Genomic DNA, 57,671 nt, shown 5'->3' with positions numbered 1-57,671 from the left:
TCCAGCGTTCCCTCAAACGCGCCCTTGACCCGCTCAACATCTTCAACCCTGGAAAGCTGTTGCCGGAATAGGCGGGTTCTCCGCCGAGCAGGGTGCCCTCACCCCGCCGAAGTCGGGGTCTTTCCGCTTCAACCGGAACGGTCCGGGGCGAATACTGGCTATGTTAATACAAACTCAACACCTTACATTCCCTTGACTTTGCGCCCGGATCTTTGTATCTTTTAAGCTTACGGAAACCCGCCCCCGTAGCTCAGTATGGATAGAGCGAGAGTTTCCTAAACTCTGCGTCGGAGGTTCGAGTCCTCTCGGGGGTACTACTCGCCCACGCGCCGCAACCACGTCCGACTCCGCTTCAGTTCTTAATCCAACCCCGAAACCGATGGCAACCAAGGCTGCGACCAAAGGCCGACTGACCCGCCACGAACTCAAGCAAGACAAGCTTGTTGACCTGACCTACAAGCTCGAACACTATTATACCGCCCACAAGAACCTCGTCCTTGGCGCCGCCGTGGCCATTCTCGTCGTTGTCGCTGGCGCCGTCGTCGTGTCCCGGATGATGTCCAGTGCTAAGCTTGAAGAAAGCTATGAGCTTACGATTGCGAAGACCGCCTATGGCACCGGCAACCTCGCGCAGGCCAAGGAAGAGTTTGACAAAGTTGTTGGCAAGTACACGGGTGCTGCCGCCGGAGAGGCTAAGTATTTCCTGGGCCGGATCGCCTTCGAACAAAATGACTTTTCAACTGCGGAAGCGAACTTTCAAGCGTATTTGAAGGACTATGCGGTCGATAAGTTCGTCGATGCGTCCGCCATGTCCGGGCTGGCGGCCACCAAGGAAGCCCTCGGACAATACGAGGAAGCCGCCAAGCTCTACGAACAACTCGCGAAGTCCCACGCCGATTTGCCCTATGCTCCCCAAAGTCTGCTGGATGCCGAACGCAACTATCTTAAGTTAAATCAAAAAGATAAGGCAATCGACCTCCTGCAAACCCTGCGCGAAAAGTACCCCGAAAGTTCGCTGGCGCAGCAGGCCAAGAAGGAACTGGACAACCTGCAATGAGTCCCATCGGACCGAATTTGCGATTCTTCGATATTATCCGTATATTGGTACAGCAATTGAAGTGGGCCTGAGCCCACTTTTTCTTTGAACGAAATCTGAACCCGACCGCCCACCGTCGCGATCGCCAAGGCGTGACGCTCCGCACCTCGCATGACCAGACTGGAATCAGAAATCCGCGATTTGCTGGATACGGAAGGCGTCACCACGCTCGAATTCTCCGCTCGGGTATCCGGCGGAACGACCCAGATCCGCGTGATCGCCGATCGCAAAGTCGGTGGACTCACGATTGATGATTGTGTGAATCTCGCGCGTCAAATTCAATTTCTCGTCGCGGAAAAACGAATCATCTCCGAAAATTACAAACTCGAAGTCAGCTCGCCCGGCCTGGACTTCCCGCTGCGCGAACGCTGGCAATTTGAAAAGAACCTCGGTCGGCTCCTGAAAATCCGCGTCCCCGGCGAAAAAGGCCCCCGCGAAATCAGCGGCAGACTATCCCAGATCACCGACGACGGCTTCACCTTGACCGGCGACAAACAGGAGTGGCATCCTGCCTTCGCCGAATGTCAGTCCGCCGTCGTCCTGCCCGAGTTCAAGACCCCGGCGGCCGGCAAACCTGCGAAACAGCCGAAGGCCGAAGCGAAGGAGACGCAGCGATGAATGCCCCCATCGTTGAAGCGGTTGGTCAAATCCTCCGCGACAAGAACATCGACCGCGACGTGTTTCAGGAAATCATCGAGGGCGTCTTCCTCACGATGATCAAAAAGAAATACGGCCATGCGGATAACTTCGAGGTCATCTTTAACCTCGAAAAAGGCGATATCGAAATCTTCTGCGAAAAAGTCGTGGTCGATGATGACGACGTCACCGATCCCGTCACCCAGATCCCGCTCTCCCGGGCTCTGAAAATCGACGACGACCTCGATATCGGCGAAACCTACGCCGAACTGGTCAATGTCGATGATTTCGGCCGGCGACTCGTCACGTCCGCGCGCCAGAATCTGACCCAGAAGATCAAGGAAATCGAAAAGGAGAATATCTACCAGGAATTCTCCGCCCGCATCGGTGAAGTCGTCACCGGCGAAATCCATCAGATCAACCGCCGCGAAATCCGCGTGAATCTGGATCGCCATGACGCCATCGTCCCCAAGCCCGAACAGATCTACAACGAAAAATACGTTCGCGGCAAGGCCATCCGGGCCGTAATCAAGGAAGTCAACCGCACGACCAAGGACCCCGAGATCGTGCTGTCCCGCGCCGACGCTATGTTCGTGCGCCGCCTGTTCGAGTTGGAAGTCCCGGAGATCTTCGATAATATCATCGAGATTAAGAGCATCTCCCGCGAACCCGGCGATCGCACAAAAATCGCCGTCATGAGTCACGACAAACGCATCGATCCCGTCGGCGCGTGCGTCGGCATGAAAGGCATCCGCATTCAGGCCGTCGTGCGCGAACTCAACAACGAAAAAATCGATATCGTGCATTGGAGTCAGGACGCCGAACTGTACATCAAACGCGCCATGGCCCCCGTGACGCCGCTGCTGGTCACCGTTGACGAAGAATCCCGCAGTGCCACCGCCATCGTGCCCGACGATCAGATTCAGTTCGCCATCGGCCGCCGCGGCCAGAACGTGCGACTCGCTTCGCAATTGACCGGCTACAATATCCAGCCGATCAAGGAATCCGAATACCTCGCGCCCGAAGAACTGCTCGTCGCCGACGTGGCGGAACTCGACGATCTGGTCAAGCACAAACTTATCGAAGCCGGCTTCGAATCCGCGGAGACCGTGCTCGATGCCGGCAAGGAACGACTGCTCCTGATCGACGGCCTCGATGAAGAATCCGCCGATCACGTCCTCGAAGTCCTGGCCGCCTACTTCATTGAAACCGGCGAACCCGCCGCCGAAACCGAGGCCGACGCCGAGGCCGTCCCCCAGACCGCCCCCGCCACCGACCCGTCATCGTCCGCGGCTTAATTCGTCCGTAATTCCTGCTCCACAAGGCCCGAATTCGTGTCCGCCGAAAAAGCGAAAAAAATCTACCAAATCGCCAAAGAGCTGAACGTCGCTCACCACGCGATCATCGAGTTCCTCGAGGATAAAGGCTTCGACGTGGCCAAGAAACACATGTCTCCCGTGTCCGAAGACATGTATGCCGAGGTCGTCAAGAAGTTCGATCCCGCGCGTTGGAACCGTCAGCTCGAAGAGGAAACGCGGGCCGTCGAAGGCGCGCGGCGCGCGGACGCGGAACGGGCGCGCACCGAGCAGTCGTTAAAATTGCTCGATGAACTCGCCAGCCAGGCGACGGAGGCGGCCGAAGTGCTCAGCCGGCCCGAGCCCGCCCCCACGGTCGAGCAAGCTCCACCGCCGCCACCCCCGCCACCCCCGCCCCCCGCCGAAATTGTCGAGGTGATTCACCCGGCTGAGATCGAGCGACTCGCGGAGGAAGCGGATCAGGCCGCCAAAGCGGCGGACGTCAAGGCCCGCAAGGAGCAGGAAGACCTCGAAACCGCCAAGCGCAGGGAAGCCATTCTCAAAGCGCGTGCCGCGCAACAGGCCAGAGCCGAACAGCAGAAGACGCGACGCAGCGATGACCGCGGTGATCGCAGACCGCACGCCGCTCCCGGCGCTCCGCGTCCCGATGGCCGGCCCCGCGCCGCCGACGGTGCTGCGCGCCCGCCCGCGCAGGATCAAGCGCAACGACCGCGCCCCGCGACTCCGCGACCGCCCTCCGCTGAGCGAGGCCCGCGACCACCGGGGACCGCGGCTCCCGCTACCGGCGCCGCCGCCGCCGCCAAACCGAAAGAAGTGACGCGCAAGCGGCCCACCAAGGAAGATATTGAGGCGCTCGAAAAACAGAAGCGCTTATTGGCCCAGCAAAAGGCTGACAAGTATCGCAAAGCGGCCATCGAAATGGAACGCGATGCCGCCGCGCGCCGTCGCCAGCGCCGCAAACGCGTCGATCAACACGAAGTCTCCGCGACGATTAAGCAGACGCTGGCGTCGATGGATGCCTCCAAGAAAAAACACCGCCGCCGCGAGCGCGGAGCCGAGATCGAAGTCGAGGATACCAGTGTCCTGCGCCTGACCGAGTTCGTCACCAATCAGGAACTCGCCAACCTCATGGACGTCGAAGTCAATGAAGTGATTGCCAAGTTCCTCGGTATGGGCAAGCTCGTCTCCATCAATCAGCGGCTGGACAAGGACTTGATTGAGTTGATCGCCGATGAATTCGGCTTCCGCGTCGAGTTCGTCAGCGATCACGAAACGGAGGTCGAAGTCGATGAGGAGCCCGAACTCGACGAGGAGCTCGCGCCCCGGCCGCCCGTCGTCACCGTCATGGGCCATGTCGATCACGGCAAAACCTCGCTGCTCGACTTTCTGCGCAAAACCTCGGTCGTCTCCGGCGAGCACGGTGGCATCACCCAGCACGTCGGCGCGTACAAAGTCCGCTACAAAGACCGCGCGATCACCTTCCTCGATACGCCCGGTCACGAGGCCTTCACCGCCATGCGCGCCCGCGGAGCGCAAGTCACCGACATCGTGATTCTCGTCGTCGCCGCCGACGATCAGGTCCGGCCGCAAACCATCGAAGCCATCAATCACGCGCATTCCGCCGGCGTGCCGATCGTTGTGGCCATCAACAAGATCGACAAGCCGACCGCCGACGCCGAGCGCATCCGCAAGCAACTGGCGGAACAAAACGTGCTCGTCGAACAGTGGGGCGGCAAGTATCAATCCGCCGAGATCTCCGCGAAATTCGGACAGGGGATTGACGAACTGCTCGAAAATGTGCTGCTCGCCGCCGACCTGCTCGAGCTCAAAGCCAATTACGAGCGCCGCGCGCGCGGGACCGTCGTCGAAACCCGCCTCGACAAAGGCCGCGGTATGGTCGCCACCGTCATTGTCACGGCCGGAACCCTCAGCGTCGGCGATAACTTCGTAGCCGGACAGCAATACGGCAAGGTCCGGGCGCTCCTGAACGAGTTCAATGCGCCCATCCCCCGCTGCACTCCCGGCGAACCCGTGCAGGTCGTCGGCTTCTCCGGACCGCCCCAGGCCGGCGATAATTTCGTCGTGTTCGAGTCCGAGCGCGAAGTCAAGGAAATCGCCATGCGCCGCCAGCTCTTGCAGCGCGAACAGACCTTCCGCCAAATTCGCATGCTGAGCCTCGATCAAATCTCGCAGCGCATCAAGGAAGGCGGCGTCCGTGAGTTGCAACTCATCGTCAAGGGTGACGCCGACGGCTCCGTGGAAGCCATCTGCGACACGCTCCAGCGAATTTCGACCAGCGAAGTTGCCGTCAGCATCGTGCATCGCGGAGTCGGGGCCATCTCCGAAAGCGACGTCATTCTGGCCTCCGCCACCGGAGCCGTTATTCTCGGCTTCCATGTCCATCCCAACCTCAAAGCCCGCGAACTGGCCCAACGGGAACAGGTGGATATCCGCGTTTACCGCGTCATCTACGAAATGGAAGACGATATCCGCAGCGCACTCGAGGGCATGCTCGCTCCCGATACCCGCGAAGACGTCGTCGGCCTCGTCGAAATCCGGCAAACCTTCGTCGTCCCCAAGGTCGGCACGATTGCCGGGTCCTACGTCGTCTCCGGCAAGATCGTGCGCGCCAGTCAGGTGCGCCTGATCCGCGACGGACGCGAAATCTGGCGCGGCAAGCTCGCGTCGCTGCGTCGCTTCAAAGATGACGTGAAAGAAGTTCGCGCCGGTCAGGAATGCGGAATCGGACTTGAGACGAATCTCGAAGTCAAAGTCGGCGATTCGCTCGAAGTTTTCGAGATCGTCGAAATCAAACGTAAACTCGAGCACACATCGGCCTGAAGTGCGCGCTTGCCGTCTTGACGATTGAATTGCACCTGCCGTTCAGTCAGTCGCTGAAAGATCGCCGCTCCGTGATGAACTCACTCAAAACGCGCGTGCGCCAGCGATTCAACGTCTCCGTGGCCGAAGCCGATGTCGGCGACCTGTGGCAGCGAGCCGGACTGATCATCTCCGCCGCGGGATCCGATGCCGCCCGCGTCGAGCGCGTCTTGCACGATGTCGCCGGGTTTGTCGAACAGGATGAACGGGTGCATGTGATGATGCCGCGAATGCGATTCTATGAATAAGCACACTCACGGTCCGCAAGGAACGGGGACGCGGCCGAAGCGCGTCGCCGCCGAGATCCAGCGCGATCTACCCGGTCTAATTCGCCGGCTCGTGACGATCCCGGAGGGCCTGCTCGTCAGCATCACGGACGTCCAGTTGTCGGCTGATCTTTCTCATGCCAAGGTCTTCTTCAGCGTGATCGGAGGCGCGAACGAAGAACTCACCGGCGCGCTGGTCGGACGCTTGCTGTCCGCCCGGCGCGGCGCGATGCGCAGCGAAATCGCCCGCCTGCTCGTGATGCGCCAGCATCCGGAACTGCACTTTCATTGGGATCCGGTGCCCGCGCGCGCCGCGCGTATCGAAACGCTGCTCAAACAAGTTCGCGATGAACGCGAAGAGCGCGAGGACAACCCGTGAGTATCCGCCCGCCCGACCTCGCGGCAATTCGTGCGGCCTGCGCCGACGGCGCGCCGATTCTGGTCTCCACGCACGTCCATCCCGACCCCGACGCCGTCGGATCCGTGCTGGCGGCCCGGGAAATGCTCTTGCAGCTCGGCGGCCGACCCCGGATCGTGCTGGAAAACGGGTTCGCCCCGCGCATCCGCTGGTTGCCCGATTCCGCGCTGGCTGAAAACGTCGCGTCGCAGAATCCTGATGCTCGCTTCGAGCGCGCTTTCATCGTCGATTGCGGCAGTCGCTCACGCATCGGCGAGGTCGAGCGATTTCTGAGTCCGACCGCAATGATCTTCAATATCGATCATCACGTCTCCAATGACAATTTCGGCGGCGTGAATGTCGTCGATACTGCCGCCTGCGCGACCGGCGAATTGCTCTATGATATCTGCGACGGCCTGCAACTGCGCATCACCCCCGCGCTGGCCACCAATCTGCTGGCCGGGATGCTGACCGATACGGGGCGCTTTCGCTATTCAAACACGACTCCGGCTTGTCTGCGCGCCTGCGCGCGCCTGCTCGAAGCCGGCGCGGACATCACCGCGGTGACCAATGCCCTGTACTTTGATCTGCCCGCGCGCGACCTGCAGTCGATGAGTAAGATCTACGGATCGCTGGAACTCTTCGCCGATGGAAAGATCAGCACCATGTTCGTCCCCGCGGCGAATCTCGTGGAAGATCCTGACAGCATTGTGGACCTCGGACTGTCGATTCGCGGAGTGGAAGTCGCCGTGTTGTTGAGCGAGGCCGAGGCCAAGATCCGGGTCTCGTTGCGATCCAAGCACTTCGTCAACGTGTCCCGCATCGCCGAGAGCTTCGGCGGGGGGGGGCATGAACGCGCGGCCGGATTTCGCATGCAGGGGACCTTGCCATCCGTGCGCGACCGAATCCTGCCGACGCTGCTGGCGGCCGTGAACCAAGTCCCGCGTCCGGGAAGTGTGGCCGTCTGAGCGGAGCGCTCATTCTGACCGTCGATAAGCCGCGAGGCTGGACATCCTTCGATGTCGTCAACAAATTGCGCGGCCTGTTGAAATGGAAGTCCGTGGGACACGCCGGAACACTCGATCCCGCGGCGACCGGCCTGCTGATCGTGCTGTTCGGCGACGCGACCCGCCGTGCGACGGAATTCTCGTCACTGCCGAAGGAATATTGCGGCACCATCCGCCTCGGCATGGAGACCGCCACCGATGATCTCGAGGGCGAGATCATCGCCGAGGCCCCCGTCGCGTGCGATGAATCCGCGATCCGGACCGCCCTCGCGAAACTGACCGGCGACATTGAACAGGTGCCTCCCGCGTATTCGGCGGTAAAGGTCGCCGGTAAACGCAGCTACAAACTCGCGCGCGCCGGACGTGCCGTCGAGTTGCCAGCGCGCCGGGTTAGTCTCTATCATTTTGATCTGATCGGCTATCGCGCCCCTGAACTCGAATTCCGTGTTCAGTGTTCGGCCGGAACCTACATCCGCTCGGTCGCCCGCGATCTGGGACGGGACCTCGGATGCGGGGGTACGCTGGCCGCGTTGCGCCGGACCGCAATCGGTCCCTACCGTGTCGAGCAGGCGCTTGACCTCTCTGAAATCCAACGTCGGCGAGCTGAATTCGCCGCTTCCTGAAATGGACGTCTTTCGCGGATCGTGGTCGAATTTTACGAATCCCGCTGACTCGGTGATCGCCGTCGGCAGCTTCGACGGCCTGCATCTCGGTCATCAGGCGGTCATTCGGCAAACCGTTGACTCCGCGCGCGCACAGGGCCTGCGCAGCGTGGTCGTCGCCTTCGAAGGCGGAGCCGAAAGTGGCAATGGGAACCGCGGAGGCGCGCGGTTGCTGTTGACCGTCGAGGAAAAGATCGCGCAGCTTGCCGGCATGGGCGTTGACCAACTCCTCGTTATCAACTTCGATCAGACGGTCTCGCAGCTGTCCGCCCACGATTTCGTACAGATCATTCTCAAAGGACGTGTCGGGCTGAAGCGGCTGGTGATCGGATTCAATCATCAGTTGGGCAAAAACCTGTCCGGCGACCGCGAATCCCTGATCGCGATGGCCCGCGCGATGGGATTCTACGTCGAAGTCGTTAATCCCGTCCGCTCCGATGACCAAATCGTATCCGCCGATTTGGTTCGACAGGCGATGCAGTCCGGCGACGTCGCGCGCGCCGCGGCCGCCCTTGGCCGTTACTATTCGGTCGCCGGCGTTGTCGTACACGGCTTTGGCCGCGGCCGGCAGCTGAATTGCCCCACGGCGAATCTCGGCGGCATCGACCCCGCGAAACTCGTTCCCCGCGACGGCATTTATGCCGGGATCGCCACGGTCAGATCCGAGGCCTGGCCCGCCGCCATTTCCAACGGCTACAATCCGACCTTCGGCGAAGGCCGCCATTCCGTTGAGGCCCACTTGATCGGCTTCGATGATGATATCTATGACGAACCCATCACGATCGAGTTCGTCGAGCGGATTCGCGATGAGAAGAAGTTCGCCGCCATCGATGATCTGATCGCGCAAATCGCGGATGATGTGCGCGTCGCGGCGGAACTGCTCGAAGCCCGCGGCGTCTGTCGCCGCGTCTCGTAATTCCGTTCGCCGCGGCACCCGTCCGCGGGGGCCCGGAATCGTCCGCGTCGCCGGGCGGGTCGGCGTCAATCCGCCGAAAGCTTGCTCAACACAATCAAACAATTCCTATAGTACCGCAGAGGAAACCATGGCTATCACCGCTGTCGACCGCAAGGTCGTCATCGACAAGTTCGCCCCCAAACCGGGGGACACCGGAAGCCCCGAAGTGCAGGTCGCGCTGCTCTCGCAGCGGATCAATCATCTGACCGGACATCTCAAGACGCACAAAAAAGACAATCACTCGCGCCGTGGATTGTTGCTGCTTGTCGGCCAACGCCGGCGCTTGCTCAACTATCTCTCACAGCTCGATATCACTCGCTATCGCAAGCTGGTCGAAGCCCTCGACCTGCGCCGATAGTCCGCCGCGCCCCGCGGCGCGATACCGCCCATACGGGCAGAAGCACAAGAAGGAAGGAAGCAGAGGAAGGGAATGGTTCACAAAGTCTCGATGGAACTGGGAGGTCTTAAGCTCGAACTTGAGACCGGGCGCATCGCCAAGCAGGCGGACGGTGCGATTTGGTTAACCTGCGGCGATACGGTCGTGCTCGCTACTGTAGTGGCGAATCTTGATGCGGAAAATGAGCTGGATTTTCTTCCGCTGTCCGTTGACTATCGTGAGAAACTTTATGCCGTCGGCAGAATCCCCGGCGGATTTTTCAAACGCGAAGGACGTCCCTCCGAAAAGGAAATCCTCTCCGCCCGCCTGACCGACCGGCCCATCCGGCCGCTCTTTCCTGATGGCTTCCATCAGGAAATTCAGGTCATGATCAACGTGCTCTCCTCGGACGGAGAACATGATCCGGATACGCTCGGAACGATCGCCACCTCGGCGGCGCTCGCGATCTCCGAATGCCCGTTCCTCGGCCCCGTCGGCTCCGTCCGCGTCGGCCGGATTAACGGCGAATACATCATCAATCCCACGTTCAAGCAGCTCGAAGAGACCGAACTGGACCTCGTGGTGGCCGGTACCGAAGATTCGATTATTATGATCGAAGGCGAATCCAAAGAAGTCTCTGAAGACGTATTTCTCGAAGGCATCGCCCGGGGACACGCCGAAGTCAAACGCCTCGTTGCTCTGCAAAAAGAGCTCGTGGCGCGTTGCGGTGTTCCCAAGCGCGAATTCAAGCCCGCCGAGACCAACAAGGACCTCGCCGCGACCCTCGAAGCCACGTTCGGTGCGCAAGTCGATGACTCCTGCAAGATCACCGACAAGTCCAAGCGCCGCGACGCCTGGAAGCTGATCGAAACCGCGGCGATTGCCGGACTGCTCGAGACCTATCCCAACGACGAGAAGACGATCAAGAGCTGGGTCCACGATCGCGCTCAGGTTCGCGTCCGCGCTAATATCGTGGACAAGAGCTGGCGGCTCGATGGCCGTGGGACCCGCGAGATCCGACCGATTACGACGGAAGTCGATATCCTGCCGAAGGTACACGGTAGTGCGCTCTTCACGCGCGGTCAGACGCAGGCCCTCGGCACCGTGACGCTCGGCATCAAATTTGACGAGCAGCGTGTGGACGGCCTCGACGGCGTGTACACCAAACCGTACATGCTGCATTACAATTTCCCGCCCTTTAGCGTCGGCGAAATTCGCAAATTTCTCGGCCAGTCCCGCCGCGAAATCGGACACGGTAATCTCGCCTGGCGCGCCATGCATTCGATCCTGCCCGCGTGGGAAGACTTCCCCTATACCATTCGCGTCGTCTCCGAAGTACTCGAATCCAACGGCTCGTCTTCGATGGCGACCGTCTGCGCCGGCTGCATGGCCATGATGGCCGCCGGTGTCCCGATCAGGAAGCCCGTTGCCGGCATCGCGATGGGTTTGATCAAAGAAGGCGAGAAAGTCGCGATTCTCTCCGACATTCTCGGCGACGAAGATCACCTCGGCGACATGGACTTCAAAGTCACCGGCACTCCCGACGGCATCACCGCCTGTCAGATGGACATCAAGATCAAGGGCATCTCCCTTGAACTCATGAAGACCGCCATCCTGCAGGCGCGCGAAGGCATCACGCACATCCTCGGCAAAATGGCCGAGTCGATCTCCGCACCGCGTCCGGAGATCTCGCCCTTCGCGCCCAAGATCGTCTTTATGAAGGTCGATCCGGACAAAATCGGCATGATCATTGGACCCGGCGGCAAGAACATCCGCGATATCATTTCCCGCACCGGCGCTTCGATTGACATCGAGGACGACGGCACGGTCTGCGTCTCCTCGTCCAACACCGAAAACGTCAATCAGGCGATGGACATTATCCGCGGCATGACCGAGTCGCCGGAAGTCGGCAAAGTCTATCACGGCAAGGTGAAGAAGATCACCGATTTCGGCGCCTTCGTCGAAATCCTCCCCGGTCGCGAAGGCCTGCTGCACATCAGCGAAATCGAACATCATCGCGTGCGCAAAGTCACGGACCATCTGCAACTCGGCGACGCCGTGACCGTAAAGTTGCTGAACGTCGATTCGCAGGGCAAGCTTGATCTGTCCCGCAAAGTCCTGCTGCCACCGCCCGAAGGCGGACCGCCGGCCGAAGACTCCAGCGGTGAACCGCGCGAGCGGCGGGGCGGAAGCGGAGGCGGTGGCGGGCATCACGGTGGCGGACATCATCGCAAGCCGTCCAAGGTCGATAACTAAGTGAATCCCCCGAGCGGGGTCTCCGGACACCGCCGGATTTGAGTCTCGATTGCCAAAAACTTCTTCGTACAATAAGACGGTTCTGCCCGGCGGAATCCGAGTCGTCAGTGAGCGCATCCCCGGTGTCCGTTCGGTCTCGCTGGGCATCTGGGTCATCGTCGGCTCCCGCTTCGAGACCGCCGCCGAGAATGGCCTGTCGCACTTTATCGAGCACATGGCCTTCAAGGGCACGCAAACGCGTTCCGCCCTCGATATCGCCCGGTCCATCGAGCAGGGCGGAGGTCTCGTCAATGCCTTCACCGGCAAAGAGATGACCTGCTATTATGTCCATGTCATCGATGAGCGGATGCCGCTGGCCCTGGACATTCTCGCCGACGTGATGCGCGATTCGGTCTTTGATCCCGGCGAAATTGAAAAAGAGAAGCAGGTCATTCTCGATGAGATCCGCGATCACGAAGATATGCCCGACGACGTCTGCCACGAACGATTCATCCGCGAATTGTTCGGCAAGCATCCGATCGCCCGGCCGATTCTCGGACCGCCGCGAAATGTCAAGGGCTTCACGCGGGATGATCTGATCCGCTATATCGACAAGCACTACCTGCCGTCGCGCATCGTTGTCGCCGCGGCCGGCAATCTGCAACATCGCGCACTGACGCGGATGGTCGAAGACAAACTTGGCTTTGCGAAGCGCGGCAAAGCCGTGAAGTCCGAACGCATCGGCAAGCTCACCCGCAAACTGCGGCGCTTCCCGCGGCCGATCCAGCAGGCGCACATGGTCATGGGCACGCGCGGCCTGCCGTATGGATCGCTGGATCGCTTCACGATGTCGGTCATGAACACCGTGCTCGGGGGCGGAATGTCTTCGCGCCTGTTCCAGAATATCCGGGAAAAACATGGCGTCTGCTACTCGATCTACTCGTTCACGGATTCGATGGCCGATACCGGCGCGGTCGGAGTCTATCTCGCCACCGACCGGGAGCGGGTGGACAAGGCTCGCAAGTTGGTCCTGAAGGAATTCGAAGCGCTGCGTGAGACTCCGCTGACCAAAGCCGAGATCGACGGCGTCAAGACTCAGCTCAAGGGTAATATTATGCTCGGCTTGGAGAACGTCTCCAATCGAATGATGCGACTCGGGCGTATGGAAATCTACCTCGGCCGCTACCATTCGCTGGAAGACGTCAGCAGGCAAATCGATGTGGTCACACCGGCTAAAGTGCAGAAATTGGCTCGCCAGTTATGGACCGCGGATCGCATGGTGACAACGATTGTCGAGCCCGAGCGCAAGCGCAAAAGCGCGCAGCCGGCGAGGCGAACGTAGTCTCGCGGAACCCGTCTGTACTCGTGGACTCCGTCGAGATCCAGATTCAGCGTCTGGGGCACGCGCCCGCTGAACTTCCGTCTTACCAGACCGCTGGTTCCGCGGGCATGGATCTGATCCTCGCCGCTGAGGATGTGTCCCTGAAACCGGGCGAACGCGCGTTGCTGCCGACCGGATTCTGCATCGCGATTCCGCGCGGTTTTGAAGGTCAGGTGCGTATGCGGTCGGGCACTGCGCTGAAGACGGGGCTGTTCCTGCCCAACGCGCCGGGAACTATCGACTCGGATTATCGCGGCGAACTCAAGGTGCTCGTCATGAATGGCGGCGCCGAGCCGGTCACCATTCGATCCGGCGAACGCTTCGCGCAACTGGTCGTCGCTCCGGTCGCGCGCGGAATCTGGAAGGTCGTGACCGAGTTGCCCGATTCCGGCCGCGGCGCCGGAGGGTTTGGCAGCACGGGTCACCGTTAGTCTCCCGGCGGTAGCGGAGCCGCCTGATGTCACCTCAACCACCGTTGCAATTGGACTTGTTGTCGACGGAACACCCGGATTCCAAGCCGAAGGGCCCCGCGCTGCGGAAGCTCTACTACACTATCGGCGAAGTCTCCGAACTGATCGGAGTCCCCGCCCATGTCCTGCGGTATTGGGAGACCGAGTTCTCCGTCCTGCATCCCAAAAAAGGCAAGGGCGGTAATCGGCTCTATCAGGAACGGGATGTCAAGTTGCTCGAGCAAATCCGCTCGTTGCTTTACGATCAAAAGTTCACGATCGCCGGCGCGCGAGTGCAGCTCGACGGAAAACCGAAAGCGAACGGCAATCCGGTCGATCCGCCGGTCATTGCGGAGGTCAGACAGGAACTGAAAGAAATACTCTCGCTGTTAAATCGTTAGACGTTTCGGGGCGTGGCGCAGCTTGGTAGCGCACCAGACTGGGGGTCTGGGGGTCGCTGGTTCAAATCCAGTCGCCCCGACAATGCCGGCCGGTCCATTCGGCGGGTACGGATGAAGGCGGATTGCATGATGTGATGATGACATGCCGGTGATTGGCAAATCAAACCGGAGGTTACGATGAAGAAGTTGAGTCTGCTTTTCGGAATGCTCTTTGGCATGATAGTTCAGACGGGCGCCGCGGCGTCCCTCGGGGTGACGGTGACGAATTTCTCGTTTACACCGTCGGCGATTACGCTCGCCACCGGGGATACGGTCGTCTGGACGCGCTCCATCGGCACCCACAATGTTCACCATAACGTGGCGACGCCGAAGTTCCACAACGAGATCAGCGACACGTGGACGACCTATGTCTGGGCGTGCTCCGTGGGGACGGGTGCGCTCGCGTACATCTGTCAGCAGCACCCGGCCATGACAGGCACTGTAAACGTCGCCGACATTACCATCACGGCACCCAACGGCGGCGAGGTCTGGGCCACCAATGCTTCACGCACGATCAACTGGACCTCCGTGAACCTGTCGCCCACGGCGAACGTGGCGATCGAAATGAACCGGGGGTTCCCGGGTCCGACGTGGGAAGTCATTGTGGCAAGCACGCCGAATGACGGGACGCACTCGTTCAACCTCACCGGTGCGGCGTCCGACCACGCACGGATCCGGGTCCGCGCACTCACGACAAGCACGATCTCCGGTTCCATCGCTGACACCTCCGATGCCGATTTCTCGATTGTCCTGCCGTCCGTCACCGTCAGCAGTCCGAACGGCGGCGAGATCTGGATTGAAGATGAGGTGCGCACGATTCAATGGAGCACGATTGGCTTTACCTCCAGCGTAAATATCCATCTCAATCGGACCTTTCCGACGGGAAACTGGGAGTTGCTCGCCTCCAATACGACGAATGATGGCGCGTTCGACTGGACCGTGACCTTCCCCAGCTCGACACATGCCCGTGTGCGTGTCCAACGCTCTTCGCAGACGTCGGTGGCGGATACTTCGGACGCTGATTTTACGATTGTCTCTCCGCAGATTACGATCCTCACCCCCAACGGCGGCGAGGATTTTTTGGTGGGTGATACCGTCTCCGTGACCTGGACGTCGCAGGCGATTTCCTCCAATTTCCACGTGGATCTCAATCGTGACTATCCGCTCGGTTCGTGGGTAAGACTCTTCACAAACACCGCGCAGGCCGACCCTCACCTCTGGGTCACCACCGAGCCGACCTCCGGGACCTGCCGCATGCGGGTCATTACGGTGACGATTCCCGCGGTGGTCGATCAATCCGATTCCAACTTCTCCATCTTCCTTCCGGACCTCGATGTGATCGCACCAGATGGCGGAGAGACTTACTTCATCGGCGATTCCGTGAACATCTCGTGGGCGGCCAACGGCGGGATTTCGCCGTTCGATATCTATCTGAATCGTGATTTCGTGGCCAATCCGGAATCCGGGTGGGAACTCATTCTCGATGATGCCCCGGCGGACACGCCGCAGGTATGGGTCGCTGACGGACTCCCCTCGGCAAACTGCCGGGTGCGGGTTCAAGCCGCTTTCGACTCCGCTATTGCTGACCTCTCTAACGGCGAGTTTGAACTCAAATTGCTGACGGCTCCGGAAAGCCTCGTGGTGGGGATCGAAGTTCCGAACCTCCGGCTGGCCTGGCCGTCGGTGGATGGCGCAGGCTCTTACTCGGTCTATCGAATCCCGAGCTATGAATACGTTGGCCCACCCGAGTTCCTGGTGACCACGCCGGACACATTCTGGGTGGATACGTTTACGCTCATCGGCTATGAGACCTACTACTATTTCGTGAGGGCGGCCACTCAGTAGTCAGGGGGCGGGTGCTGGCGCGTGCCACGGGTGTCGATCTGCGGCACTCTTGTCGCAGTTGTCGCATCGGAGGTGGGTTTGGATCCGATGTCCCGCGTACGGCTGGCAGTCTGAACGAGAATATTTTGATTTAGTCCCCGGGACTTGGCACAAGCTCGACTCTTGTGCGTTCAAGTTAATAGGATAAGCTTTCTATGGATGTCCGATACTGGTGTCATCTCGCCCTCGCGCTGCGCTTGCTTGCTGAATTCGGCTGCCAACCCAGCCGTCAAAGCGGGCCTCTGCTGCCGGGGCCAGTTGCCGCAAATTCATTGGTTTGTCCCTTGACTTTTTGATCGGACCTGCTTAACTTGGGAGTCTTAGCTGGTCCAGTACCTCCGCCCCTCACCGAGGGGTTGACTGAATCGCAACATGCTGTTTTTGAATCGCATGAAACGGAGGACCGATGACCCGCAAGGTATCTGCTGTGTTCTTGTTCTTTGTACTGGGTAGTGCTTTCCGCTCGGAAGCCGCCGTCTGGAATGTGTCGGTTGCTGACTTCGCCTTCTCACCGTCGGCCTTGACGATTAGCCTCGGGGACACCGTCGTTTGGACTAATGTCCTTGGCTTTCACAATGTAGTCGAGGCGTGCGGAGATCCGCTCTTCAGCAATCTCAGCGCTGACGCCCCCTGGGTCTATCAGTTCGTGTTTTCCGTCGGCAACGGTGCCGCGGTCGGAACCTATCCCTACCTCTGTGAGGTTCACCCGGACCTGATGTGGGGTGCGATTACGGTGGTTCGACCGCCGCAGCGGTTTGATGTGAGTGTCGTCAATTTCGCCTTCACCCCGGCTTCAGTCACGGTTCAGACCGGCGATACCGTCGTCTGGACGCGCAATAGCGGGGGCATCGGACACAATGTCCACAATACGAGTGTCCCGATGCGATTCCACAGCGGAACGGTGAATGCAACCTGGACGACCTATGTCTGGCCGTGCTCGGTGGGAGTGGGCAGCTATCCCTATTTGTGCCAGCTGCACACGACCATGACGGGAACCGTAAATGTTGTGGCGCCACCCGCGCCACCTGCTGCTCCCACCGAATTGGTGACGCGTGCGGCCGTTAGTGATGTGATCCTGAACTGGCGATCCGTCGCGGGAGCGACTTGTTATCTGATCTATCGTAAGACGCCCGACTTTTCGCCGGCGGCGTTTACGGAACTGGTGGGGGCCACCCCCGACACGACCTTCACGCATTTCGGTGGAGCGGTCCTGCCGGCCAAATCGTTCTACGAGGTTCGAGCGATTAACAACTGAAGCCGGGGGCGCGCATCGCCTCCGCTGAAACCGGATCCGGCGATGTTACTTCGAACTCTCGCGCGATGAACTTTCAGTTGGCGAGAGAAGACATGGTCCTCACGCAGCTCGAACGCCGCGGAATCCGCGATGCCCGAGTGCTGGAAGCCATGCGGACCGTGAAACGCCACTATTACGTCGAACCGGCGTTTCGCGAACGGGCCTATGAGGATACGCCGCTGCCGCTGGAAGAAGGTCAGACCATCAGCCAGCCCTATGTCGTGGCGAGGATGCTCAGCCTGCTCGATGTCCAGCCCGCGCACAAAGTATTGGAAATCGGCACGGGATCGGGCTATCAGACTGCGGTCATCGCCGAACTGGCTTACAAGGTCTATTCCATCGAACGCCACATGCCGCTGTTGCAGCGGGCCCGGCGCACGCTGGACGAGCAGGGTTGCAAGAACGCCGTCCTTAAACACGGCGATGGTACGATCGGTTGGAGTGAGTTCGCGCCGTTTGACCGCATCATTATCTCCGCGTCAACACCCGTTTTCCCGAAAACGCTGTTCACGCAATTGGTCGATGGCGGCCTGATGGTCTTCCCGATGGGGGAGAAGCGGACGCAGGAACTCATGTTTGTCGAGAAACACGATAACGAAGCCGTGATGCGCGAAGCCGGACAAGTGTCCTTCGTGCCGCTGATCGGCCGGGAGGGTTGGCAGAATAATCTCGCGTAGCCGTCGCTCGCGGCGGCTACATATTCCGGGGCGTAGCGCAGTCCGGTAGCGCACTTGGTTCGGGACCAAGGGGTCGCTGGTTCAAATCCAGTCGCCCCGACTAACAAACGGAGCCGCCCTTCCCGTGGGCGGCTCTTTCTCTATCCCCCCATCGTATGGATTTGCTCGCGCAATTCGTGGACATCTTCCTGCATCTGGACGTGCACCTCGGACAGGTGATTTCGGATTATGGAACGTTGACGTATCTGATCCTGTTTATCATCATTTTCTGCGAAACGGGGTTGGTGGTGACGCCGTTCCTGCCGGGGGATTCGCTGCTGTTCGCGGCGGGAGCTTTTGCGGCGCTGGGCTCGCTCGAGCTGATGCTGCTGCTCCTGATTCTGTATGCGGCGCCGATTCTCGGAGATTCCACGAACTATTGGATCGGCCGATTCGTCGGGCCGCGGGTGTTCTCGTCAAACTCGCGGTGGCTGCGGCGGGAGTACCTGGACAAGACGCACGCGTTCTATGAGACGCACGGCGGCAAGACGGTGATTATCGCGCGGTTCATGCCGATCTTCCGCACGTTTGCGCCGTTCGTCGCGGGGATCGGCAAGATGAACTATGCCAAGTTCCTCAGCTTCAGCGTGGGCGGGACGGTGCTCTGGATCAGCGTGTGCGTGCTGGCGGGATACTTCTTCGGCAATATTCCGATCGTCAAGCGGAATTTCTCGCTCGTGATTTTCGCCATCATCGGCACGTCCGTGCTGCCGATGGCGGTCCATTTCGTGAAGGAGCGCGCGAGGAAGCGAAGTTGAGGATCACGGACTTCGATGTCGCGCTCGGCGATCATGTGTTGCGTGTGCGGCGGTTGTCGCAGCGCGGGCAGGGCACGATCTTCTTCCTGCATGATTCGTTCGGTTGTATCGACGCCTGGCGCGACTTTCCGGCCCGATTGGCGCTCGCCACCGGCCACGACGCGATTGTCTATGACCGGCGCGGCTATGGGAAGTCGGCCCCGTTCGGTCCGGACAAGCGCGATTTGGACTATCTGCATCGGGAAGCTGCCTCGTTGAACGAGTTCCTGGCTAAGCTGGGGATTCGCGAGGCGGTGCTGTTCGGCCACAGTGACGGCGGCATGGTTGCGCTGCTCGCCGCGTCGATGTTTCCGGAACGGGTGAAATCGCTGATCGCGGAAGGCGTGCATGTGTTCATGGACGAGTTCAGCCGCGCGGCGATTCGCGTGTCCGTGGAAGACTATGAATCGGGAGAGCTGCGCGCACGACTCGAGCGTTATCATGGCGAGAAGACCGAAGCGTTGTTTCGCGCGTGGTCGGATACCTGGTTAGCCGACAAATTCCACGACTGGTCGATTGAGCGTGAATTGCAGAGCGTTCACTGTCCGGTGCTGGTCGTGCAGGGTGAACAGGATGAGTACGGAACGCTGGCGCAAGTCGAAGCGGTTGCGCGCAGTGTATCCGGTCCGGTCGCGACGTTTGTCGTGCCGTACACGGGTCATACGCCGCATCGCGACGCGGGGGAGGCGGTGGTGAAGAGGTGTGGGGAGTTCGTGCGCTCGCAGGGATGAGGGACGAAAGGAACAAGGATCAAGGAACAAGGAACAGTGAACGCCGGCTCCGATGACTGAACCCCCCTATCGTCCCCCCTTGAAAGGGGGGACGGGCTGCGAAGCTGAGCGGCCATGAATGAGCTTTGGTCGCGCAGCATGCGTGCGCTCGGCGAGGGGAGGAAACGATAAACGAGGAATGGTGAACGATGAGGCCGATGCTGTGGCCGGCGGGTTCGGGGACTTGATGCGCCTCGGTGGGGAGTGATGTGACGCGGTTAATATACTACTGAAATCAACCAAGAGTCAAGCGATATTTTTATAAAAGCAACAAATAGTTGAACATTTAGGACTTGCGCGGGGAGCTGCAAACGCTAAGGCGTTGAACGGAAAATAGTTGTAAATTTGGGTTGGTGGGGCAGAAATGGTGGGGGAGAGGCGGGGGGAGGGAAATCGAAAACCGAAAATTGAAAATCAAAAATTGAAGTTCCGAGATTCCGATTCCGAGCGGGGCAGGTCAATGCTCAAGAGACATGCCGCCGGGCAAAAGGGCTGAAGCGCTAAGAAGGAGACAAGATCAGAGTATGAGTAACAAGAGCAGCAACAAGCATTTGTCAACAGCACGGCGGGCAGAATTGCTCACAGTCTTGAAAGCCCGGTTTGAACAGAATATGAACCGGCACAAGGGTCTGGAATGGGCCAAGGTGCAGGCGAGGCTCGAGGCCAAGCCGGACCAACTTTGGTCGCTCTCTGAAATGGAGCGCAGCGGCGGCGAACCGGATGTGGTAGGTCACGACAAAAAGACGGGCGAGATCATTTTTTGTGATTGTGCGGCGGAAAGTCCGAAGGGGCGCAGAAGTCTGTGCTATGACCGGGAAGCGCTGGAGTCGAGGAAAGAGCATAAGCCGGAAAATAGCGCGCTGGATCTGGCAACGGCGATGGGGATTGAGCTGTTGACCGAAGAGCAATATCGCGAACTGCAAGCCCTGGGAAATTTCGATACGAAGACCTCGAGCTGGGTGAAAACACCGGCTGAGATCAGAAAACTCGGCGGCGCGATCTTTTGCGATCGTCGCTACGACCATGTCTTCACGTATCACAACGGCGCGGAGTCTTACTATGCGGCGAGGGGGTTTCGGGGGGCGGTTAGAGTGTAAGAACTGCACAGAAAGCAAGCATGCATGCAAAGTCTGAACCAGGTAGTCATCAGCGAAATCGTTGATCGAATCGTCAAGGCAATTCATCCGCACAAAGTGATCTTGTTCGGAAGTCGCGCGCGCGGTACCGAGCATGCCCACAGTGATTTAGACTTGCTGGTTGTGGCTGACTCGGACAAGCCGCGCTGGGAACGCGCCGCTCCGATCTATGGGACCCTGAGCGACATCATGGTCCAGACCGACTTGCTGGTTTATACCCCGGCGGAAATCGAAGCATGGAAGGATGTACGGCAGGCGTTCATTACCACGGCCGTTCGAGAGGGAAAGGTATTGTATGAACGGCCCGCGTGAATTGGCGGCGGGAATGATCGCGAAAGGGGAAAGCGATCTCGCCGCTGCTCGCACGCTCATAGAGGCCGGAGTCTCCCTCGATTCCGCGTGTTTTCATGCGCAGCAGGCGGCGGAGAAGTTCCTGAAAGCTTACCTCGCTCGGTTCGAGATTGAGTTTCCGTTCATTCACAACCTTGAGAAGCTGATCACGTTGTGTGAGTCGCGGGATCGCGCGTTCTCGGAAATCAAGGAAATCGGACAGGAGCTGAGTCCGTTCGCCGTCGAAATGCGGTATGACGACATGTTTTGGCCAAGCCAGACCAATGCCAAGCGAGCACTCAAGATGGCGGAGACAATTTGTGAATTCGTCAGGGCGAGGTTGACGTAATCTATCATGTTGAAAGCTCTCCCGAGCGGGGCATGTCAATGCTCAAGAGACATGCCGCCGCGGACGAATCCGATCCAGAGATCTAAGTCATGTTGCGACGACATCGCACGAATTCGGTAGCGGGTGGTGTGCATTTCATCACCGCGGTGACGGAAGAGCGGGGGAGCTGGTTTGTGCGCGAGCCGATCTGTCGCGCGATACTGCTTGAGTTCGAGCGCTGCCGCAGCCGGCTCGGAATCCAATGCGCGGGCTACGTGCTGATGCCGGATCATCTGCACGCGCTGCTGATGCAAACCGAGGACGGCGATCAGATCTCGGAATTGGTACGCGCCTTCAAGGTGTCCACAGCGCGAGACTGGAATCTGATTCGCGGCGGCATGTCTCTTGAGGCCGGACATGCCCCGCTCGGAGAACTGCGTTGGCGACGACGCTTCGATGATGTGGCGGTGATAAACAACGCAGTTGCGCACACGATGTTGGATTACCTTCACGCGAATCCGGTGAAGCGCGAATTTGTCGAAGCACCCGAACGCTACCTCTGGTCGAGCGCGCGGGACTACTGGGAGATTGGGAAGGGGATTGTGACGGTCGCGACGGATTTGATTGGGCCGAAGCTGAGCTGACTTGCGACACGCGCGGGGAGTCCCGAGCGGGGCATGTCAATGCGAACGACGCCTGTTGCCGCGAAAGTTATCCCGAGCGGGGCATGTCAATGCTCAAGAGACATGCCGCCGCAGTAGAAATACCGGGACCGTCACCGGTCCCGGATGTGAATTCATGAAGCGGGACACGCCGATGCGAATGACGCGTGTCACTGCAGGACTTATCCCGAGCGGGGCATGTGCCGACACCATGCCGCCGCGATAAAACCTCTTGCATCTGGACGAAGGCCCACCAACACTAACCGCAGATCCCTGCTCAACTTATAATTAGACACCACTGGTGCCGACACATGCCGCCGCGAAATAAACAAGTGAGTGAATCTCATGAATCTCTTACCAATCAACATTGACGATCTGGTCCAGGCCCGTACCGTCGAAAGCAATCGAATTGAGTACAAGAGGGGCTTTTCAGTGGCCACTAAGCCGCATATTATCGCTACAATTGTTGCATTTGCGAATGATTTTCAGAATGTAAACGGCGGATACGTTATTATTGGAATAGATACTAAAGATGGACTTCCGATTCTTCCGCCAGCTGGTCTTCCAGCAGAGTCATTGGAAGCGACTCAACAAGAAATCCGTCGTCTGTGTAAGACTCGAGTTCAAACAGAATTTCAACCGATCATTGTACCGCTTGTCTATGATAGCAAGCACTTGCTTGTAGTCTGGGCACCCGCTAGCGACAACAGGCCACACATCGGTCCTGACCCACGGAATTTCAGTGAGAACTGTTTGCCAATTCGAGTAAACTCAGAAACGGTCAAGGCGACAACGGCACAAGAAGCTCAGCTCCGCGAACAGACAGCGAAGATTCCATTTGACGATAGGCCAAACCACGCCTCAACACTTACGGATATTTCGCCGCTGCTGGTTAAGAGATTTCTGCAAGATATTGGAAGCGACTTGTTGAACTCAACACCACCGATTCCCGATACAGCCCTCTACGAGTCGATTCGAGTCACAAAGGATGTCGGCGGGAAACTTGTTCCGCGAAATATCGGATTACTCTTTTTCGCCGAGAAACCAGAGCGGCACTTTCCTGGCTGCAAATTGGAACTCGCGATGTATCGCGACGACGCCGGGGGCAATCTCTTTGAAGAGAAGCTATTCACGGGTCCAATCAGCTATCAGATCACGGAGATATTGAGCTATTTAGAGAATTTGACGAACGCTCATGTGAGGAAGATTCCGGGAAGAGCACTTGCAGAACGGACAGTCGGGTATCCTTACGAGGCTCTAGAGGAGGCAGTTGTCAACGCATATTATCACCGTGGATATGACCAACCAAGCGAACCCAATAAGATTCATGTTTATCCAGACAGACTTGAAATCATAAGTTATCCCGGTCCTGTGCCCGGAATAACGATGGAGCATTTGCAATCAGCGCGACCCGTTCCTCCAGTTCCAGCCCGCAACCGGCGAATTGGAGAATTGTTGAAAGAACTTCAACTCGCTGAAATGCGTGGAACTGGCATTCCCAAGATGCGGCGCGTGATGGCGGATCATGGTTCAAGTCGTCCAGTCTTTGATTTCGATGTTGAACGAACGTACTTTCGCGTGATTCTGCCAGCTCACCCTAAGTACATTGTTTTACAGGCGGTAAGTGAGGCCGCCTACATGTGGTCGATCGGCGAGCGGGCTCCTGCCATAAGGAGACTGGAAGACGTGTTCAAAGGGCAGCCGAGCTCTGGCGCAGTTGCGGCCCAGCTGATTCAGTTTTATGCCGAGCGCGACGATCTCCCAGCAGCCGAACGAGTGTTCAACGAATTCCGAGCGCAGCCACTGCGATCCGAGGGAGAACAACCTTATCTAAGAATGTTTAGAATCTACTTGGGTTCTAATCTAAATTTGAAGGCGCGGCAGGTCATCGACGAATTGCCGGAGACAGAGTACGCAAATGCGCCGTACGATGTTGCGATTGCCTTCAAACGCGTACGTGAGAATCAGAAAGCTCATGTATTGATGGCTCAGGTGTATGCTTCCTTCGATACAAACTCTGAATTCCTGCACGATTATGCCAAGGTCAAGATTGCAATTGCGAATGAGATGTATCATGCGCGCAACACTAATTGGCATACAATCAAGCGGCTAAGACTAGAGGCAATCGAGCTTCTCCGGCGCTCCACCCAGCTTGGCGTCGATCCTCAGCAAATCGCATGGTACTATCTTGATTTGGCTGTTACACTTCAGCGAGTTCGTGGACAAGCCAGAGATATCAGAGCCGCTTATGACAATGCAATAAAGCTGCTCCCGACTGAGGAGAAGTTCAAATCGTCATACGCTGAATGGGAGGCTCGGAATGCCCGTTCTCCGAGGTAGGCTCGATCTCACTATATGATCACTGAGATATCGTTGACTGAAATTAGAGACTGTCAGTGATCCGTCAGGCCGAAGACGGCCTTCAGGACGACAGTGGGGTTTTGAATTGGCTGCGAATTTTGGTTCGTGAGGTGCTTCGGGAAGATCGCGCACGGCTGTGCGGCGCTACTAACGCGGGCGGGTCGCGGACCCGCCCCTACGATAGAACCATGAACGAAATCAAACATATTTCCGAACAGCAGTACCCGTTCGCCGAGGTGGAGGCGAAGTGGCAGTCGTGGTGGGAAGAGCAGGGGACGTACCGGTTTGATCCGGACTCGCCGAAGCCGGTCCACTATGTGCTGACCATGTTCTCCTACCCGTCCGGCGATAAGCTGCACATGGGGCACTGGTACTGCTACGCGCCGACCGATACCTACGCGCGGTTCAAGCGCATGCAGGGCTATAACGTGTTCGAGCCGATGGGGTTTGACGCGTTCGGCCTGCCCGCCGAGAACTACGCGATCAAGACCGGGGTGCATCCGGCGATCTCGACACAGCAGAACATTAAGTTCATGCGCGAGCAACTCAAACGCATCGGCGCGATGTACGACTGGGATTACGAGGTCAATACCTCCCAGCCGGACTACTACAAATGGACACAGTGGTGGTTCCTGCTGATGTACAAGCGCGGGCTGGCGTATCAGAAAGAGTCGCTGGTCAACTGGTGCCCGAATTGTCAGACCGTGCTGGCCAACGAACAGGTCGCGGCCGATAATACCTGCGAACGGTGCGGGACGGCGGTCATCCGCAAGAAGCTGAAGCAGTGGTTCTATAAGATCACGGAGTACAATCAGCGGCTGCTGGAGGGGCTCGACAGCATTGACTGGCCTGAAAAGACTAAGGCCATGCAACGGTATTGGATCGGGAAGTCGGAGGGGACGGAGATTGAATTTGAAATTCAAAATCGAAAATTGAAAATTGAAGTTCCGAGTCCCCCCCCTAACCCCCCCGTGAACGGAGGGGGATCAACCGGAACCCCCCCTGCCCCCCCAAGCGAGTTGGGGGGGGGACAGACGATCAGAGTGTTTACGACGCGGGCGGATACGCTGTTTGGGGTGACTTATGTGGTGCTGGCGCCGGAGCACCCACGAGCGTGGGATCTTGTTTCGCCCGATCGGACTGCGGAGGTGCGGGCGTATGTCGAGGAGGCAACGGCGCTCTCCGAGGTGGATCGGACCATGGGCGACCGGGAGAAGACCGGTGTGTTCACCGGGACGTACGCCACCCATCCCCTGACAGGCGAGCGCGTCCCGATCTGGGTGGCAGACTATGTGATCGGGTCGTACGGAACCGGTGCCGTCATGGCCGTGCCGGCGCACGATACACGGGATTTCGAATTCGCCAAGAAGTACGGGTTGCCGATTAAGGAAGTGATCCGGCCAGTCTCCCCCTCCGGCCCCCCCACAGGAAGTGGAGGGGAGCCCCGAGGAGCGTTCACGGATCATGGCGTGATGATGAACTCGGGGGAATTCGACGGGCTGAAATCAGACGCCGGAATTCGGAAGGTGGGGGAGAAGCTGAAGGCGGTCGGGAAGGGGAATCCGACCACGACCTGGCATTTGCGGGACTGGACGATCTCCCGGCAGCGCTATTGGGGGGCACCGATTCCGGTCATTTATTGCCCGAAGTGCGGAGTTGTAACTGTGCCAGAGGCGGACCTTCCCGTGCTGTTGCCTGAGAATGTGGTTGAATACAAACCGAAGGGCAGGTCACCGCTGGCGGCCGTGGAATCGTTCATCAACGTGACCTGTCCCACGTGTGGAGGTCCGGCGGAGCGCGATCCGGATACGATGGACACGTTTGTGGATTCCTCGTGGTACTTCATGCGTTATCCTGAGGCGAAGTTAGACAGCGCGGCATTCACTAAGCAAAGTCTTAACAAGATGCTGCCAATTGCCCAATACGTGGGCGGTTCCGAGCACGCGACCGGGCATCTGATTTACTCGCGGTTCTTCACGAAAGTGGCAAAGGACGCGGGGTATCTTGACTCTGAGGAGCCGTTCCAGCGGCTGATTCATCAGGGCATGATCTTGAACAAGGGCATGCGAATGTCCAAGTCCAAGGGTAATTCCGTCGCGCCGGAAGCCGTGCTCAAGAAGCACGGAAGCGATGTGCTCAGGTGCTTCATGATGTTCATGGGCGACTACACGCTGGGCGGCGAGTGGTCGGATCAGGGAATCACGGGGGTTGAGCGGTTCATTGCCCGGGTGTGGCGGCTGGGAATGGCAGTCGGAAAATCCGAAATCCGAAATCCGAATTCCGAAGTACCGGCCGATGTCGAACGGAAGCTGCATCAGACGATTAAGGCGGTATCCGTGGATTTGCAGCAGTTCCAGTTCAATACGGCGCTGGCGAGGCTGATGGAGCTGACGAATCTGGTCTATGGCTGGGTGGGATCCGACCTGAAGCACGTGGAACGGACGCCCGCAACGCAGGCGGTCGTCGAGAAATTGATCGTGCTGTTGGCCCCGTGCGCGCCGCATTTGTGCGAGGAGCTTTGGCACGGATTCGGGCACGCGGGCAGTGTGTTTGACGAACCGTGGCCAGCGTTTGACGAAGACAAGGCGCGAGATGACGAGGTGACGATTGCCGTGCAGGTGAATGGGAAGCTGCGGGAGACCCTGCGGGTTCCGCTTAACTCGCCCGACGATGTCGTGGCGGCGCTGGCGCAGGGGCTGGACAAGGTGGCCGCCCACTTGGATGGCAAGCAGGTGGTGAAGACCATCGTCGTCCCGAACAAGATCGTGAACATAGTGGTGCGGTAGGGCCGCGAGTGTTCCATGTGAAAGGGGGGGCGTTCGACCCCGTTTCTTGTCCGCTCCCGAAAGTCACATAAGGGATATTATGTTGAGTAAACAGGCAACAGATTTGGCCGATCGTGCCCGGTCGCGCGATCGGCCCCCAGTTCTGCGAGGAGAGCTACTTGAGCAGCACGGCCCGTTGTGCCGCGTTGTAGTTCGCTGATTCGAATCTCACGAAGTAGCAACCACTTGACATGTTGTTCGCATTGAAACGCAGCGCGTGCCTGCCGGCCGACAACGGCCCTTCATATAACGTGTTCGCCATCCTGCCCAGCGCGTCATACACGACCACGCTTCCGCTCACGTCGCGCGGCAAGTCGAGCGTTATGCTTGCCGCGTTGTTGAAGGGGTTGGGAAAAATGGGGTGGAGAGCGAAGTCGGCGAGGAGAGGGCGATAGTCCTCCGCTTCGAGTGAAGGGTCCACGCCCGTTCGGATCAACCAGATATCCCACTGGGTCGCGCTGAACGACGTGGTCTGGCCGCCCAATACGAACCCGCCATCCGAGGTCACGGCGACCGAATTGCAGTCGTCTGTGCCGGTGCCGCCGAAGGTTCTGCTCCAAAGCAAAGCGCCCGACGACGAGAGCCGAATCAACCAAATGTCCTGACTACCGGTACCGAACGAATAGGTTGATCCGGTCAGAATGTACCCGCCGTCTGAGGTCTGCTGAATCGAGCGACAGAATTCGTCGTTCACTCCGCCGTAGGAGTGCGTCCATTGCTGTGTGCCGTAGGCGTCGGTCTTGACCAGATAGAAGTCCCGTTCTCCGGATCCGCCATTTTGCGTATGCCCGGCCAGCGCGAAGCCGCCGTCCGACGTCTGGATCATGTCGTAGGTAACGTCATCGGTGGCCCAGCCGAAGGTGCGACTCCACAGGATCTGGCCGCTGGAGCTGGTCCGGACCAGCCAGGCATCCGCGCCACCCGATCCGAATGACGTGGTGTAGCCCGCGAGGGCGTAGCCGCCGTCGGTTACTTGCCGCACGGCGTAGCAAATGTCCTGCTGACTTCCGCCATAGGTCTGGGTCCACGACGCCGCACCATCCCCATCGGTCTTGATCAGCCAGAAATCAGACGAACCCGCACCAAATGAACTGGTCTCCCCGCCAATGACGAAACCACCGTCCGCCGTGGCCGCGAGCGCGTTGCCTGATTCGTACTCGGTTCCGCCCCAGAAGCTGATGTCCTGAATCTCACCCTGTGAAGACAGAGTGGCAAAATAGACGTCGGCCAAGCCGGCGCCGTAGGATGCCGTATAACCGACCATGGCATATCCTCCCCCACTGTGCGCTACCACGTCGAAGGCGAGTTCCGCCGCGCCGCCGCCGATGGTACGGCTCCATTCTATGTCACCCAGCGGATTGGTCTTGACCACCCAGGCATCCACATCCGTGGGACTGTAGTCCGTACGGCCCGAAAATACGAATCCCCCGTCGCTCGCTTGCAATACGGCCGTGCATTGGTCCGTGCCCGTCCCGCCCAGCATCCGACTCCACAGGCTGTCCACAGGCTGCGCCCAACAGAAATGGCTCAACGCGATGTGGAAAGCGACTGTCAATAGTACTTTCATTGTATCTCCTAAGATGAGTTGGATCGGACAGCTTGGCAATAATATAGTTCAGGACCATGTAATCAGTCAATATCTGGTAACACGTTACTGACAATTCCGCTTTTTGAGCACTCTGAATGAAAAAGGCCTAACCCACGAAGCAGATTGAGGATGCGTCCTTGCCTAACCTGACTATCCGCCAGATGCGGGCAGACCGGCGCTTGACCGCTGCACCTGCCTCCTCGCCCTCATCCGGCGGGTGATGGTTGCCATGGAGGAATCCGCGAAATGACAGGAGTTACCGAACGCGTAGCTCGACTTCTTGCAAGATGACTTCGAGACGGTAGGCTTTGCCGGGGGCGAGCGTGAGCGTCTCGCGGTAGGGGAGGAAGCCACGGTGCACGACGCTGAGGGCGACGTCACCGGCGCGGAGCACGGCCACCCGACAGGATTTGGTGCGTTGCTGCGCCGGGGGGATGCGCGAAAGGTCGATGCGGTCACAGCGCGCGAAGCGAATGTCGCCCGCCGTAATCACTGGCGCGGGAGCGTTCGTCCACACGACGAGTCGCGCGGAGGCCGCAGGGGTACGACCGCCGACATCGTAATCGGCAAGATCGCCCTCGGGAAAGAGCATCCCCTTGGATGAGGGTTTCACCCGGCCACTGGCGGTAACGATGGGAACGATGCCCGCGGCCACGCGCGTGGCCGCGGAGGGCAGATCCTCCCACAATGTCGCCGTGGCGGAAACCGTATGGCCGGGAGGGACCTCCTTCGTGGCCACAACCGCGATGCGCGCATCGACACGCAGCTCGCGGGAAAATTCGCCGTAGGTGCCGATGATCGCGTAGTCCGCGTTCAACGCCGCGCCGAGTTCCGCCGCAAGGATGGGATCGTTCCAGCGTTCCGGGTTCAGGTCTTTCTTCTTGAGCAGACGGGCGAGGTCCGCGAGCTCGACCACACGGATTTCCTCGTGCCGGGCGAGTTCCGTCACCAACATGGTTTGCAGCGCGGGGCGGTAGTCAAGCACGGACTCCTTCCCGCCCTTCCACTGATAGAGCGAATCGGTGACGGGATCGAAGGGCAGGACGACGACTCGCGGCTCGGCCAGAGCGGTAGACGCGGTGAGGGCGAGCAGGAAAACGGCGAGGTGGCGATTCATGTGAGCACTCCGGAAAATGCCGAATACGGAAATGCAGAAACGCGAAATGTCGGGTTCAGGTTGAGCGAGATTCCGGCGGGGTCTGGAGACCCGGCTCGGGGTGACTCTCCGATTCCGGCCGCGCGAGGACGCACGGCTCGGCGGGGGAAAGAGCGGGGCACGTCAAGTCTCAAGAGACGTGCCGCCGCAGGGAGTGTTGACTCTCCGATTCCGGCCGCGCGAGGACGCACGGCTCGGGGGGAGGAAGAGCAGGGCACGTCAAGTCTCAAGAGACGTGCCGCCGCAGGGAGTGCTGACTCTCCGATTCCGGCCGCGCGAGGACGCACGGCTCGGCGGGGGGAAGAGCGGGGCACGTCAAGTCTCAAGAGACGTGCCGCCGCAGGGAATGCTGACGCTCCGATTCCGGCCGCGCGGGGACGCAGGGCACGGCGGGGGGAAGAGCGGGGCACGTCAAGTCTCAAGCGACGTGCCGCCGCAGGGAGTGCTGACGCTCCGATTCCGGCCGTGCGAGGACGCACGGCCGGAAGGGGGGCACGAGGGGAACGAGATTAGCCGAGGCGCTTGCCGATGGCGTCCAACTCGGTTGTGAGCTCTGATGGGAAGCGATTGCCAAAGGTTGAGAAGTATTTCCGATTCTCGACCAGCTCATTCTTCCAGCGCGCGTTGTCAACAGAAAGAATGTCGTTCAGTGTGGCATCACTCACGTTGATGCCCGTCGTGTCAATGGCCTTCGGTTTGGGCAGGAAACCGATGGGGGTCTCCACCGCCTCTCCCCTACCCTGACAGCGCTCAAGCACCCACTTCAATACGCGAACATTGTCGCCATAACCGGGCCAGAGGAACTTGCCGTCGTCGCCGGCGCGGAACCAATTGACCGTGAAGAGCTTCGGTTGATGCTTGACCTTCGTTCCGATATTGACCCAGTGAGCGAAATAGTCGCCCATGTGGTAGCCACAGAAGGGCAGCATGGCCATCGGGTCATGCCGCAGGACGCCCGCCTGCTCGGTGGCCGCGGCGGTGGTTTCACTGGCGACTGACGCGCCCATCAGTACGCCATGATTCCAATTGTAGGCCTCCATGACCAGCGGGGTCATGTGCGGACGACGGCCGCCGAATAAAATCGCCGAGAGGGGAACCCCCTGCGGGTCTTCCCAGTGCTTGGAGATGGAAGGACATTGCGCGGCGGGCGTCGTGAATCGCGCATTCGGATGCGCAGCTTTCTCCGCACTCGACGACGTCCACGGGCGACCCTGCCAGTCCACGGCCGTGGCGGGTGCGGGGCCCATGCCCTCCCACCAGACATCATCGTCCCCCACGAGCGCGACATTGGTGAAGATCGAGTTGCGCTGAGCCGTGAGCATCGCATTTGCGTTCGTCTTCATGCTCGTTCCGGGCGCGACGCCGAAGAAGCCGGCTTCCGGATTCATCGCCCACAGGCGGCCATCGTCACCGACGCGAATCCAGGCGATGTCGTCGCCGACGGTCCAGGCCTTCCAGCCGGGCATGGAATCGGGCGGGATCACCATCGCCAGATTGGTCTTGCCGCACTGCGAAGGAAACGCCGCGGCAATGTAGAACACCTCACCCTGCGGATTCTCCAGACCGAGAATCAGCATGTGCTCGGCCATCCAGCCTTCGCGACGGGCCTGGGAGGTGGCGATGCGCAGCGCGTGGCACTTCTTGCCCAACAACGCATTTCCGCCGTAGCCGGAGCCGACGGACCAAATCTCGTTGCGCTCGGGGAAGTGGCAGATCGCGCGGTGCTCGGGTTTGAGATCACCGATGGAATGCATGCCCTTGACGAAATCGCTGCTGTTGCCGAGACGGTCCAACGCGACCTGGCCCATGCGGGTCATGATGCGCATGTTGAGCGTGACATAGGGCGAATCGGTGATTTCGAAACCGACGCGACTATTCACACCGTTGACGGGGCCCATAATGTACGGAATGACGTACATGGTGCGACCCTGCATCGCACCCTTGAAGAGCGGGAGTACCTGCTGTTCGGCGGCGGCGGGAGACAACCAGTTGTTGGTCGGTCCGGCGTCCGCTTCGTTCGCGCAATTGATGTACGTGACTTTTTCCGTGCGCGCGACATCGGTCGGATCGGAACGGTACAAGTAGCATCCCGGCCACTTGTCCCGGTTGAGGGTGGTAAATTCCTTGCGATCGAGCATGCCCTTGACGAGCATCTCATGTTCGGCAGCAGAGCCGTCGCACCAGTGGATGCGATCCGGCGTCGTAAGTTTGGCGACGTCGTCAACCCATTTCGTGACTTCGCTGTTCGCAGTCATGGTCAGGTTCCTTAACCCTTAGAATGTAGAGGGGATCATCATCCCCGAATCCGGCCGGGCTCTATCCACGACCGGCATGAGCGTCAAGGTCAGTTGCGGGAACGTCTGGGAATCGAACCCAGCCCTCCGCCGCGAGGCGGACGCAAACGGTTTTGAAGACCGCGGGGGCCACCAGTGCCCCATCCGTCCCCACGTGGGCAGATGCCACGTGAAAGTGAAAAGCGGAAATGCGGAAACTCAGGGCGCCGCGGCTGGCCTTCGTGGGCTGCGCTGCGCGGCTGTGCGAGATTCCGGCGGGGTGAGGGCACCCCGCTCGGCGAAGAAGATCCCGATTCCGGCCGCGCGGGGACGCACGGCTCGGCGGGGGGAAGAGCGGGGCACGTCAAGTCTCAAGAGACGTGCCGCCGCACGGAGTGCTGAGGCTCCGATTCCGGCGGGGCGAGGGCACCCCGCTCGGCGGGGGGTTATGGCAAGCGAGCGACGAAGGAGTGCGGGATGCCGGAGAAGCCGCCGTTGCTCATGAAGACAATCACCGCAGGACGGCCGTTCAAGCGGGAAAGCAAATCGTCCGCAAGTTCGCGGTTACGGGCGTGGGAGACGGCCACGCCGACTCGGTCGAGTTCGAGCGAGATGGCGTCATAGTCGAGGCGCTCGGCGACCGGGATTCGCTCCAGGCGGTGGATGTCTCCGATGACGATTTCGTCGGCGACGGCCAGCGCCCGCGGAAGCTCATGCTGAAAGATATTGCGGACCATCGTATTGGAACGCGGCTCGATCGCGGCGATCAAGCGGTGACCGGGATAGCGCTCGCGCAGGGCGCTGAGCGTGGCGTGGATGGCCGTCGGATGATGCGCGAAATCATCGTACACGATCAAGTCGGCGGTCTGATAGAGGCGCTCGAGGCGGCGACGAATACCGTGGAAAGACGCAATCGCGCCGAGATAAGCTTCCGGGTTTCCGCGTTCGACGCAGGCGGCGGCGAGCGCCATGAGCATGTTGCGTCGATTGTGCGCACCGACCGGGATGAAGGCGCAGCGATAAATGCGGCGGTCCGGGGCGCGGAATTCGAAGTCGGTTGAATTGTCGAGCAGCCGCCAGTCGCACTCCTCCCCCCTGCCGACAGCCATCGCCCGACAGGGAGCGTGCGCAGCCAGCTCGCGGCTGTGCAGGGCGTCGTGATCGTAGATCAGGGCGCCGTTGGACGGCAGTGTGCGAAGCAAGCGACGAAAGGCGAGCAGCACTTCGTCGAGATTGGCGAAGATGTCCGCATGATCGAATTCGACGGAACCGAGAATCAGCGTGCGGGGGAAGTAGTGCAGGAATTTCGAGCGCTTGTCAAAGAACGCGCTGTCATATTCATCGCCCTCGATGACAAAGGGAGGGCCGGCGCCGAGGTCCGCGCCAAAGGGCAGATCGAGGGGCTGTGCCCCGATCAGGTAACCGGGTTGCCGGCCGGTCGCGGCCAAGAGGTGCGTGAGCGCAGCGGACGTCGTGCTCTTGCCGTGTGTGCCCGCCACGACCATGGTGTGCCGGGATGGGAGAATATGGCGACAGAGAAACTCCGGGAACGAGAACAGCGGCAGGCCGCGGTCGAGCGCGGCTTCCACCTCGACATGACCACGGGATTGAGCGTTGCCGACGATGACGGGTGTCCCGTCAGCAGGCAGATTCGTCGCCGCGTAGGGAGTGTGGACCCGGACTCCGGAATTGCGCAGGATCGTAGCCGCGGGTTCGTAAACACCCTCGTCAGACCCGCTGACATCGTAGCCCGCCTGCTTGAGCAGCACGGCAATATTGGACATGGCGATGCCGCCGATTCCCATCAGGTAAACCGCTTTCATTTCGCGGAATCCACGAGAGGAGGCAGGCCGAGTTGACGGCGGAAGTTGCTCACCGCGGAGAGGCCGGGGGCGAAGTTGCTGACGATGTGCGCGAGTTCCAGAGCGGCGGTCGAATCGCCGATGGAGGCGAGATACGATCCGCGATGGATGGTCGAGTTTACCGCTTCGCGCAGACACACGCGGACGTGGGGATCGCGCATGCTATGGGTGGTGTCAATGTTGGCAAATTCGAGCAGCGATTGAGCGACGCCGGAATCACTTAGCAGATCAAAATAGGCGCCGGGGATGCGAGCCAGACCCACGCCGACGCCCGGATGGTTCACGCTGGCCAGATCCCTGAGGTAAACCGGCCGGCCCTGCGCACGCGCCTGCTGAACGACGCAATTGGTCATCCGCGTGTAGGCGTCTTCGATTTGAGCGCCATCAACCGGCTGGTCCGCTTCGAAGGGTCGAACGGCGGCGAGGAAGCGCTCGTAGTCGGCTTGGCAGGGTTCGCAGAGCGAGGGATGATCGCGACGCTGCGACGGGAAGTACCAGGAGCGCTGCAGCAGGTTCAGGTCAAAGATCGCGACATCGCGACGGTAGCGATTAAGTTGTTGCTCGTAGATCGCCGGGCTTTGAATGTCCCAATTGCCGTGCAAGATCACGGCGTTGGAGTCCACGGTGCGGAGCAGTTCGCGGGCGAACGCGGAAGCGAAGCGAGCGCCGGAGACGTCGGCCCGTTGATGATTGGCGGCGAATCCCAGCACGGCGGGCAGTCCGCAGAACAGCAGGAAGAAGGCGGCGCGCAGCACGGCGACACGCTGCAGAAGCGGAACGATCGCGTAAACGGCAAGCAGGCCAAACAGCGCGAGCAGGAAGATGTCCGGAAACGGCACGATCTCGTAGGTGTTGATGTCCGGAATGTCGTAGTTGAGATTGTACAGCGCGCTGATCAGCCACGCCAGGAACGCCGCCACCGCCAGCCAGCGACGCCAGATCAGCGCACCGATGGCGCCGGCCGCCGACAGCACGATTAACGGCCAACCCCAGAGCGGAGGCAACGCCGCGACATAGCTGAGGAGCTTCAGAACTTGGGACTTGATGTCCCCGGTGAACATCCAGACGCGGTACTGCCAGGCGGACATGTGGCGCAGGAGGTTGGTCCAGGTTTCGGGATCGCCCCAGTCCAGCGACGGTTCGAGTGAGGAGCGAATGGGAAGAAACAGAATCAGCGAGCAGCCGAGCGCGAAGGCGGCGGCAGAGAACGGCAGGAGCCGAATCGACGCTATCCATGAACGACCACGGGACAGGATGAAAAGAACGAGGGGGAATTGCCAGATGATGGTCAAGTGGTTGCCGAAGGCAAGTCCCCAGACGAAGGCGGCGAGCAGCGCAAGCCGAAACGATGAATCCGGTGGCGCGGTGTCCGCCAGAATTGCGAGATAGAGCAAGATCGCCGTGCCGAGCGAGGAGAGCGGATAGACTTCCGCGAAGGCGACCGACTCCCAAGCCACGGACGTGAGCGCCCAACTGAGCGCGAGCAGCCCAGCGCTGAGCGCGGCCAGAGCGGGCGCCGCTTGCGTGTGTTGGCGCAACAGCCGATACGCACCGGCGGCAAGCACCGCGCCGGTCAACGCTCCGGCCAGCACCGAAAAGAGCACCATGGCACGGTCCGGCGACCCCGGTGTGAGTAGCAGCCAGACACGGCCGAGCAGCGCATAGAGCGGATAACCGGTCGGATGCGCGATGCCGAGCGTCGCCGCGACCGTTGTCAATTCGCCGGAATCAACCGTACCGAGGCCGGGAGCCGATGTTCGCGCATAGATCGCAAACACGATCGCAAAGACGAGGGCGGCGATCGTGGTTTCAGTTCGCCGCATGACTTGCCCTAACATTGGCGAGGCAGTCCGGCAGCGAGTCCCAACGCGCGATTCCTGACGGGAGCGCGGACCAGTGTCGCGGCCAGAGTTGCAGCCAGTCCGGTTCAGCGAAGGCGCGATTCAACAAGAAGACCGGTTTGCAAGACTCCGGACGGCGATTCAGACGACCCATCGCCTGAACGATTCGCGACGCGGCCTCGACCCGCCAGCGGGAGGCGACAGCGGCGGGCGGGGAGTCGTAATCGTTCAGTCCGGTGTTGCGCAAGTGACTCTCAAAACGATCCACCGCTGACGGCGGACGGTGACCGGCGGATAGTACGACGGCGGCGCGAAAGAGGGACTCCGGAGGAGAGATCGACTCCGCCAGATTAGATCCGGGCACCGTGAGGACGAAGTCCGGTTGACAGTCAACGGCCAGTTGCCAATCCTGACCGAGGTCGGCGTCCAGCAATGATGTTGCTCCCAGACCACGCAGGCGCGAACACAACAGCTGATTAGACTCCGCGTTTTGACCGAAGACCAAGATCGACGGTCCGGTCACGGCGACGATGGCTTGCAGCGATGACACCGCCTGCTCGTGGTCGTACAACGTCAATGGATACGTGAACTCGAGCAGCGGGATCACGTGCACGGGCGGCGAGTAGCCGGGAGCGGGCTCGATGATGTGAAAGCGTTCAAAGCCGGGCAGGAGGCTCTTGCGCGAAGGCTCCGCCGCTGGCAAGGAGCCGGTCAAGGCGAGGGTGATGCCGTCGCCGTCCAGCATACGGGAGTGGATCGACTCAGAAAGATTGCGGGGAATGCCGATCCAGAAGCCCGCGCCGGATTCCGCACCGCGCGCGATCACGAAGTCGCGTTGCCAGAGCGAAACCGCCTGCGCGAAGCGAAACACCGGTGAGCGATCCCGCCGAGACTGTTCGCGGAGGAGCGAATGGAGATCGCTCCAGAGGCTTGACGTGGAAGCGTCGGCCTCTGACATGGGATCAAGCAATGCGAGGAAGTGCGAACGCGAACCGGGAGTGAGTGACCGAAGCGTTGCCCTGAGATCCGCGTCCGGGACGTGAATGCTCCACAAGTCGCGTGCGCGTTGAGCGACGTTCTGAGCCTCGTCGATCACGTTGATCGCGGCGCGCGAGGCGATTGTCGAATCGATCAATCGATAGTTCAGATCGGCGACGATGAGATCCGCCAGCGGCTCCAAGCCGGAAGATAGCGCATGCGGGCACAGGTTGTGATCGCGCGCCCAGTGATCGGCGGATTCCGGCGCCCTGAAGGCCGGTTCGGCGGCCAAATCCAAGTCACCAAAGAACAGAATCTGCTCCGTAAGCAGTCTGCGCTCGCATTGCTGCGGCTGCGGACAGTCGGGGCAGCGGCGCTCGAGCGAGGTCTTCCACACGGTGCGCGCCGTGAGGCCGAGTTCGCTCAGGCGAGCCAGCTCACGGAGCACTTCCTCCCTGCCGCGGGACTTGGATGTGATCCAGTGAATCGGCAAACCCGTCGTGGACGCGTGCTCAAGGGCGAAGCGAAGAGCGATGCGAGTTTTGCCGCTGCCCGGCGGCAGGGCAAGCAGCAGGGTTGACGAATCGGCCGAGCAGAGCTCCGACCAAGCGCGGAGTTGCAGGGGGCGGTCCGCGCACGCGTCGCGCACAAACAGCTCGCGCGGAATGAGTTGTGAGCGACGACGTTGAAGCGGGTGGTCAAAGAGCGCAAATAACCGTCGCCGCAAGTATGCCGCGTCGGGCGCGTACGGGACGTCTTCCTCAACCTGATTGCCGTCCGGCCCCACGAGCAGCAGGACCAGTCGATATGGCGCCGCGGAAAGCTCGCCACCGGCGAGTGCCAGGTCGGCATAGAAGCGGAGTTGACGGCGAGCAGGCTCCAGTGCGGGAGATCCGAGCCACGCCCGGGGGGACGACGGAACGGGCTTGATCTCATAGAGGATGGCGCCGGTGCGAGCGCGGCGAAGACCGTCGAGGCGACCGCTGACCGCGATGATTTCGTTTGAAAGAGCGAACTCCGCACGGAGCGGCAATTCAGAGCGGAAGGATTTGTGTTTGCGCCGCAGCTTGGCTTGTACCGCATGATGGATGTGCTGCCAGGCGCGGTCGGCGGGAATGGCGAGGTCGGGATTCCCGACCAATTCGCGCACGGACACGGAACGGAGATTCCGCGAGGCCGACATCGAATCAGGCCGGCGACGGCGCGTCAGTGCGGGACGCCAGCGCCAGACGCGCAGCGTGCAACGTGTTGCGCATCAACATGGCGATCGTCATCGGTCCGACACCGCCGGGGACCGGAGTTATCCGGGAGGCAACCGCGGAGACTTCGTCGAAAGCGACATCGCCGCGAAGTTTGCCGCCGGCCTCCGGCGCGGGGTTGGTCCCGACGTCGATGACGACGGCGCCCGGCTTCACCATGTTTCCGCGAATATACTCGCGGCGACCGATGGCGACGACGAGAATATCCGCGAGACGCGTAACGGCGGCAAGGTCTTGAGATGCCGAGTGGCATACGGTTACGGTTGCGTCGCCGAATTCGTGACGCAACGACATCAGTATCGAGAGCGGACGGCCGACGAGATTGCTGCGACCGACGATGACCACATGCCGGCCCTTGATGGGGACGTTCGAGCGGACGAGCAGCTCGCAAATGCCCAGCGGAGTACAGGGGATGAAACGCGGCCGACCCAGACAGAGTAGACCGGCGTTTTCGGGATGCAGGCCGTCAACGTCCTTCAGCGGATCGATGCGGTCGGTCACGCGATGAGCTGAGATCCGCGCCGGCAGCGGAAGCTGAACGAGAATGCCGTGAATGGAAGGATCGAGATTCAGGCGGTCGATATGCGCAAGCAGGACGGACTCGGATGTGTCCGCCGGCAAATGCTCGTTGAGGGAGTGCATACCGAGTTTTACGCAGGTCTTCGCCTTCATCGACACATAGGTCCGGGAGGCCGGATCATCGCCCACCAACACCACCGCAAGCCCGGGGATGATCCCGTGCTCGTCGCGGAGCTCGTCCACGCCCGCCTGAACTTCGGATTGGATTTGGGCAGCGACGGATTTTCCGTCGATCAATTTGGACACAATCGGGTGTAATTAACGAAGGCCTGAAGCTCTGAGGGAATCCATGTAGCCGCGAGCGTACTGCCGCAGGTGAAGATAGTCGAACAGCGCGCGGGGGAGAGTGTGGCGACGCAGCAAATGTGCGAGGGCGCGCAGACTGATGTAGATCGGCGCGGAGATCAGCGCGCGGAACCACAGCCGATGAAGTCCGCTAAAGCGGCTCTGGCCCTGAGGCGACACCAGGATGTGGTCCAGATTCAATTCGCTGAACAGGAATGGATGCTTGCGGAGCAAAAGCGGAATCCCATCCCGGCCATAGCGGTACAAGTTACGGAGGAGATCAGGCAAGGGGCGGAGATGATGATGGATGGCGAGCGCGGCGGGCAATCCATAGATCGGCACGCCCGCGCATTCCAGCCGTACCCCGAGATCAAGGTCCTCCCCGCCCCAGGCGGTGAACTCCTCATCGAATCCGCCGAGATCAAGCAGCGTTTGACGACGAACAGAACAATTGCGCGTAAGAAAGTAGCGGCCCGGCAGTCGTGTTCCGCGCGGGAGTTTCGCGGCGCCGGAGTCATTCAAGTACGCGTTCAGTGCGCGAAAGTCAGGGTGATCGACGAATACCGACTTGCCCACAATGGCGCAGTGCTCAGCGGCATGCGCGGCGAGGTGACACTCGAGAAAGTCGCGGGAGACCATGTGATCGCCGTCGAGCATGACCACAATCTCGCCTTGGGCGGCGGCGATGCCGGCATTCCGGGATCGCGAACGGCCGCGATCGGTGGAGCCAATCAACGGGCGAACGGGTGAGGGCCGCGTTGCGAGCCACTCGCGACTGCCGTCGGTTGAGCCGTCGTCAACGACCAGAATCTCATACCGATTGCCCGACAGGGTTTGATCGCACAGTCGCGGTAACAGGCGTTCCAGCTCAGACCGCTGATTGTACGACGTGACGACTACGCTTAGCGCGAGGCGTTCCGCAGCCATCCCAGTCGCTCATAGTAGGAATACAGATTGTCGGTGACCGAATGCAGATCGTGACGCCCGACCACCCAAGCGCGACCGCGCGTGGAAAGCTCGCGACAGCGCTGTTCGTCCAGAATCAACTGCTCCAGAACCGTTTCCACCGTGAGTTCATCGGCTTGCACGAAGGGATGATCGTCCAAGCGATTCTGCATGGCGGCCGGTATGTTTGTGATCACGGGAACGCCCGCCGCGAGAGCCTCCACTGAACTCATACCGTAGCCCCAGCCTCCGGCGTTGGTGAGCTGATCCACAAAGATATCGATTTCGGTGAGCTGCGCGAGCACTTGCTCATGGGTCAGGTCAGTAAACCAGCGCGGTTCGAGCGGGTGGCGCTTGCTGAGGGAATCCAGCGCGGTCCGGAGGCGCGCCGTGCCCTTGTACGGATTACGCGCGGCGTGGCCGATGCGGAGGGGCCGATGAAAGCGATAGTCGCGAGGCGCGAAGCGCGAGGTTTCGAAGGGAAGATAGAGGTACTGGAGTCGCTGATCGATTTCGAGCAGATCCCATTCACTCGTCAGGCGAAGCTCAATGCACTCGTCGGCCGAACGAATGATGCCGCGATTGCGGAGATCCGTGCCGTGATAGAAAGCGGCAATGTGCGCGCCCCGGCTGCGACAATCACGGACGAACCGGGCGTCGCGAGTGAAATCAAGTCCGCCGTCAAGCGTAATCACGTCGAAGCTGTCGAGCGCATGCTCGCCGATGGCGCGACGGATGCGCGGCCAGTTCAGCGCGTCGCGCAGGGAAAAGAGCGTCCGACCCAAGACGTTGGGATCCCAGTAGGGCAAGTGATCGAGGGTGTACACCGTCGCGACATCGTGCGGCGTGGAGACGGCGCCGCGAAGTTGGCGTACCCAGCCGCGATCAGGCATGAACGGGAGATTGAGGCAGATATCATCGGGGAAGTTCCAGCGACTGTGCCAGAAGGTCACGAAGCGGCAGTCGTGGCCGCGGCGACGATGCTCGGCCTGAAAGAGCGAGAGAGTGCCCGATACATGCTCGGCCGCGATGTAGAGGAACTTCATTTCCGTCCGACGAGGCGGCGCGCTGCGCTCAGTTCGCGCTCGTCAAAGAAGCGCAGCGCCAGGAGCAGGGGGATGTAGCAGAGCAGCAAGATCACACGCGGCCCGACGGTGCCGAGGCCGGGCGCGAAGGCGAGTCCGGCGAGAATTCCGGTGACCAGCGCAAGCTTAAGGAGTCGCGGCCACTCGTAGGGTACCGCATACGCGCGTCGGACCACCAGCCAGAGCAGAACGGCCTGCAGCACGAATGACGCGACCGTCACCCAGGCGGCACCCAGCATCCCATAGACCGGGATCAAGAGCAGATTTCCGCCGATATTGAGCGCGGCGGCGGCTCCGGTGACCAACGGAAGCCGGCGGGTGAGCTTGTTGATATACACACCGGGCATCAGATTCGCGTACACGCCGTCGAAGATATGCGCGAGGAGAATTATCGGAAATACCGATAAGCCGGCCCAGAACTCCGGGGCGATCAGATAACCGAGGCCGGGCCATTGCGTATAGAGTACCGGACCCGTGAAGTAGGTGAGGAAGAGAAACAGCGCGCAGGTGACCAGCAGGTAATAGGTCATCACGCGGGCAAACAGCCGCGGTGCGTCCTCGTCCTTGGCGTGCGACAGAAAGAACGGTTGCCAAGCGAAGCGAAATGCGGCCGTCACGACGGCCATGAACATGCCAAGTTTGTATCCCGCGCTGTACAAACCGGCTTCGCCCAAGCCGTTGTTTACTTCGAGAATCTTGCGGCCCGCGGCCTCGGTGACCATCACAAAGAGGAAGGTAGGGATATTGGGCAAACCGAAGGCGATCATTTCCCGGAACCGCCGCCAGTCCACACGCACGATCCAAATCCGCGAAATGTCCGGCCACATGATTACGGTGGTGACGGCGCTGGCGATCAGATTCGCCCAGAGGATGCCGGCCACGGACATGTCGCGGGCACCGACGAGGTAGATATTCAGGCCAAGATTGACGGCCACGTTAAACGTTTTGACGCCGATGAAACGAACGGGCTTGCGCTCGCCGCGCAGAATCAAATAAGGGAACGTCGAGATGGTGTCAAAGAACAAGATGCCGGCGCAGAGCCGGATCATGGTCGGCAACGTCTCCGGGTGCACCGGTTCAAAGACAACCAGCGGACCGATTACTCCGGCACCGACAAAGATCAGCAGGGTGAATCCGGCGGAAGTCCAGAGCGACGTGACGACGGTGGTGCCCGTGATTTCGCCGCGTTCGCGCCGGTCAGTCGTCAGATTGTAGTAGCGCAGGAAGGCGATGTCCATGCCGTAGAGGTAGAACGTCTGGACCACGCCGACAAAGATGAAATAGAGCGTGACTTCGCCATACTCCGCCGGACTCAGGTGATGGCTGTAGTACGGCAGCAACAAGAAGGTCAGCATGCGGGTGGCGATGTGCCCGACGCCGTAAATCAGGGAGTCTTTGGTGAGGCCCTTGAGCTTCTCTAACACTCAACCGCCTATGAGTGATCGGGCTAACGGCGCGTAAGGAAGCAGCAGCGCCGCGAGCAGAATCCAAGCGGATATGGATTGTTTTGAATCCGCCGCGAGTCCGGCACAAAACACGGGCCAGGCAATGAACAGATAACGGGCTTCGGCCTGGCGATATTGAAAGTTCAAGAAGAGAAATGCTAAGAACGAGAGCAGGAGCGATAAAGTTAACACGCCGGGTAACCGCGCGAGCAGGTCACGGAGTCGCCACAGCATCAACAGTAGGAGCGGGCCGATGAAGCAGAGATCGGACCAACCGTGCCAGAACTCCCACCAGGGATTCACGAAGGAGCGAAGGGCAAAGATCACGGAGTCCGGGCCCGGCATCGACCACGCAGAAATGCCGAAGCCGGAAGTCAAGGGGATGAGCTCGCCAAAGTCGCGGAGGTTGCGAGCCCAAAGCTGATAAGTGAGCAGGAGTGCGAATGCCACGGCCAAGCCGACGAGTCCTAACTCGCGCGCCGATCGCCGACGCAGCGGACCGACCAACAGGAGTGGCAGGAGCACGATGATGGACAGTTTCGACCAGAAGCCGAGCGCCAGAATCAGGGCGAGCCTCGCGATTTCGTTTGCCAACATCGGCCGATGTGCGCGACGGATCGCGTGCAAGATCAGCCAGCCGCAGGTCAGCCAGGCCAGAGACTCATTTCCCGCCGTCGTGGAGAAGCGGACGAGGGGACCGCTCAGCGCCAGAAAGATTGCACCCCAAGCGGCGGCGCGATGGGAGAGCGCCAGTTCGCGCGCGATGGCAAACCAAATGAAAAATAGTGCAAGCCCAAAGAGCAGCGACAGCCAGCGGCCGAGAATCGTCAGGGGTGCGGGAGCCGAGATACCGCAGAGCGCGCCGACGGCGGCGGTCAGCGCGTAATAGAGCGGCGGCTGATAGTTCTCAAACTGTCCGTGGGCAAGCGCGCCGGGTGCGTCAATCGCCTCGACTTGCCCGGGAAGTGTGCCGGTCGCCTGGAGATGGCGAACGTAGTTGACGTGAGCGATCTCGTCGTTATAGGATGAGAGCGCGTGCGGTCGGGATTCCGTACCGACCGGAGTCGCATAGACAAAGAAGATGCGCAGTGCGCCGCCGAGAACCAGCGCGAGCAGCGCCGGCAGCGGAAGCACACGGTTAGCGACCATCATTCAACGAGCAGGCACTGGCCCGTCATCTCCGGCGGTTGCGGAAGGTCCAGCAGGCGCAGAATCGTGGGCGCCAGATCGGCGAGACGGCCGCCATCGCGGAGGCGTTTCGAGGAATCCGCGGAGATCAGAGCCAGCGGCACGAGGTTCGTCGTGTGCGCGGTATGCGGGCCGTTGGTCGAAGGATCCCACATCTCTTCGGCATTGCCATGATCGGCGGTAAGCAGAATATCGTAGCCGTGTTGAGCCGCCGCCGCACGCATGCGACCCACGGCGGCATCCACGGTCTCGACCGCCGCGACCGCCGCGGCGAGGACGCCGGTGTGGCCGACCATGTCACAGTTGGCAAAGTTCACGACAATTAACTCGTGCTGTCCGGCGGCGATGACATCGAGCAGCTTGTCCGTGACCTCGCGCGCGCTCATCGACGGTTGCAAGTCGTAGGTTGCGACCCGCGGCGACTGCACGAGGAAGCGATCTTCACCCGGGAACGGCGTCTCCTCTCCCCCATTGAAAAAGAAGGTAACATGAGGATACTTCTCGGTTTCGGCAATGCGAAACTGGCGAAGCCCGGCCGCGGAAACTTCGGCGCCGAGAATGCGCGCCAGCGACTGCGTCGCGGAGACGATGGGAAACGCATATTGCTCGCGGTAGCGAGTCATCGTCACGTAGTACTTGACCTTGCGCGGAGCCGGAAAGCCCGTGAAGGCCGGATCGGTCAGCGCGTCCGTGAGTTGGCGCGCCCGGTCGGCGCGGAAATTGAGAAAGAAGACACCGTCGTTCGCCGCCAGCAGCGGCCGGCCGTGGAAATCTCCGATCACGGAGGGGAGGACGAACTCGTCGGTCACGTCTTTGTCGTACGAATGCTGAACCACCGCCTCCGCCGAAGGTTCCGGATTTCCTTCGCCGAAGCAAAGCGCTCGATAAGCCTTGTCAACACGGTCCCAGCGCTTGTCGCGATCCATCCCATAATAGCGACCGCCGACGGTAGCGATGCGACCGATGCCGAATTCGCGGGTCCAACGCTCCAGCTGCCGGACGAAGCCGAGGCCGCTGTGTGGCGGGGTGTCGCGGCCGTCGGTGAAGACGTGCAGAATCACGTTCGGGAATTTTTGGCGGCGACAGAATTCGAGGGTCGCACGCCAGTGCTGGTCCGAGGCGTGAACGCCGCCGTCGCTGAGCAGCCCCAGAACGTGCAGCGCGCCACCGGCAGCGCGCAGCGCGGAAAGCAAGTTCAGCAGCGCGGGCGACTCGAAAAAGTCGCCGGTCTCGAGCATGCGATCGATGCGAGTAATATCCTGATAAACGATGCGACCGGCGCCGATATTCAAATGACCGACTTCACTGTTGCCCATCTGACCGGCCGGCAAACCGACATCGAGGCCGGACGTCTTCAGAGTGACCGTGGACGACTGCGCAAAGATCGCGTCAAGCTGGGGCTTGCGCGCGACATGAATCGCGTTCTGCGGACCGGCGGGCGCAAGGCCGAAGCCGTCCAGGATGGCAAGAATGACTTTCTGCTTCGACTTCATACCTTTGACTGGGCGACGGCGGCATTGCGCCCGGCGACACGAACGTTCCCGTTGCGTTGAGTGATGCCACGCTCGTCGAGGTACTCGAGCAGCGGGACGACATACTTGCGAGAAGAACTGAGCAGCTTGCTGACGTCGGCGACGCTGAGTTCGCGCGCGTCGCGCAGGCCGCGTTGAACGGCGTCAACCGCCTCGGCGAAGCGTTCCGCGTCGAAGAACATGTCCACGCCGAGCCGCCGGCACTTGCCGAGGCGTTCCATCAGCACGAGGGCGCGCGCCACGTCGGCTTGCGGCGCGGCGATCTGTTCAGCGAGCAGCTCGGACGACGGCGGAGTGAAGCCAGCGGCGTGCAAGACCGGATTCAGGCGATCCATCAGGCGTTGCTGGTCAGGCGTGAGCGCGATCTTGCGTTCCGGGAAGCGCAACAACCCGCCTTCGCGCGCGAGGCGAGACCGCTCCACGAGTCGAACAATTATCGAGTCGAGGGCGGGATCGGGAAGGTCGCGGAGCGCGCGGTCCCGGAGCGACGCCGGCGCGAAGCCGACCTGTCCGGCCGAAGATGAAAAGAGCGACTTCAGCCGCTCCACAATTGCGCTCTCGATCTCAAGCAGCCGCCCGGTTCTGAAGAGCACGGCATTGAGTTTGACGATCTGATCCGATAACGGCGGCGACTGAATCCGCGTGCCGAGCCAGGCCAGCGGCACCGCGAAGGCAGCGGCAAGGTGATCCAGAGCGAGTCCGAAGTCCGCGCGAGCGGCGACGTAGGCCGCGATGGCCGCGTCAATGGATTCCGCAGCGAGGGCGCGAGCAGCGCTAAGCTCCAGCGCGAGTCGCTTGACGTGAAATGCCGGAGGTTGCGGATCGAGCACGATCCCACCGCCCAGTGTCTCGAGCGGGGAATAGCGCCTGACAATGAAGTGATCGCGCCAAGCGGCGACGATCGGTTCTTCCAGTAAGAGGTTCGCAACCGCAAACCCTGAGTCCGTCGCGAGCAACTGGACGCGGCCGATGACCTCCTGCGTGCCGGTCAACACGCGGATGCGCTGGCGATCGCGCAGCGGCTCGACCGACTCAAGCTGCTCGATTCGCACGAGCACCCGCGTTGACGCGAGCAGGCCGGTCGGCGGTCCGATGGTGACGCCGCGCTCAAGCTGGTCGGTATCGCCGAGCAGATTCAGAGCGGCGCGCTGGCCCGGCCGGACCTGCTCCACTTCGCTGGCGTGGGACTCGATGTGTTTGACGCGGAAGAGAGCATCGCCGGGATAGGCGCGCACGGCTGTTTCACGAGTCAAGGCGCCGGAGATCACGGTCCCGGTGATTACGGTCCCGCGGCCCTTCACCGTGAAGACGCGATCGACCGGCTGACGGTACAGTCCGCGATCCGCGCGAGGTTCGATCGCGGAAAGCGTGCTGACAAGCCAGGCCCGGAATTCCCGTATGCCGTCGCCGCGCAAGCTATCGACGCGGAAGATCTCGCCGTCCTCAAGGAACGTGCGACGCGTGGCCTTTTGCACCTGATCGACTACCAGCTCGAGCCACTCAGGCTCCACCATGGAGAGCTTGGTAACGACCACGCAACCGCGGCGGACTCCGAGCAGGCGAAGGATCTGCAGATGCTCCGTGGTCTGCGGCATGACGCCATCGTCGGCGGCGACCACGAGAATGGCGAAGTCAACCGTCGAGGCGCCGGCGACCATATTGCGAATGAACTTTTCGTGACCGGGAACGTCAATGATCGCGGCGACGTCGTCGAGAAAGGCGAAGCCAAGATCGATAGTAATGCCGCGCTTCTGCTCCTCCGGCAGACGGTCGGGATCCGTGCCCGTCAGCGCGCGAACCAGCGACGATTTTCCGTGGTCAATGTGACCCGCCGTGCCGACGATGATCCGCGACACGGACTCAGCCCCGGAAGATCGCGTTCATATCGAACTGGTGCATGTCCGGCAGGCAGTAACGGCAGCCATTATACTGCGGACGATGCTCAGTGGAGATCATGCGTTTCACGGATTCGATCGTGAAGACTTTGCGCTTCTTGTCGTCGGGAATCTGCTTGACGTGGCACTCGTACTTGGTACACGACAAGTCATGGATAATGTGATTCTGTTCGTCAACAAGATACATGACGGGCCTCGTTCAAGCTGAAGGGTTGCGGTGTGCCGACGTCACGGCGTAGAGCCCGGCGATTTCGGCGGAATTCAGTTCGCGCCAGCGGCCAGCCGCGAGATCGCCGACTTCCAGATCGCCGATCCGGATGCGATGCAAAGCGGAGACGCGTCCGTGCACGGCCTCGATCATGCGGCGAATCAGGCGATTGCGACCTTCGCCGAGCGTAATTTCGATGACACGGGCCGAATGCCGGTGAAGCGCCAGCGGCCGGGCCGGACCATCCTCCAGCGCAACGCCGGCGCGCAGAGCCGAATATTGCTCCGCACTGAGGGGGGCGGCGGTTTCGACGAGATAGACCTTGCGGGAACCGAAGCGGGGATGAGTCAACCGGTGGGCAAGCTCGCCGTCGTCGGTCACAATCAGCAGTCCGGAGCTATCGCGGTCAAGACGCCCGACCGGAAAGTAGCGGCGGTCGCCCGGCAGCAGTTCGAGGATCGACGGTCCGCGCTCGCGGGACGGACGGCAGGTACAAAGAAAGCCGACGGGCTTGTGCAGGAGAAATGCGCGGGGCGCAACCGCGGCAGGCAACGGACGGCCATCGATCTCGATGCGATCCGATTCCGGGTCAACCGACGTGCCGAGCACAGCAACCCGCGAGCCGTTGACGGTAATGCGACCCGCCAGGATCATTTGCTCGGCGGCGCGACGTGAGGCGACTCCGCGCTCACTGAGCAGTTTGTGAAGCCGGACTTTCACGGGACTCTGGCCGGGAAGAAAAGGGGAAACGCGCGTGGCCGGGCCAGACGAATCCTCCCGGCGGGGCGCACCAAACTTAGCCGAGGTTCAGTACGGTGAGGCGACGGGACTTTTCCTGCCACTTCTCAAGCGCCACCGTGTTGCGCTCACGCAGGCGGAGCGAGCGTTTACTGAAGAAACTCTCGATGCGGAAGACGATTTCGGAGACCTGCCCGTCCTGCAGTTCGACGTGGATGTCGTTCGTGAGTTCGCCGTATTGCACGCGGATCAGGCGGTTGCCCGCCGCGATCTTGCCAACGAGGGAAACATCAAACGTGCTGTCGGGACCGTCGAGGACGAGCTCGTTATCGACGTACACGCGCAGCAGCGTCGGATCGAACTTCTCGAACTCCTCGCCGGGCAACAGTGCGAGATAGGAATTGCCAATCAGCTTCTGATAGTCGCCCCGCAGCTCAACGCGCGGTTGGTCACGAGTGAGCTCGACGGTCATCGCCTCGGGCCGAAGATAACCCGGGACCTCGGCGAACTCGATTTGATAGACACCGTATGCGAGTTCCTGCGTGACCCCGCCGACTCCCGCGTTCTTACCGTTCACCGAAATCCCGGCCGCAAGCGGCGCCGTAGATACGACGAGAGTCGGCTTGGGAATCGTGAGGTCCGGGAGTACGTTAAAGGACGCGAGTTCATGTTGATCATCGAGGGACAGCGCGACGGTGATGCTGTCGGGTTCGGCCAGTGCGGCGTCGGACTCTACGCGAAACACGTAGATTCCGCGATCGAGGCCGCGAAACGTATAGGGTGTGGTGCGCGGCGTCGGGGCGCCGTTGACGAAGATGCGCGCGCCTTCGGGGTTGGACGAAACCGTGATCTCCGTTCCGACCAACGAAGTCGTTTCTTCGGAGAACGTGTCCGATGTCCATTGGTCTTCGGCAGGCGGAGCGGACTCCGGCGGCGCCGAATCCGGTTCGTGCGCGGGCGCGAGCGGTTCTTGTGATACCGGCTCGCGCGGCGGCGCCGAGCGGCGCTCAAAATTCACCAGCGGACGAACGCGGGGAGCCGGCGGCACCGCCAGCACCGGTTCGCCAGTGCTGAAGATCTCCTGGCGCACGGAGCGCAACGGGGGAATCGAGTCGGTTCTGAGGACCTGCGAGGCCGGGCGGAGAACAAAGCGAACGCTTGTCAGAGAATCATCGCCGATTCTCACCGAGGCAAATTCCGGGTCCGAAATGTAATTGGCCTTGCGCACCGTGACAATCTTCCGGCCGGTGGGCACGAGCAAGACGGTCGTATCCGACAACATCCCGGTCTGCATCCCGCCGATCAGAACTTCGGCCCCCGGGACCGAGGTGGTCACTCGCAGCGATCCGGTGTTGCCGGACCGATAGTGGAGCACGAGATAGGCGATGCCCGCAATCGCGATCAGGGGAAGGAACACTTTGCCAAGCGCCCAGAGGATCCCCACGGCCATGCCGGGACCGCGGCCACCCGAACCGTATCCACGTCGTCTGCGAGTTGGTGTCGTCATGTGGTCTTGTTACTTCCGCCGGAACCGTCCACCGCCTTACGCAGGAACGGAGTAATGAGGTCAATCGGCAGCGGGAAGATCGTCGTGGAGTTGTTTTCCGACGCCACCTCGATCAGCGTCTGCAAGTAGCGGAGCTGAATGGACATCGGATGTTGTTCCATGACACCCGCGGCTTCGGAAAGCACTCCGGCGGCCTGGCGTTCGCCTTCGGCGGAGATGACTTTGGCGCGGCGCTCGCGCTCGGCCTCGGCCTGCTTCGCCATCGCGCGCTTCATCTCTTGCGGGAGATCGACGTGCTTGATTTCAACCATGGACACCTTGATGCCCCATGGTTCCGTCTGACTGTCGATGATCGATTGCAGCTGATCGTTGATCTTCTCGCGATGGGAGAGCAGCTCGTCCAATTCGACCTGGCCCAACACGCTGCGCAGGGTCGTTTGTGAAAGCTGACTCGTCGCGAACATGAAATTCTCAACTTCGATGATGGCGCGGTCCGGCGTGAGGACGCGGAAGTAAACGACGGCATTGACCTGCAACGACACGTTATCGCGCGTGATCACGTCCTGCGGCGGCACATCAAACACCACGGTGCGGAGACTGACCTTCACCATGCGATCCACGAGCGGGATCAACAGAATCAGACCGGGCCCTTTGACGCCGATGAAACGACCGAGCCGGAAGATCACGCCGCGCTCGTATTCGTTCAGAATGCGAACGGCGGTCGTAAAGATGAAGATGATGAAGACGAGCAGGAATGCCAGAACGGGTAACATAGTTCCTCTCCGTCAGAGCCAGAGTTAGTCCGCGGCGGTGACCGTCAGACTCATCCCATGCACCGCGGCAATGCGGGCGCGGGTGCCGACGGGGAGGTTCGTCGCTGGATCGACGTTCCACAACTCGCCGTGCACCTGAAGTTTCATGTGATCGCCGACCTTCGCCAGAATGCCGATCTCGCCAACCAGACTTTCGCTGCCGCTGACGACCTTGCGGCGTTGAGCACGTAAGCCCATGCCGACCACGAAGGCGAAAAACAACGCGGTGATGATGGCCGCGGGGATAATCAATTCGAAGCCCACACGCATCCCTCCCTCAATCGGATCAAATAACATGAACGAACCGAGGACGAGCGCAATGATGCCGCCGATGCTCAACATGCCGTAGCTGGCGATTTTCACCTCGAGCGCGAAGAGCAGGATGCCCAGACCAATCAGCAGCAGCCCGGCCCAGCTGAAGGGCAGCAACTGCAAGCTGAACAGGGCGAGGATCAGGGACAGGCCACCGACGACGCCGGGGAACACGGAGCCGGGATTGTAAAGCTCAAAGAACAGGCCGTACACGCCGAGCAACAACAGGATATAGGCGATGTTCGGGTCCGCGATGAAATCGAGAATCTGCAGCCGGAGCGACTTCTCGGTCGCGCGGATTTCCGCACCTGCCGTGTGCAGGGTGTGTTCGCCCGACTCGGTTTTGACGACGCGATTTTCGAGTCCGGCGAGCAGGGAATCACGGCTCGGCGCGATGAAATCGATCACGCCCTCGGCCAGCGCCTCTTGCTCTGTGGCGGAGATGCTCTCGCGGACGGCGCGTTCAGCCCAGTCCACATTGCGTCCGTGCTGTTGAGCCAGTGTGCGGGCGAAGGCGGCGGCGTCGTTGGTAATCTTGTCCTTCATGACGCTGCCGGAATCCTGACCGCCGCCGATCCCGCCGAGACCGACCGGATGGGCGGCGCCGATGTTCGTGCCGGGCGCCATCACGGCGATGTGAGCCGCCAGCGTCAGGAAGACGCCCGCGGAGCCGGCACGGGCCCCGGAGGGCGAGACATACACGACCACGGGGGTACGGGCCGCGAGCATCTCCTTGCAAATGAGACGCGTCGTACTCAGCAGGCCGCCGGGTGTGTCCATTTCGATGACCAGTACTTCGGCGTTCGTCCGCTCGGCGCGCTCGATGGCCTCACCGACCATCTTGTGCGCGACCGGTCCGATGGCGCCGTCAATGACCAGCCATTCGACGTGCGCGGCGAGCGATATTCCGCAGGTGCCGGACAAGCAGACCAACACCAGCAGCAATTTAGTCACGAAAACACTCCCGTTTCAGCGCGATCCGTACGGACTCCAACAGCAGGACATCATCAGACGGCGGGATCGTCCGCAGATCCAGCCAGACGGCATCGCGTTGTAAAGTTCCGACGACAGGCATGTCGCGTTCGCGCAACGCGCGGGCGAACTTCGAGGCGGTCATGGACTCCGGTAGGCAACGGACCGCGATGCTCGGAATGGAAACGGCGGGCAGCGTTCCCGAACCCGTCTCGGACTTGCTCTCCACGACTTCGAGGACTTTCCACTCCACCAGCGGGCGCAGAGCCACGATGACGGCGGCGGCGCGGCGGCGCAGCGAGGCGATGTCCACCGTCAGCATTTGCCACACGGGCAATGTTGCGATCGGCCCACGGGGATCGAGATAGGCGCGCAAGGTCTCGGCGAGCGCGGCAATCGCCAGCTTGTCGGCGCGCACAACCCGTGCCAAGGGCGCCTGCTTCAGCTTCGTCACGAGATCGCGACGGCCGAGAATGATCCCCGCTTGGGGACCGCCGAGGACTTTATCGCCGGAAACGAGTACGAGATCGGCGCCCGAAGTCAGGCTTTCCCGAACATTCGGCTCATAGGGAAGGCCAGTCGCCGTCCAGTCCCAAAGCAGACCCCCTCCAAGATCATCAATGACCGGCAGCGAGCGTTCGCGAGCGAGCGCGGCGAGTTCCGCGACGCCGACCGATTCTGAGAATCCGTCAATACGAAAGTTAGACGGATAGGCGCGCAGCAACAGCGCGGTTTTTGGCGTAATCGCCGCGGAGAAGTCCGCCGCGCGAGTGCGATTCGTGGTGCCGACTTCACGCAACACCACTCCGGCGCGCGACATGATATCCGGCAAACGGAAGCTGCCGCCGATTTCAATGAGCTGGCCGCGGGAGACGATGACTTCGCGGCGGTGGGCCAGCGTGTTCAGCGTCAGGTAGAGCGCGGCCGCGTTGTTGTTGACGACGAGCGCCGCTTCCGCACCGGTCAGCACACAAAGTAGCCGTTCGACATGAAGCTGCCGGTCTCCACGATCCCCTTTCACGAGATCGAGCTCCAGATTGCAGCACTTCGCGGCAGAGTGCGCCGCCTCCGCGGCATCGTCACTCAGCGGGGCGCGCCCCAGACCCGTGTGCAGGATAACGCCGGTGGCATTGAGCACGTAACGCAACGACGGCCGGAGCAGTGCATCGAGGCGCGAAGTAATGTCGGCGATGAGTGCCTGTTCCACCGCTTCGCGGGAACCCGCATCGAGCTTCCCGCGGGCGGCCTCCACCGCTTCGCGAATCACCAGCGTGAGGAACTCGGAGGCAATGCGATCGCGATAAGGCGTAAGGGCATGATGTCCGCGCAGCGTCTCGACGGCCGGCAGCCGGCGACGCGGATCTTGCTCGCTCATGATTCTACAAGGAAGTTTCGAGGGTCAGGCGGAACCCGGAAAAGGCCTGCACTTGACGACACACGCCGTTGGAGCACTTGAGGCCACCGCGCTCGCGGCCGTAAAAGAGAATCGCGCGATGACGGTCATTTTCACCGAAGGACAGCGCGGTTTCGACGGAGGGCCAGCTCGGTCCCTCCTTGTCCTGCAGTTCGCGGTCGTTGGACAACTGGTACACGCCGGAAACGGAGAAGCCATTCTTCCAGGTGAGGCCGGCGGAATAGAACTGATCGAGAAAGTCCTCGTCGTTACGGGTCTTGTCCGTGAGGAACAGCTCTTCGATCTCGAGATCCAGCTGGATCGCACGCAGCGGCGTGGAAAAGCGGGTCTGTACCCATTTGCGCTGCTGCCAGGTGCCTGAGGCTTCCTCGTTGGCCCCGAGCTCGACGAACAGGCTGCGGTCGCGCGGGAGCGATTGCTCGACGTTGGCGAAACACTCCCAGAACGGAGCATCAACCTGCTGTAGGGTTGGTCGCGGAATGCCGGATTGATCGTGCGCGTGACGGCTGGCGGCATGATAATGCAACGTCGCGAATGTAGTGCCCGTGGTCTGTCCGGAGAGTTCGAGTTGATAGCCCACTTCGTTGGGGATGTTCATGACGTGCGGCTCGCGACCCTGGAGCAGGCGCGGGCCGAGTTCGCGATAGACGGTCGGTGGGTTCTGAAACGGAGTGACGTAGCCGTAGTCGTAGTCCTTGTAGTCGGCCAGCAGGGACCAGCTCCACTTGCTGAGGACGACGCCGACGTAGGTCGCGTGGCCTTCGCCCGAGCCACTGGCTACGAACGTCTCGCTCCAGGCGCGCTCCAGGTTCAGGGTGAAGACGCCGCGATTGAATTTCAGGTCAAGCCCCGACACGTTGGTTTCCGCGTAAAAACCGCTGTCCACGCGAACGTAACTGAAACCCAGACCCGCCAGTCCGCCCCGCCATTGGAGGCGCCCCCCGCTCGCATCGGCGCGCTTCACCAGCAGTCCGTCGGCACTGGATCCACGCAGGCCGATCGCGGTCAAGGGACCGGCTTCAATCTGGGCGCGAACACCGTCCAGCTCGGAGTCGAAGTAAAGATCGCGATTCTCAAAAGAGCTGAAGGCCAGACCGTTGGCCCAGAGATCGCCGTAATGGCCGACGCGCAAGGTAACGGGATGCAGCGCCGCTTCGATGAAGCGCTTGTCGATGCGCGTCTCCTCGGGCAGGCCGTATTGATTCCGGTCGTTGTCGGACGGCCGGAAATAGAGGAAGCGCATGCCGCCGCGCAGATTACCGCGATAAACGTCGAGGCGAAGCCGGTTCTCGACAAAGCGCCGTTTGAGCAGATTGTCGGGATGCTTGTCGTTGGGGCGGGAGAAGTCCACTTCCTCGCCCTGATCGTACTTCAGAATATTGGAGCCCTGGATCTCGAATTCGGATTCGCCGCTATCCTGCGAAAACGCGAGCGCGGCGGTCAGAAGGACAACGAGCGCGACGGCAAGCCTCATTACTCTGCTTCCAGTAGTTGGTCGATTTGCGTGGTCAGGTTCTTGGAGTCTTTGATGGCGCTCTTAATCTTCAATTTGGCATCGCCGTGCTTGTCGAGCAGCACCGTGTACGGAACTGATGTCCCGCCGTAGCGCTTCAAGACTTCGGAGTTGGGATCCAGCGCCACAGGCCAGGGGAGTTTCTTGGAGTCCACGTACGGCTTGACCTTAGCCTGCGTCTTCTGGGTGTCCACGGAGACGAGCACGACTCTTACGCCCTTGGAGATATATGAGTCGAATAGCGGTCGCTGTTCCGCAATCTCCTTTTTGCAGGGTTCGCACCACGTCGCCCAGAACACGAGGAGCACGGGCGACTCGCCGAGGTTCTCGGATAGTTTGAAGGTGCCCCCTTTCACTTCCTGGAGCGACCAGTCGCGGCTGTCGGCGAAGGCGGACACGGAGAGCAGCGCGAGCAGGCAAGCCGTGACAAGACCGGATGCAACCATCCTCTTCATGAGATCCTCGGATACATGAAATTAGCGAATCAGTGCGATACGATGCGTGGCCGATTGGCCGGGCGTGAGCAGGCGAACGAGGTAGTTGCCGCTCGGCAGCGGCGGGCCGGACGCCGAAGTCGCGTTCCAATTCAAGCGGTACGAACCGGCGTGAAACTGCGCGCCGTCCACCAGCTTCGCGACCTCCCGTCCCAGCAGGTCGTACACCGCGAGCTGGACCGGTGCGTGCTCGGCAAGTGAGAAACGGATTTCGGTCGAGGCGTTAAACGGATTGGGGAAATTGGAGACGAGAGCCGCATTACCGGGCAGCGGCGCCACGACTTGGGGCACCACGCCGTCGCCGTAGATCAGGGAGACGCGTGCCGTCGTGAATTCGGACGGCTCGGCGGCGTTGGCCACCGTAATGTCGAAGACATAGTCGCCAACGAGGGACGACTCAACGGGCATCGGGAAGCCCTGGCTCCAGTCGCTGATGATGTTATAGACCGTGAACTTGACAAGGTCGTCGTCAAACGCGCTCTCATATTCCTGAGGCACGGAGTAAGATCCACTGTGCGGCGGGTAGCAGCCGACATAGGTACAAATACTCGTGTTGCGCGCGGTATCCGCGAACAGCACCGGCGTCAGAGTATAGAGCAACGTATGGGTCTGCGGCAACAGGTTGTGGACGGACGCATGAAACTCGTACACCGTGTCCACGTTCTGGTAGTAGATCAGCGTATCATGCTGCACAAACGAAAACGTCTGCGCTTGAACGGTCATGCCGCAGAGCAACACGATGACGCTGAACAGCGGAAGCATGAAGGGCTTGGTCATGGGGTTAGCGACCTGAGCTGAGTGGCGAATGGGCAAAGTTTCCGATCTTGTCTGGGTCAGAGAATCCGATTTCCGGCGGGAGGGGGAACCGCGCTCGGCGTCAATTGCCCTCCGCGAGCAAGCCGTCAATCGCGTCACGCAAAACGGATTCCGTAATCTGACCGAATCGATAGCGAATTCTGCCGGTCTTGTCGATTACGAAGTTGGCGGGGTGCACGGTCACCTGAAAATCACGTGTCGTAAACATGCCGGGGTCGAACACCAGCGGGAACGTCAGTCTGAGCGTCGGGTGATCACGACGGTAGCGCTCGAACAGGGTCCAGGGGTCCTGTGAATCCACCCCGAAGAACTCAACCTTCCCCGCATAGTCCGGTTCCGCGTAGGTGGCTTGGATATACGGAAATTCGGCCAGGCAGGGCGCACAGTAGTAATAGAAAAACGTTACGACGCACACGCGCCCGCGATAGTGCGCCAGGTGCATTTGTGTGCTGTCGCGGTCGTCGAAGAGCGCAAACGAAGGAACGAGGCTGTCGGGATGGGCGCCCGCGGCCACGGGGGTGAACCGGGGCGAGAGGACCATGGTATCACCGATCGTGATCTCGCGACTCCAGAATGAAGGTAACTCGGTCGCGTGGCCTTCGAGATAGGCCGAGATCGTGTAACTTCCGATGCCAACGCTGAAGAATTCCGGCGGAGCGACACCGTACGGAAGGTTGTTTATTAACAAGGTAGTCCCCTCCGGCGCGCCCGCGAGTTGAATGGCGCCGACGGGCGCGAGCGTGGTTTGCAGCGCGGCAACGACGGTCTGATTCAACTGCACGTCGATCGTGGAGGAGACGTCATTGTAACCGGGACGGCTGACGCGAATCACACGAGCGCCGATAGCAACGTCAGTCAGGGTCGCCGGTGTGCGCTGGGCCTGCGCCACATCATCCACGTAGATCAAGGCGCCGCTGATGAAAACGCCCTCCGGATCGGAGAGGCTGACGGTGACGGAACCGGTCAGACCGCGCTCCGACTCTTCGATGGCGCAGCCTGCCAGCAGGATCAGGAGCACGACCACGGCGCCAAGGGGAGAGGCGAGTCGTCGAAAGTTCGCGAATTGGTCCATCTTAGTATGCGGTGGTTCTCACGTGAGTCCGGCCTGAAAGCAGTGTAGAAATTTGCGATGGGTTTCGAATGCCATGGGAGGCAGCTCGTCAACCGGGAATTCGCCGACTTCGGCGGCGTCGCAGCCGGCGCACGTCGTGCCCGCGAGCACGTGCGCTGAGTAACAGACAACGACCACATCGCCGTAGAATCCGCCGATGACGGATTGGACGTCGATCAGGTCCACCGGCGCGCAGATCAATCCCGTCTCCTCCTCCACCTCGCGCACGAGCGCTTGCTGTGTCGTCTCGCCACGCTCGACGAAGCCGCCGGGCAGACCCCACAGGCCCTTACCGGGTTCGATCCCGCGCCTGACAAGCAAGACGCGGCCCGCTGAGTACAGAATGGCCGCGACTGACGGAAGCGGATTCATATACACGATGAGTCCGCAGTCGGGGCAGACGGGTCGTGGTCTGCCGTCGGCAAGACGCAGGTCCAAAGGCGCGCCGCATTGCGAGCAGAATTTCGGATGCATTGCGGAATGGACGTTGAATATTTCCGGACGCACACATCAGGGGAAGCGCTATCGTCCCAGCCGACCCGATTCCGGTTCGACACCCGGAAGCAGTCCCAATTTCTCCGCGGAGGCGAGGGCGGCTTCCTGTTCCGCGGCCTTTTTGGATCGGCCCTCGCCGCGGCCATAGACGACCCCGTTGATCAGCAGT

Annotated in this window: 51 protein-coding genes and 4 tRNA genes (2 of these 55 running past the window's edge); 29 read left to right on the top strand and 26 right to left on the bottom strand. The window is 60.7% G+C overall.

All coding sequences use genetic code 11. From position 1 onward, the window contains the following. The 29 genes from HZB60_05680 to HZB60_05540 all read left to right on the top strand — a co-directional run. On the top strand, positions 1–71 hold the 3' end of the coding sequence (locus HZB60_05680; GenBank protein MBI5059256.1) for an FAD-binding protein. It extends 1,321 nt beyond the left edge of the window; 71 of the gene's 1,392 nt are visible here — the last part of the coding sequence; its start codon lies off the left edge, out of view; it ends in the stop codon at positions 69–71. Between the two features lie 168 nt (positions 72–239). Continuing rightward, positions 240–314 (top strand) — tRNA-Arg (locus tag HZB60_05675). Positions 315–379: 65 nt separating this feature from the next. Further along, positions 380–1,057 (top strand): tetratricopeptide repeat protein, encoded by a 678-nt coding sequence (locus tag HZB60_05670; protein MBI5059255.1) that lies wholly within the window; start codon positions 380–382, stop codon positions 1,055–1,057. A gap of 150 nt (positions 1,058–1,207) precedes the next feature. Next, positions 1,208–1,714 carry a hypothetical protein gene (locus HZB60_05665; protein MBI5059254.1) on the top strand — a complete coding sequence of 169 codons (507 nt, stop codon included), beginning with the start codon at positions 1,208–1,210 and terminating at the stop codon, positions 1,712–1,714. Further along, a complete protein-coding gene (gene nusA / locus HZB60_05660; GenBank protein ID MBI5059253.1) occupies positions 1,711–3,030 on the top strand; it encodes a transcription termination factor NusA in 1,320 nt (439 codons plus the stop codon). The genes HZB60_05665 and nusA overlap by 4 nt, the downstream gene beginning before the upstream one ends. A 36-nt stretch (positions 3,031–3,066) precedes the next feature. Further along, positions 3,067–5,889, top strand: a complete 2,823-nt coding sequence (gene infB / locus HZB60_05655) for a translation initiation factor IF-2 (GenBank protein MBI5059252.1) — start codon at positions 3,067–3,069, stop codon at positions 5,887–5,889. Beyond that, positions 5,886–6,176, top strand: coding sequence for a DUF503 domain-containing protein (locus HZB60_05650; protein ID MBI5059251.1), 291 nt, complete (start codon positions 5,886–5,888; stop codon positions 6,174–6,176). The genes infB and HZB60_05650 overlap by 4 nt, the downstream gene beginning before the upstream one ends. Beyond that, entirely contained in the window at positions 6,169–6,573 is a 405-nt protein-coding gene (rbfA, locus tag HZB60_05645; protein ID MBI5059250.1) for a 30S ribosome-binding factor RbfA, read from the top strand. Before HZB60_05650 ends, rbfA begins: the two co-directional genes overlap by 8 nt. After that, a complete protein-coding gene (locus HZB60_05640) occupies positions 6,570–7,559 on the top strand; it encodes a bifunctional oligoribonuclease/PAP phosphatase NrnA (protein MBI5059249.1) in 990 nt (329 codons plus the stop codon). Before rbfA ends, HZB60_05640 begins: the two co-directional genes overlap by 4 nt. Next, complete coding sequence (gene truB / locus HZB60_05635) at positions 7,556–8,221, top strand: tRNA pseudouridine(55) synthase TruB (GenBank protein ID MBI5059248.1); 666 nt, start codon at positions 7,556–7,558, stop codon at positions 8,219–8,221. Before HZB60_05640 ends, truB begins: the two co-directional genes overlap by 4 nt. Beyond that, a complete protein-coding gene (ribF, locus tag HZB60_05630) occupies positions 8,172–9,176 on the top strand; it encodes a riboflavin biosynthesis protein RibF (protein MBI5059247.1) in 1,005 nt (334 codons plus the stop codon). Before truB ends, ribF begins: the two co-directional genes overlap by 50 nt. A gap of 127 nt (positions 9,177–9,303) precedes the next feature. Then, positions 9,304–9,573, top strand: a complete 270-nt coding sequence (gene rpsO / locus HZB60_05625; GenBank protein MBI5059246.1) for a 30S ribosomal protein S15 — start codon at positions 9,304–9,306, stop codon at positions 9,571–9,573. 72 nt (positions 9,574–9,645) lie between these two features. Further along, entirely contained in the window at positions 9,646–11,847 is a 2,202-nt protein-coding gene (gene pnp / locus HZB60_05620) for a polyribonucleotide nucleotidyltransferase (protein MBI5059245.1), read from the top strand. Positions 11,848–11,896: 49 nt separating this feature from the next. Further along, complete coding sequence (locus HZB60_05615) at positions 11,897–13,168, top strand: insulinase family protein (GenBank protein ID MBI5059244.1); 1,272 nt, start codon at positions 11,897–11,899, stop codon at positions 13,166–13,168. Continuing rightward, on the top strand, positions 13,087–13,638 hold the full coding sequence (dut, locus tag HZB60_05610) for a dUTP diphosphatase (protein MBI5059243.1): 552 nt from the start codon (positions 13,087–13,089) through the stop codon (positions 13,636–13,638). Before HZB60_05615 ends, dut begins: the two co-directional genes overlap by 82 nt. Before the next feature lie 26 nt (positions 13,639–13,664). Then, entirely contained in the window at positions 13,665–14,057 is a 393-nt protein-coding gene (locus HZB60_05605) for a MerR family transcriptional regulator (GenBank protein MBI5059242.1), read from the top strand. A 6-nt stretch (positions 14,058–14,063) separates the two neighbouring features. Further along, positions 14,064–14,137: transfer RNA gene (locus HZB60_05600), tRNA-Pro, on the top strand. Positions 14,138–14,234: 97 nt separating this feature from the next. After that, entirely contained in the window at positions 14,235–15,941 is a 1,707-nt protein-coding gene (locus HZB60_05595) for a hypothetical protein (protein ID MBI5059241.1), read from the top strand. A 445-nt stretch (positions 15,942–16,386) separates the two neighbouring features. Continuing rightward, complete coding sequence (locus HZB60_05590; GenBank protein ID MBI5059240.1) at positions 16,387–17,235, top strand: hypothetical protein; 849 nt, start codon at positions 16,387–16,389, stop codon at positions 17,233–17,235. 65 nt (positions 17,236–17,300) lie between these two features. Continuing rightward, positions 17,301–17,951 (top strand): protein-L-isoaspartate(D-aspartate) O-methyltransferase, encoded by a 651-nt coding sequence (locus tag HZB60_05585; GenBank protein ID MBI5059239.1) that lies wholly within the window; start codon positions 17,301–17,303, stop codon positions 17,949–17,951. A 26-nt stretch (positions 17,952–17,977) separates the two neighbouring features. Continuing rightward, positions 17,978–18,051: transfer RNA gene (locus tag HZB60_05580), tRNA-Pro, on the top strand. Between the two features lie 55 nt (positions 18,052–18,106). Continuing rightward, positions 18,107–18,748, top strand: coding sequence for a DedA family protein (locus tag HZB60_05575; protein MBI5059238.1), 642 nt, complete (start codon positions 18,107–18,109; stop codon positions 18,746–18,748). After that, positions 18,745–19,518, top strand: coding sequence for an alpha/beta hydrolase (locus HZB60_05570; protein ID MBI5059237.1), 774 nt, complete (start codon positions 18,745–18,747; stop codon positions 19,516–19,518). Before HZB60_05575 ends, HZB60_05570 begins: the two co-directional genes overlap by 4 nt. A gap of 563 nt (positions 19,519–20,081) precedes the next feature. After that, positions 20,082–20,654, top strand: a complete 573-nt coding sequence (locus tag HZB60_05565) for a DUF4256 domain-containing protein (protein ID MBI5059236.1) — start codon at positions 20,082–20,084, stop codon at positions 20,652–20,654. A gap of 24 nt (positions 20,655–20,678) precedes the next feature. After that, complete coding sequence (locus tag HZB60_05560) at positions 20,679–21,005, top strand: nucleotidyltransferase domain-containing protein (protein MBI5059235.1); 327 nt, start codon at positions 20,679–20,681, stop codon at positions 21,003–21,005. Continuing rightward, on the top strand, positions 20,989–21,372 hold the full coding sequence (locus HZB60_05555; protein MBI5059234.1) for a HEPN domain-containing protein: 384 nt from the start codon (positions 20,989–20,991) through the stop codon (positions 21,370–21,372). The genes HZB60_05560 and HZB60_05555 overlap by 17 nt, the downstream gene beginning before the upstream one ends. An 89-nt stretch (positions 21,373–21,461) precedes the next feature. Then, complete coding sequence (locus HZB60_05550; protein MBI5059233.1) at positions 21,462–21,995, top strand: transposase; 534 nt, start codon at positions 21,462–21,464, stop codon at positions 21,993–21,995. 363 nt (positions 21,996–22,358) lie between these two features. Further along, positions 22,359–24,353, top strand: a complete 1,995-nt coding sequence (locus tag HZB60_05545) for a putative DNA binding domain-containing protein (GenBank protein MBI5059232.1) — start codon at positions 22,359–22,361, stop codon at positions 24,351–24,353. Positions 24,354–24,562: 209 nt separating this feature from the next. Continuing rightward, positions 24,563–27,160, top strand: coding sequence for a leucine--tRNA ligase (locus HZB60_05540; GenBank protein ID MBI5059231.1), 2,598 nt, complete (start codon positions 24,563–24,565; stop codon positions 27,158–27,160). Between the two features lie 154 nt (positions 27,161–27,314). Here the strand turns inward: HZB60_05540 and HZB60_05535 are convergent, their stop codons facing one another. From HZB60_05535 to rnc, 26 genes are all read right to left on the bottom strand, one after another. Continuing rightward, positions 27,315–28,766 (bottom strand): T9SS type A sorting domain-containing protein, encoded by a 1,452-nt coding sequence (locus tag HZB60_05535; protein MBI5059230.1) that lies wholly within the window; start codon positions 28,764–28,766, stop codon positions 27,315–27,317. 277 nt (positions 28,767–29,043) lie between these two features. Continuing rightward, positions 29,044–29,904 (bottom strand): hypothetical protein, encoded by an 861-nt coding sequence (locus HZB60_05530; GenBank protein MBI5059229.1) that lies wholly within the window; start codon positions 29,902–29,904, stop codon positions 29,044–29,046. Between the two features lie 548 nt (positions 29,905–30,452). After that, positions 30,453–32,198 (bottom strand): phosphoenolpyruvate carboxykinase (GTP), encoded by a 1,746-nt coding sequence (locus HZB60_05525; protein MBI5059228.1) that lies wholly within the window; start codon positions 32,196–32,198, stop codon positions 30,453–30,455. Positions 32,199–32,294: 96 nt separating this feature from the next. Beyond that, positions 32,295–32,389: transfer RNA gene (locus HZB60_05520), tRNA-Sec, on the bottom strand. 273 nt (positions 32,390–32,662) lie between these two features. Beyond that, the gene (locus HZB60_05515) at positions 32,663–34,039 is read right to left on the bottom strand and encodes a hypothetical protein (protein MBI5059227.1); all 1,377 of its coding nucleotides are present in this window, start codon (positions 34,037–34,039) and stop codon (positions 32,663–32,665) included. After that, complete coding sequence (locus tag HZB60_05510) at positions 34,036–35,901, bottom strand: DUF2723 domain-containing protein (GenBank protein ID MBI5059226.1); 1,866 nt, start codon at positions 35,899–35,901, stop codon at positions 34,036–34,038. The genes HZB60_05515 and HZB60_05510 overlap by 4 nt, the downstream gene beginning before the upstream one ends. Next, positions 35,888–38,053: a hypothetical protein gene (locus tag HZB60_05505; protein ID MBI5059225.1), complete on the bottom strand. Its 2,166-nt coding sequence runs from the start codon at positions 38,051–38,053 to the stop codon at positions 35,888–35,890. Before HZB60_05505 ends, HZB60_05510 begins: the two co-directional genes overlap by 14 nt. A gap of 31 nt (positions 38,054–38,084) precedes the next feature. Next, complete coding sequence (locus HZB60_05500) at positions 38,085–38,984, bottom strand: bifunctional 5,10-methylenetetrahydrofolate dehydrogenase/5,10-methenyltetrahydrofolate cyclohydrolase (GenBank protein MBI5059224.1); 900 nt, start codon at positions 38,982–38,984, stop codon at positions 38,085–38,087. A gap of 9 nt (positions 38,985–38,993) precedes the next feature. After that, positions 38,994–39,947 carry a glycosyltransferase gene (locus tag HZB60_05495; protein MBI5059223.1) on the bottom strand — a complete coding sequence of 318 codons (954 nt, stop codon included), beginning with the start codon at positions 39,945–39,947 and terminating at the stop codon, positions 38,994–38,996. After that, the gene (locus HZB60_05490; protein ID MBI5059222.1) at positions 39,923–41,011 is read right to left on the bottom strand and encodes a hypothetical protein; all 1,089 of its coding nucleotides are present in this window, start codon (positions 41,009–41,011) and stop codon (positions 39,923–39,925) included. The genes HZB60_05495 and HZB60_05490 overlap by 25 nt, the downstream gene beginning before the upstream one ends. After that, positions 41,008–42,474 carry a polysaccharide biosynthesis C-terminal domain-containing protein gene (locus HZB60_05485; protein MBI5059221.1) on the bottom strand — a complete coding sequence of 489 codons (1,467 nt, stop codon included), beginning with the start codon at positions 42,472–42,474 and terminating at the stop codon, positions 41,008–41,010. Before HZB60_05485 ends, HZB60_05490 begins: the two co-directional genes overlap by 4 nt. Next, on the bottom strand, positions 42,475–43,629 hold the full coding sequence (locus HZB60_05480) for a hypothetical protein (protein ID MBI5059220.1): 1,155 nt from the start codon (positions 43,627–43,629) through the stop codon (positions 42,475–42,477). It lies immediately after the preceding gene. Between the two features lie 14 nt (positions 43,630–43,643). Then, positions 43,644–45,176, bottom strand: a complete 1,533-nt coding sequence (locus tag HZB60_05475) for a 2,3-bisphosphoglycerate-independent phosphoglycerate mutase (protein ID MBI5059219.1) — start codon at positions 45,174–45,176, stop codon at positions 43,644–43,646. Beyond that, positions 45,173–47,071: a selenocysteine-specific translation elongation factor gene (gene selB / locus HZB60_05470; GenBank protein MBI5059218.1), complete on the bottom strand. Its 1,899-nt coding sequence runs from the start codon at positions 47,069–47,071 to the stop codon at positions 45,173–45,175. Before selB ends, HZB60_05475 begins: the two co-directional genes overlap by 4 nt. 4 nt (positions 47,072–47,075) lie before the next feature. After that, the gene (locus HZB60_05465) at positions 47,076–47,297 is read right to left on the bottom strand and encodes a hypothetical protein (protein ID MBI5059217.1); all 222 of its coding nucleotides are present in this window, start codon (positions 47,295–47,297) and stop codon (positions 47,076–47,078) included. A 12-nt stretch (positions 47,298–47,309) separates the two neighbouring features. Continuing rightward, positions 47,310–48,038 carry an rRNA pseudouridine synthase gene (locus HZB60_05460; protein MBI5059216.1) on the bottom strand — a complete coding sequence of 243 codons (729 nt, stop codon included), beginning with the start codon at positions 48,036–48,038 and terminating at the stop codon, positions 47,310–47,312. Between the two features lie 76 nt (positions 48,039–48,114). Further along, entirely contained in the window at positions 48,115–49,563 is a 1,449-nt protein-coding gene (locus HZB60_05455; protein ID MBI5059215.1) for a PEGA domain-containing protein, read from the bottom strand. Then, complete coding sequence (locus tag HZB60_05450) at positions 49,560–50,336, bottom strand: slipin family protein (protein MBI5059214.1); 777 nt, start codon at positions 50,334–50,336, stop codon at positions 49,560–49,562. Before HZB60_05450 ends, HZB60_05455 begins: the two co-directional genes overlap by 4 nt. A gap of 24 nt (positions 50,337–50,360) precedes the next feature. Beyond that, entirely contained in the window at positions 50,361–51,641 is a 1,281-nt protein-coding gene (locus HZB60_05445; GenBank protein ID MBI5059213.1) for a nodulation protein NfeD, read from the bottom strand. Continuing rightward, positions 51,634–53,034 (bottom strand): L-seryl-tRNA(Sec) selenium transferase, encoded by a 1,401-nt coding sequence (locus tag HZB60_05440; GenBank protein ID MBI5059212.1) that lies wholly within the window; start codon positions 53,032–53,034, stop codon positions 51,634–51,636. Before HZB60_05440 ends, HZB60_05445 begins: the two co-directional genes overlap by 8 nt. Positions 53,035–53,038: 4 nt before the next feature. After that, positions 53,039–54,547, bottom strand: coding sequence for a hypothetical protein (locus HZB60_05435; protein ID MBI5059211.1), 1,509 nt, complete (start codon positions 54,545–54,547; stop codon positions 53,039–53,041). Next, positions 54,547–55,041 (bottom strand): TlpA family protein disulfide reductase, encoded by a 495-nt coding sequence (locus HZB60_05430; protein ID MBI5059210.1) that lies wholly within the window; start codon positions 55,039–55,041, stop codon positions 54,547–54,549. The genes HZB60_05435 and HZB60_05430 overlap by 1 nt, the downstream gene beginning before the upstream one ends. Before the next feature lie 21 nt (positions 55,042–55,062). Beyond that, positions 55,063–55,857, bottom strand: coding sequence for a T9SS type A sorting domain-containing protein (locus tag HZB60_05425; GenBank protein MBI5059209.1), 795 nt, complete (start codon positions 55,855–55,857; stop codon positions 55,063–55,065). A gap of 100 nt (positions 55,858–55,957) precedes the next feature. Next, on the bottom strand, positions 55,958–56,968 hold the full coding sequence (locus tag HZB60_05420; protein ID MBI5059208.1) for a redoxin domain-containing protein: 1,011 nt from the start codon (positions 56,966–56,968) through the stop codon (positions 55,958–55,960). Positions 56,969–56,986: 18 nt separating this feature from the next. Beyond that, positions 56,987–57,445, bottom strand: a complete 459-nt coding sequence (locus HZB60_05415) for an NUDIX domain-containing protein (protein ID MBI5059207.1) — start codon at positions 57,443–57,445, stop codon at positions 56,987–56,989. A gap of 84 nt (positions 57,446–57,529) precedes the next feature. Further along, positions 57,530–57,671, bottom strand: the end of a protein-coding gene (gene rnc / locus HZB60_05410) for a ribonuclease III (GenBank protein ID MBI5059206.1). 647 nt of this gene lie beyond the right edge of the window; the window shows 142 of its 789 coding nt (coding positions 648–789); its start codon lies beyond the right edge, outside the window; the stop codon is at positions 57,530–57,532.

The sequence above is a fragment of the candidate division KSB1 bacterium genome (assembly GCA_016214895.1).
Classification (GTDB): Bacteria; Electryoneota; RPQS01; order RPQS01; family RPQS01; genus JACRMR01.
The sequence above is the reverse complement of the archived record's forward strand: the minus strand, read 5'-3'. Positions and strand labels throughout refer to the sequence as shown.

Excerpts from the sequence above, each read along its gene's own strand:
- HZB60_05670 (MBI5059255.1), top strand. The coding sequence starts at position 380 with ATGGCAACCAAGGCTGCGACCAAAGGCCGACTGACCCGCCACGAACTC.
- HZB60_05665 (MBI5059254.1), top strand. The coding sequence starts at position 1,208 with ATGACCAGACTGGAATCAGAAATCCGCGATTTGCTGGATACGGAAGGC.
- nusA (MBI5059253.1), top strand. The coding sequence starts at position 1,711 with ATGAATGCCCCCATCGTTGAAGCGGTTGGTCAAATCCTCCGCGACAAG.
- rbfA (MBI5059250.1), top strand. The coding sequence starts at position 6,169 with ATGAATAAGCACACTCACGGTCCGCAAGGAACGGGGACGCGGCCGAAG.
- rpsO (MBI5059246.1), top strand. The coding sequence starts at position 9,304 with ATGGCTATCACCGCTGTCGACCGCAAGGTCGTCATCGACAAGTTCGCC.
- pnp (MBI5059245.1), top strand. The coding sequence starts at position 9,646 with ATGGTTCACAAAGTCTCGATGGAACTGGGAGGTCTTAAGCTCGAACTT.
- dut (MBI5059243.1), top strand. The coding sequence starts at position 13,087 with ATGGACCGCGGATCGCATGGTGACAACGATTGTCGAGCCCGAGCGCAA.
- HZB60_05605 (MBI5059242.1), top strand. The coding sequence starts at position 13,665 with ATGTCACCTCAACCACCGTTGCAATTGGACTTGTTGTCGACGGAACAC.
- HZB60_05595 (MBI5059241.1), top strand. The coding sequence starts at position 14,235 with ATGAAGAAGTTGAGTCTGCTTTTCGGAATGCTCTTTGGCATGATAGTT.
- HZB60_05590 (MBI5059240.1), top strand. The coding sequence starts at position 16,387 with ATGACCCGCAAGGTATCTGCTGTGTTCTTGTTCTTTGTACTGGGTAGT.
- HZB60_05585 (MBI5059239.1), top strand. The coding sequence starts at position 17,301 with ATGAACTTTCAGTTGGCGAGAGAAGACATGGTCCTCACGCAGCTCGAA.
- HZB60_05575 (MBI5059238.1), top strand. The coding sequence starts at position 18,107 with ATGGATTTGCTCGCGCAATTCGTGGACATCTTCCTGCATCTGGACGTG.
- HZB60_05565 (MBI5059236.1), top strand. The coding sequence starts at position 20,082 with ATGAGTAACAAGAGCAGCAACAAGCATTTGTCAACAGCACGGCGGGCA.
- HZB60_05560 (MBI5059235.1), top strand. The coding sequence starts at position 20,679 with ATGCAAAGTCTGAACCAGGTAGTCATCAGCGAAATCGTTGATCGAATC.
- HZB60_05555 (MBI5059234.1), top strand. The coding sequence starts at position 20,989 with ATGAACGGCCCGCGTGAATTGGCGGCGGGAATGATCGCGAAAGGGGAA.
- HZB60_05550 (MBI5059233.1), top strand. The coding sequence starts at position 21,462 with ATGTTGCGACGACATCGCACGAATTCGGTAGCGGGTGGTGTGCATTTC.
- HZB60_05545 (MBI5059232.1), top strand. The coding sequence starts at position 22,359 with ATGAATCTCTTACCAATCAACATTGACGATCTGGTCCAGGCCCGTACC.
- HZB60_05540 (MBI5059231.1), top strand. The coding sequence starts at position 24,563 with ATGAACGAAATCAAACATATTTCCGAACAGCAGTACCCGTTCGCCGAG.
- HZB60_05535 (MBI5059230.1), bottom strand. The coding sequence starts at position 28,766 with ATGAAAGTACTATTGACAGTCGCTTTCCACATCGCGTTGAGCCATTTC.
- HZB60_05530 (MBI5059229.1), bottom strand. The coding sequence starts at position 29,904 with ATGAATCGCCACCTCGCCGTTTTCCTGCTCGCCCTCACCGCGTCTACC.
- HZB60_05525 (MBI5059228.1), bottom strand. The coding sequence starts at position 32,198 with ATGACTGCGAACAGCGAAGTCACGAAATGGGTTGACGACGTCGCCAAA.
- HZB60_05515 (MBI5059227.1), bottom strand. The coding sequence starts at position 34,039 with ATGAAAGCGGTTTACCTGATGGGAATCGGCGGCATCGCCATGTCCAAT.
- HZB60_05510 (MBI5059226.1), bottom strand. The coding sequence starts at position 35,901 with ATGCGGCGAACTGAAACCACGATCGCCGCCCTCGTCTTTGCGATCGTG.
- HZB60_05495 (MBI5059223.1), bottom strand. The coding sequence starts at position 39,947 with ATGGCTGCGGAACGCCTCGCGCTAAGCGTAGTCGTCACGTCGTACAAT.
- HZB60_05490 (MBI5059222.1), bottom strand. The coding sequence starts at position 41,011 with ATGAAGTTCCTCTACATCGCGGCCGAGCATGTATCGGGCACTCTCTCG.
- HZB60_05475 (MBI5059219.1), bottom strand. The coding sequence starts at position 45,176 with ATGAAGTCGAAGCAGAAAGTCATTCTTGCCATCCTGGACGGCTTCGGC.
- HZB60_05465 (MBI5059217.1), bottom strand. The coding sequence starts at position 47,297 with ATGTATCTTGTTGACGAACAGAATCACATTATCCATGACTTGTCGTGT.
- HZB60_05455 (MBI5059215.1), bottom strand. The coding sequence starts at position 49,563 with ATGACGACACCAACTCGCAGACGACGTGGATACGGTTCGGGTGGCCGC.
- HZB60_05450 (MBI5059214.1), bottom strand. The coding sequence starts at position 50,336 with ATGTTACCCGTTCTGGCATTCCTGCTCGTCTTCATCATCTTCATCTTT.
- HZB60_05440 (MBI5059212.1), bottom strand. The coding sequence starts at position 53,034 with ATGAGCGAGCAAGATCCGCGTCGCCGGCTGCCGGCCGTCGAGACGCTG.
- HZB60_05435 (MBI5059211.1), bottom strand. The coding sequence starts at position 54,547 with ATGAGGCTTGCCGTCGCGCTCGTTGTCCTTCTGACCGCCGCGCTCGCG.
- HZB60_05430 (MBI5059210.1), bottom strand. The coding sequence starts at position 55,041 with ATGAAGAGGATGGTTGCATCCGGTCTTGTCACGGCTTGCCTGCTCGCG.
- HZB60_05425 (MBI5059209.1), bottom strand. The coding sequence starts at position 55,857 with ATGACCAAGCCCTTCATGCTTCCGCTGTTCAGCGTCATCGTGTTGCTC.
- HZB60_05420 (MBI5059208.1), bottom strand. The coding sequence starts at position 56,968 with ATGGACCAATTCGCGAACTTTCGACGACTCGCCTCTCCCCTTGGCGCC.